Source organism: Streptomyces sp. NPDC035033 (assembly GCF_040636735.1).
In the GTDB taxonomy this organism is placed as follows: domain Bacteria; phylum Actinomycetota; class Actinomycetes; order Streptomycetales; family Streptomycetaceae; genus Streptomyces.
The window spans coordinates 56138-113808 of sequence record NZ_JBEZUZ010000006.1 but is presented as its reverse complement, the minus strand read 5'-3'; the positions used below and the strand labels follow the sequence as shown (position 1 = coordinate 113808).

The window sequence follows — 57671 nt, the reverse complement described above, 5'->3', positions numbered from 1 at the left end:
TGGCGGGCCTGGAGGGCACCGGCGGCTACCGGACGCCGGGGCTGCGGGAGGTCGCGGAGGTGATGGTGCGGCACGCGACGCTGCTGGGGGAGTGGCTGGGCGACGAGCAGCGCGGTGTCGTCGACTTCCGCAAGCACGTGGCCTGGTACCTGAAGGGCTTCTCGGTCGGGTCGGAGATGCGCAAGCGGCTGGCGATCACCTCGTCCCTGGACGAGCTGCGCGCTCAGTTGAGCGAGCTGGACCTGGACCAGCCGTGGCCGGCGGGGGCGGACGGCCCCCGGGGCCGTACCTCCGGGAACAACCGGGTCGTCCTGCCGGACGGCTGGCTGAAGGACCCCTACGACTGCGCCGGGGTGAGCGAGGACGCCGAGCTGGACACGTCCGGAGGCTGAGACTTCCGGCCCTCCGGAGGAGTGATCCTCGCCACCCCTGAGGGGGGTGGTGCTCAGATGAGCAGGTTACGTGTGACTGCACCGCCTGAAGGGTGGCACCCGGTGCCACCCTTTTTGCGTTCAAGAGTTGAACGCAAATGCTCACCAAGGGCGCTCATGTGAGCGACTATTCCCTGGATTGGGTCAAGCGGGCTTCGGAGCGTGAAAACGGAAGCTTCGCCTCGGTAACTTTCGAAGTGGGGGCGGACGGGTGGTTACGACCGTGTGACCGGTAGGCGTACCTCCCCAGAAGCCTTCGATCTGGGTATGTTCCTCGCCGTCAGGGCAGCCAACCGAGTCGTCGAGGAGTCGAGACCCGTGTCGGAAAACAATGATCAGAAGTTCGTGTACGACTTCACCGAGGGCAACAGGGACCTGAAGGACCTGCTCGGTGGCAAGGGGGCCAACCTCGCCGAGATGACCAACCTCGGCCTCCCGGTGCCTCCCGGCTTCACGATCACCACCGAGGCGTGCAAGGTCTACCTCGAGTCCGGCTCGGAGCCCGTCGCCCTGCGCGACGAGGTCTCGGCCCACCTCGACGCCCTTGAGCGGAAGATGGGCAAGAAGCTCGGCCAGGCCGACGACCCGCTGCTCGTCTCCGTCCGCTCGGGCGCCAAGTTCTCCATGCCGGGCATGATGGACACGGTCCTCAACATCGGCCTCTCCGACGAGTCCGTCGAGGGCCTCGCCCGCCAGGCCGACAACGAGCGCTTCGCCTGGGACTCGTACCGCCGCCTCATCCAGATGTTCGGCAAGACCGTGCTGGGCGTCGACGGCGAGCACTTCGAGGACGCCCTCGACGAGGCCAAGGCCGCCAAGAAGGTCACCAGCGACACCGACCTGGACGCCGGCGACCTCAAGAAGCTCGTCGAGAAGTTCAAGGAGATCGTCAAGGCCGACACCGGCCGCGACTTCCCGCAGGACCCGCGCGAGCAGATGGACCTGGCCATCAAGGCCGTCTTCGACTCCTGGAACGGCGACCGCGCCAAGCTGTACCGCCGCCAGGAGCGCATCCCGCACGACCTCGGCACCGCCGTCAACGTCTGCTCCATGGTCTTCGGCAACCTCGGCCCGGACTCCGGCACCGGCGTCGCCTTCACCCGCGACCCCGCCTCCGGCCACCAGGGCGTCTACGGCGACTACCTCCAGAACGCGCAGGGCGAGGACGTCGTCGCCGGCATCCGCAACACGGTGCCGCTGGCCGACCTGGAGTCGATCGACAAGAAGTCGTACGACCAGCTCATGCAGATCATGGAGACGCTGGAGACCCACTACAAGGATCTCTGCGACATCGAGTTCACCATCGAGCGCGGCCAGCTCTGGATGCTCCAGACCCGCGTCGGCAAGCGCACCGCCGGTGCCGCCTTCCGCATCGCCACCCAGCTCGTGGACCAGGGCCTGATCGACGAGGCCGAGGCGCTCCAGCGCGTCACCGGCGCCCAGCTCGCCCAGCTGATGTTCCCGAAGTTCGACGAGCACGCCAAGGTCGAGCAGATCGGGCGCGGCATCGCCGCCTCCCCGGGCGCCGCCGTCGGCAAGGCCGTCTTCGACTCGTACACGGCCGTCAAGTGGTCCCGCTCCGGCGAGAAGGTCATCCTGATCCGCCGCGAGACCAACCCGGACGACCTGGACGGCATGATCGCCGCCGAGGGCATCCTGACCTCGCGCGGCGGCAAGACCTCGCACGCCGCCGTCGTCGCCCGCGGCATGGGCAAGACCTGTGTCTGCGGCGCCGAGGAGCTGGAGGTCGACACCAAGCGCCGCCGCATGACCACCGCCTCCGGCGCGGTCATCGAGGAGGGCGACGTCGTCTCCATCGACGGCTCCACCGGCAAGGTCTACCTCGGTGAGGTACCCGTCGTGCCGTCCCCGGTCGTCGAGTACTTCGAGGGCCGCATGCACGCCGGCGCCGACGACGCCGACGAGCTGGTCCAGGCCGTCCACCGGATCATGGCCTACGCCGACCGCGTCCGCCGCCTGCGGGTCCGCGCCAACGCCGACAACGCCGAGGACGCCTCCCGCGCCCGCCGCTTCGGCGCCCAGGGCATCGGCCTGTGCCGCACCGAGCACATGTTCCTCGGCGAGCGCCGCCAGTACGTCGAGCGCCTGATCCTGGCCGACACCGACGCCGAGCGCGACGAGGCCCTCAAGGCCCTGCTGCCGCTCCAGAAGAACGACTTCGTCGAGCTCTTCGAGGCGATGGACGGGCTGCCGGTCACGGTCCGCCTGCTCGACCCGCCGCTCCACGAGTTCCTGCCCGACATCACCGAGCTGTCGGTGCGCGTCGCCCTCGCCGAGTCCCGCAAGGAGCCGCACGAGAACGACCTGCGCCTGCTCCAGGCCGTGCACCGGCTGCACGAGCAGAACCCGATGCTGGGCCTGCGCGGCGTCCGCCTCGGCCTGGTCATCCCCGGCCTGTTCACCATGCAGGTCCGGGCGATCGCCGAGGCCGCGGCCCAGCGGATCGACGCCAAGGGCGACCCGCGCGTCGAGATCATGATCCCGCTCGTCGGCACCGTCCAGGAGCTGGAGATCGTCCGCGAGGACGCCGAGAAGGTCATCGCCGAGGTCCAGGAGGAGACCGGCGTGGAGCTGAGGCTGGCGCTCGGCACCATGATCGAGCTGCCCCGCGCGGCCGTCACCGCCGGCCAGATCGCCGAGGCCGCCGAGTTCTTCTCCTTCGGCACCAACGACCTCACCCAGACGGTCTGGGGCTTCTCCCGCGACGACGTGGAGGCCAGCTTCTTCACCGCGTACCTGGAGAAGGGCATCTTCGGCGTCAGCCCCTTCGAGACCATCGACAAGGACGGCGTCGGCTCCCTGGTCCGCTCCGCGGTCCAGGCCGGCCGGGCCACCCGCCCCGACATCAAGCTCGGCGTCTGCGGCGAGCACGGCGGCGACCCGGAGTCGGTGCACTTCTTCCACGAGGTCGGCCTCGACTACGTCTCCTGCTCGCCGTTCCGGATCCCGGTGGCGCGCCTGGAGGCGGGCCGCGCGGCCGCCGAGTCGAAGGGCAGCGACAGCCGCTGACCCGAGGGGCCGAAGGCCCCGTACAGCCCCCGGGGCCGCCGTCGGCCATCCCTTCCGAACCCTCACCGGCGGACGGCGGTCCCGGATCCAAAAGAGACGGGACGGACACCTTGTGCGGAGGTGTCCGTCCCGTCGTTTTCACGTCAGATTCATGCGCAATTACGTCCGCATTGAATTATTGGAAATTGAACGTCTGTGTTTGCGGGCGTTTCGGTCGCGGCCCCCGGATCCCCACCCGGGGGCCACGCCCTTTTTCATGGTGTCGGGCAGGTGAGCCGCAACCCTCGCCGACCGCCGCCGGACGGGCAAAGCCCCCCACGGTCTTCACCACGTCACCTCGGTCCTGAAGGTTTCCTGCCCGACCCGCACAGCATTTCCGTTGGGCCCTGTTCGCCGCGATGCTTTTCAACTGTGGCTGAAACACCCTGGTAACGTGCAGTGATGGCGTGCATACTCGATCGCGGGGTGGTTGCGAGTGCACAGGTGGGGACTTCATGCTTCGTATTCATTTCACCGCGGACGATCTGGCGGGGGTGCGGATCGCCGCCCGTCCTGACGTCCTGTGGGAAACGATTCTCAGCTTTCACCGTTTAAGGGACCGGCGCGGCCCGGTGGTGTTCGGCGGATGGCGCACGGAAACCAGGGCGCGGCTCGGCGGGGAGACCCGGCTGCTCGCCGCCCTCGTCCCGAGCCGGGGCTATTTCCCCGATTTCCTCACTCCGGCGGAGGGGCTCAACGGCCTCGACGAGGGGCTCCGGGCGGTCCGCGCGACCGCGCCCGGCCGGCTCCGCTCGGAGCTGTCCCTGCTGGCCGCCGACCGGAGCGGCGGCCGGACCGTGCCGCACTCGCTGCGGGCCCTCGCCGACGGCGGCCCGGAGCCCTTCGACCGGTTGATCGGGGCGCTGCGCAGCTACCACCGGGCGGCCGTGGAGCCGTACTGGCCGCACATCCAGGCCCGGGTGGAGGCCGACCGGGCCCGCCGGGGCCGGGCGGTCCTGGACGGCGGCGCGGAGGAGCTCCTCGGCTCGCTGCCGCCGATGCTGAGCTGGCGGGCGCCGGTCCTGGAGGCGGCCTACCCGGTCGACCGGGACGTGCACCTGGACGGGCGGGGGCTGCTGCTCCAGCCCTCGTACTTCTGCCGGGGGACGCCGGTGATGCTGCGGGACCCGGCGCTGCCGCCGGTGCTCGTCTACCCGGTGACGCACGGGGAGGCGCCGACGGTCCGCCCGCCGGGCGTCTCCTCGCTGGCGAAGCTGGTGGGCCAGACCCGGGCGGAGGTCCTCCAGGCCATCGGGGACGGCGGGACGACGAGCGAGCTGGCCCGGCGGGCCGGGGTGTCGCTCGCCTCCGCGAGCCAGCACGCGGGCGTGCTGCGGGAGGCCGGCCTCATCGCCACCCTCCGGCACGGGAACGCGGTCCTGCACACGCTGACGCCGCTGGGCGCCGCCCTCCTCGGCGGAGGGGGAGGCGGGGCCCAGCGGCGCGGCGAGGAGCGGTGTTACGCGCGGAACGGGCCGGTCACCTCGTAGGTGATGCCGCCCGAGGAGCTGCCGGAGGTGCCGCGCTGGCTGGAGAAGTACAGCCGCTTGCCGTCGGGGGAGAAGGCGGGGCCGCAGATCTCGGAGGAGGACTGGCCGTTGATCCGCAGGAAGGGCGCGACGGTGTCGTCCGGCGTGATCAGGCAGATCTCCATGTTGCCGCCGTCCTCGGCGACGAACAGGTCGCCGGAGGAGGAGCCGGTGACGTTGTCCACGCCGGTGAGCGGGGCGGCGCCGCTCGGCACCAGCGAGTCGTCGTAGGCGAGTTCGTAGGTGCTGTTCGCGAGGTTGAGCTGCCAGAGGCGGTTGTCGCCCTTGGTGGTGAACCAGACGGTGTCGTTGGCGTAGTGGCAGCCCTCGCCGCCGTTGAAGACCTTCGCGCCGGAGACCTGGTAGCGGGTCGCGGTGGGGGAGCCGTCCGGGTCGGGCACGTTCTGCCAGGTGAAGGAGCCGGAGGTGGCCGTGCCCGCCACCAGCACCTGGAGGGTGCCGGAGGAGAGGTTGCCCCAGGTGCTCGGCACGAAGCGGTAGAAGCGGCCGTCCGACTTGTCCTCGGTCAGGTAGATCGCCCGGCGCACCGGGTCGGCGGCGGCGGCCTCGTGGTTGAACCGGCCCATCGCGGCCCGGCGGACGGCGGCGTTCACGCCCCACGGGTCGGTCTCGTAGACGTAGCCGGTGTCGACCTCCTCGCAGGAGAGCCAGGTGTTCCAGGGCGTCTTGCCGCCCGCGCAGTTGCGGTTGGTGTTGGACAGGATGCGGTACGCCGAGGTGACGGTGCCGGAGGAGTTGAACTTGATCGCGCTCGCGCCGCCGGTGCTGGAGATCTCCGAGTTGGAGACGTAGATCCAGCCGGTGCCGTCGGCGTAGCAGGCGCCGCCGTCGGGGGCGTTGTGCCAGGTGTACGAGGTGCCGGGGACGGTCTGTCCCGAGCGGGCGATGACCCGGCTGGTGAACCCGGCCGGCAGCATGATGCCGTTGGCGTCCGCCGCGCCGAGCGCCCCGTAGGGGCCGGCGCCGGGCTGGGCGGGGGCCGCGTAGGCCGCGCCCCGCATCAGGGTGCCGCCGAAGGCCGCCGCCGAGGTGCCGATGACCGCTCCACGCAGGAAACTGCGTCGCTCCACGTTTTCTCCAGGGGGTGTGTGACCGCCCGCCGCACGGTCAGCGGCGGGGCCGCGCGAGGGGAATCTAGGAGTGCGGAGTTGACTGTGCATCAACAAACGGTGACGGGGAAGGGGCGGGCGCGGGGCCGGGGAGTCGGCGCCGGAGACGGGCGCTAGGTTCACGCCATGACGATCACCGCACAGTTGCTCGGATCGGTACGGCTGCCGGGCGGGGCGGACCTCGTGGACGGCCCGCACCGCGAGGCCGGTCCGGGCGGCCTCGCCCTGCGGCGGGCCGACCGCCTGGAGGTCCACCGGGTGCCGGCGCTCTTCTCCCGGGCGCCGGAGCCCGCCGCCGTCTTCCCCGCGCCCTGGCCCGGCTGGGACCGGGGGGTGGACGCGGTCGCCCCGGACCTGGACTTCGCCGTCTTCTCGGGCCAGCGGGCGGTCCGGGCGGTCGCCGCGGACGGGCGCGCGCTGTGGGAGTACCGGCACGGCTGCTGGGGGCCCGTGATCGGCCACCCGCACACCGGCGACGACCAGGAGGTCTGCTCCGGCCTGGAGCACGGCTCGGTGCTCGTCTCCGCCGACGGGCGGCTCGTGTGGGCCCACGTCGTCGGGGAGGACGGTCTCGAGCGGTGGGTGGTGCTCGACGCCCGGGACGGGTCCGAGATCGGCCGGATCCCGCTGGAGGACAGCGTCGCCGCGGGCTCGCACCAGCGCGCCCTGCCGGACGGGGAGACCGTGCTCCTCTGCGTCGGGATGGGCCAGGACGGGGTGCTGCTGTACGCGGGGCGCCGGGACGGGGAGGCGGTGGCGGTACGGGACCTGGGGGAGGGACTCGACCGGATCCTGCTCGACGTCCACCCCGCGCTCCCCCGCTGCCTGACCGTCGAGCACGGCTGCCACGACCTCCAGCTGCACGCCCCCGACGGCACCGTCCTCGCCGAACGGGACGCCGAGGGCCTGGGGGACGGCCGGAGGTGGGACTTCGCGGCGGGCTTCGCCGGCCCGGACGCCGTCGTCGCCGTCGCCGAGACCGCCGGGGGCGAGGACGGGCCGGGCCACTGGCTCCTCGACGGGGACCTGCGCCCGCTCGGCCCCGTCGCCTACCCGTCCCGCGTCACCGGCTGCGTCCGCCCCCTCGGCGACGGCACCTGGCTCACCCACGACCGGGCGACCGACACCCTCAGCCGCTGGACCCGGGCGGCGCCCTGAGCGCGGGCGGGACCTTCGGCACTGCCGGGCGCGGGGTTCGCACGGCAGACTGGACGCATGCGCGAGACCCGGGAGCCCACCGACATCGGCGGCCGCGACGACCTCGACACGCTGCTGCGGCGGTTCTACGGGGCGGCCTTCGCCGACCCCCTCATCGGCCCGTTCTTCACCGAGGTCGCCGGGACCGACCTGGAGGTCCACCTGCCGCGCATCGCCGACTTCTGGGAGCGCGCCCTCTTCCGCACCGCCGCGTACGGCCGGGACGCCTTCGCCCCGCACGCGGCGCTGCACTCCGCCCGCCCGCTCACCCCCGCCCACTTCGGGCGCTGGGTCCAGCTCTGGCACGCCACCGTCGACGGCCTGCACCGGGGGCCGCTCGCGGACCGGGCCAAGACGACGGGGGAGCGGATCGCCGTCTCGATGATGAAGCGGCTCGGCGGCCCCGGCGCGGAGGCCGGGGCCGCCTCCGGCGGGACCGGCGGCTTCGTCCCGCTGGCGGCGCTCGCGCTGCGCACGGCGGCCTGAGCGAAAAAACTTCTCCGGAGAGCGATGAGTCCGGGCCGGCCCGCCCGTCTTACCTCTCGACAGCACCGCACGACGGAGAAGAGAGAGCACGCCATGGCCCCGCAGATGATCTTCGTGAACCTGCCCGTGAAGGACCTCGACGTCAGCAGGGCCTTCTACGAGAAGCTCGGTTACGCGATCAACCCGCAGTTCAGCGACGAGACCGCCGCCTGTGTGGTGATCAGCGACACCATCTTCGTCATGCTGCTCACCGAGGAGAAGTTCGCCGGCTTCACCGCCCCGGGCAAGGCGATCGCCGACGCCTCCGCCACCACCCAGGTGCTGCTGACCCTGAACGCGGAGAGCCGCGAGAAGGCCGACGAGCTGGCCGACCGGGCCCTGGAGGTGGGCGGCAGCCCGGCGAAGGAGACCATGGACATGGGCTTCATGTACGGCCGCTCCTTCGCCGACCCGGACGGCCACCACTGGGAGGTCTTCTGGATGGACCCGGCCGCCGCGCAGGGCTGAGCGCCCGCCCCGGTCCTCAGGCCGAGACGCCGCCGTCGACCACCAGGTCCGTGCCGACGGCGGAGCCAGCCGCGTCCGACGCGAGGTACAGCACCGCCGCCGCCACCTCGGCCGCCGAGGAGATCCGGCCCAGCGGCGACGCCTCCTTCATCCGGACCTCCCGCTCGGCCTCCGTCTCGCCGGGCAGCAGCGACATCGCGGACTCGGCGGCGCCCGGACTGACCGCGTTGATCCGCACCCCGTCGCCGATGTGGTCGCGGGCCGCGGCTCGGGTGAGCGCCGAGACGGCCGCCTTGGAGACCTGGTAGCCGAAGACGCCCGGGATCCGGACGTGCGGGCCCAGGTTGGACGAGATGTTCACGATCGCCCCGCCGCCGTGCGCCCGCATGTGGGCGACCTCCGCCTGGAGGGCGTTCAGGACCCCGGTGACGTTGGTGTCGAGCAGCGCCCGCCAGTCGTCGAGGGGGAAGTCGGCGGCGCTGTGGCCGCCCCGGAAGATCCCCGCGTTGTTCACGGCGACGTCGAGCCCGCCGTACGTCTCCACCGCGCGCCGGACCAGCGCCCGGGTGGACTCCGGGCTCGTCACGTCGGCGGTGACGGCGGTGGCGGTGCCGCCCCCGGCCTCGATCAGGGCCACGGTCGCGTCGAGGGCCGCGGCGGTCCGGCCGGCGGCGACCACCTTCGCGCCCTCGGCGGCGAAGGCGCGGGCGATCTCCCGGCCCAGGCCGGAACCGGCCCCGGTGACGAGGACGACGCGGTCGGTGAAACGAGCGGACATGGGGTTCCTCCCCGTAAGTGAAATTGACCGTACATTCCAGAATCGGGGCCGGGAAAAGGCGCCCCTCGTGGGGCGCCTCGCCGCGCGGCCGCCGCCGTTCAGTCCAGCAGCCGCAGCGCCTCTTCCGCCGCGTCCCGGACCCTGGCCGGGTCCGCCGACGCCTTGCCCACCACCCGGATGCCCTGGAGCAGGACCAGGAGCATCCGGGAGAGGGCGCGCGGATCACGGCCCTCCGGCAGCTCGCCCTGGGCCCGGGCCCGGACGAGCGCCGCGTGCAGCAGGGTCTCGATCTGCTCCCAGCTCAGCTCGACCCGGCGGGCCACCGCCGGATCGCGCGGGGCCAGCTCCGCCGCCGAGTTGGTGACGAAACAGCCGGTCAGGCGTACGCCGTCGGCCGCCGCCTCGGCGGCGAAGCGGCGGACCAGGGCCCGCACGGCCGGCAGCGCCGGGCCCGGCGCGGACAGCTCCTCGACGAGCCCCGGGTCCTGGCTCTCCAGGTAGCGGTCCAGCGCCTTCAGGTACAGCTCGTGCTTGTTGCCGAAGGTCGCGTAGATGCTGGCCCGGCCGATGCCGAGGTGCTCCACGAGGTCCGCCATCGACGTCGCCTCGTAGCCGCGCGCCCAGAAGAGGTCGAGCGCCGCCTGGAGCGCGGCCCCGGGGTCGAATTCCTTGGTCCTGGCCACGAAGTGACCGTATGTCTTTCTGGAACGAACGGTCAAGTCACGCGAGGCGGACCGGATACACCGCCACCGTCACCTCGTCGTCGTCCAGGCACCGCCCGGTCTCCAGGTCGAAGCGCTGCTTCAGGAGCGGCGAGGCCACGAACGGCCGCCCGTCCGCCGTGCCGAGCAGCCCCCGGGACAGCACCTGCGCCCCGGTGAACGGGTCGCGGTTGTCGATCGCGTACGCCCGCCCCGCCCGGTCCCGGAAGACCGCCGCCTGCCGGCCGTCCGGCAGCAGCGCCGCCAGGCCCCGGCCCGGGGTCAGCCGGGCCTCCTCGCAGATCGCCGTCCAGGAGTCGGGGGCGTGGGAGAGTTCGATGCTGGTCATCGCGAGGTGGCTCCTTCCAGGGTGCCGATCGTCAGGATCGTGAGGTCCGGCTTGATCTGGTCGCGCTCCGGCACGAACCGCACCGTCGGGTCCGGCGTCTCCGGCGCGTTGACGAAGGAGACGAAGCGCCGCAGCCGCTCCGGGTCGTCCAGGGTCTGCGCCCACTCGTCCTGGTAGCCGGCGACGTGCGCCGCCATCAGCTCCTCCAGCTCGGCGCAGAGGCCCAGCGAGTCCTTCACGACCACGTCGCGGAGGTGGTCGAGCCCGCCCTCCAGGCGCTCCAGCCACGCCGACGTCCGCTCCAGGCGGTCCGCCGTCCGGATGTAGAACATCAGGAACCGGTCGATGAGCCGCACCAGTTCGGCGTCCGACAGGTCCTGGGCGAGCAGGTCCGCGTGGCGCGGGGTCGCGCCGCCGTTGCCGCCCACGTACAGGTTCCAGCCGTTCGCCGTGGCGATCACGCCGAAGTCCTTCGACTGGGCCTCGGCGCACTCGCGGGTGCAGCCGGAGACCGCCGACTTCAGCTTGTGCGGGGCGCGCAGGCCCCGGTAGCGCAGCTCCAGCTGGATCGCCATCTTCACCGAGTCCTGCACGCCGTAGCGGCACCAGGTCTGCCCCACGCAGGACTTCACCGTGCGCAGCGCCTTGCCGTAGGCGTGCCCGGACTCGAAGCCGGCGTCCACGAGCCGGGTCCAGATCGCCGGGAGCTGGTCGACGCGGGCGCCGAAGAGGTCGATCCGCTGACCACCGGTGATCTTCGTGTAGAGCCCGAAGTCGCGGGCCACCTCGCCGATCACGATCAGCTTCTCCGGGGTGATCTCGCCGCCGGGGATGCGCGGCACCACCGAATAGGAGCCGTTGCGCTGGAGGTTGGCCAGGTGGTGGTCGTTGGTGTCCTGGAGCGCGGCCTGCTCGCCGTCCAGGATGTAGCCGTTGTTCAGGGACGCGAGGATCGAGCCGACGGTCGGCTTGCACACCTCGCAGCCCTCGCCGCCCTTCGTCTCCTCCCGCCCGTGCGAGTCGAGCAGCGCCGCGAAGGACGTCACCCGCAGGGTGCGGGCGATCTCGTAGAGCTCGCTGCGGGTGTAGGAGAAGCAGCCGCAGAGCCCTTTGTCGGCCGCCTTCGGCAGCAGCTTCTCGATCACCTTCACGCAACCGCCGCAGCCGGTGCCGGCCTTGGTGCACTTCTTCACCTCGGGCAGCGAGGAGCACTGGGTGATCGCGTGCTTGGTCACGTTGTGGCAGGAGCAGATGACCGCGTCGTCCGGCAGCGCCGAGGGGCCCAGCGCCACCGGCGCGCCCGCCCCCGCCGGGAGCACCAGCTGCTCGGGGGAGACGGGGGGCCTGGAGCCGGTCAGCGGACGCAGCAACCCGTACGCCTCGGCGTCGCCGACCAGCACGCCGCCGAGCAGCCGGCCCTCGGCGTCCACCACCAGCTTCTTGTAGACGCCCGCCCGGGAGTCGGAGTAGACGACGTCGAGGCAGCCCTCGGCGGTGCCGTGCGCGTCGCCGAAGGAGGCCACGTCGACGCCGAGCAGCTTCAGCTTGGTCGACAGGTCCGCGCCGGTGAAGCCGGTCTCCTCGCCCGCCTCGTCGGCCAGCACCGAGGCGACCGTCTGCGCCATCTCGTAACCCGGCGCCACCAGGCCGTAGACCCGCCCGTCGGAGGCGAGCGCGCACTCGCCGATCGCGAAGACCGCCGGGTCGGAGGTGCGGCAGTGCTCGTCCACGGCGATGCCGCCGCGCTCGCCCACGGTCAGGCCGCACTCCCGCGCCAGCTGGTCCCGGGGCCGGACGCCCGCCGAGAACACCACCATGTCCACGGCGAGTTCGGTGCCGTCCGACAGCTTCATGCCGGTCACGGACCCGTCGGCCGTCACGACCTCCTGGGTGCCCGTGCCGGTGTGCACGGTCAGCCCCATCTGCTCGATCGTCCGCAGCAGCGCCGCGCCGCCGCCCTCGTCCACCTGCACCGGCATCAGCCGCGGCGCGAACTCCACGATGTGCGTGTCGAGCCCGAGGCCCTTCAGCGCGCCGGCCGCCTCCAGGCCGAGCAGGCCGCCGCCGACCACCGCGCCCGTCGTCGCCGACTTCGCGTACGCCTCGATCGCGAGGAGGTCCTCGATCGTGCGGTACACGAAGCAGCCGGTGGCGTCCTTGCCGGGGACCGGCGGCACGAAGGGGTACGAGCCGGTGGCGAGCACCAGGTGGTCGTAGGCGACGGTCCGCCCCGACCGGGCGGTCACCGTCCGCGCCGCCCGGTCGACGCTCACGACGGGCTCGTCCGTGTACAGCTCGATGCCGTGCCGCTCCATGAAGCCGTCCTCGACCATCGACAGGTCGTCGGGCGTCTTCCCGGAGAAGTACGAGGTCAGCTGGACGCGGTCGTACGCCGGGCGGGGCTCCTCGCAGAGGACCACGATCCGGGCCCGCTCGGTGACGCCCCGGTCGGCGAGCGCCTCCAGGAACCGCTGGCCGACCATTCCGTGGCCGACCAGGACGATGGTGGGGGTGGTCATGCGGAGCCTCCGTCGTGGGTGAGCAGGTGAAGCAGGGGGGCCTCCGGGAGGGCCTCGTCGCCCTCCCAGGCCCGGGCGAGCGCGCCGACCGCGGCCAGATCGCCGAGGAGGACGCCCCCGACGAGCCGGTTGTCGCGGACGACGACCTTGCGGTAGGCGCCCCGGGTCGCGTCGGCGAGCTGGACGACGTCGTCGCCCGGCCGCGGGGTGGCCTCGCCGAAGGCGGCGAGGTCCAGCGGCTGCGCCCCGCCGAGGGTGAGCCGGGTGAGCGCCCGGGTGCCGCCGTAGCGGGGCGCGCCGGTGCCGGACAGCACGTCCGCGAGGACGTCGGCCTGCTCCAGCGCCGGGCCGGCCAGGCCGTAGACCCGGCCGTCGTGCTCGGCGCAGTCGCCGACGGCGTGGATGAACGGGTCGGAGGTCCGCAGCTCGTCGTCGACGACGATGCCGGTCCGCACGTCGAGCCCGGCCTCGCGGGCCAGCGCGACCCGGGGGCGCACCCCACAGGCCAGGACCACGACCCGGGCGTCCAGGACGAAGCCGTCGGCCAGCTCGACCGCCGTCACCGCCCCGCCCTCCTGCCGCAGCCCGCTGACCCGGCACTCGGTGTGCGTCTCGACGCCGAGCCCGTCCAGGTGCTCCCGCAGCAGCGCGGAGGCGTGCGGGTCCAGGTGCCGCTCCATCAGGCCCTCGCCCTGCTGGGTGAGGACCACCTCGGCGCCCAGCGCGGCCAGCGCCCGCGCCGCGGACACCCCGAGGAGGCCGCCGCCGATGACGACCGCCCGCACCCCGGGCCGGACGGCGGCCCGCAGGGCGAGGCAGTCGTCGAGGGTGCGGAAGGAGTGCACGCCCTCGGGGAGCTCCGCCCCGCGCAGTCCGCGCAGCGGCGGCAGCACCGGGTTGGAGCCGGTGGCCAGGACCAGCCGGTCGTACCCGACCAGCGAGCCGTCGGCGCACTCCACGGTGCGGGCCGCCCGGTCGATCCGCACCGCCCGCACCCCGCGGCGCACCGGCTCGCGGGGTTCGGGCAGGGCGATGACCTCGGGGGCGTACCGCCCGGCGAGGACGTCGGCGAGCAGCACCCGGTTGTACGGGGCGTGCGGCTCCTCGCCGAGGAGGGTGACCGGCAGGCGCTGGGCGAGGCGGAGGCCCGCCGTTCCGCCTCCGACCACCACGATCCGTGTACTCATACCCGGAAGGGTGCGGGCCCGGTGTTTCCCGGTGGCATCCCGTCTGTTTCCCGTACGGAACGCTGATCTCCGACGGCGGCCCGCCGGACTGTGAGGGCGCGCCGCGCCCCCGGGGGCCGCGCAAGCTCAGAGCTTGCTCAACGATCAGGAGATCCGTGGACGGGCCATCGATCCCGTCCCTAGGCTCGCCGCATGCCCGAGATCACGATGTCCACCCTCGTCCTGCTGTGTCTGGCCGCGCTCGTCGCGGGCTGGATCGACGCCGTGGTCGGGGGAGGCGGGCTGCTGCTCCTGCCGGCGCTGCTGATCGCGTTCCCGAACGCCGCGAACGGCTACGTCCTCGGCACCAACAAGGCGGTCGCGATCGTCGGCACGACGGGCGCGGCCGTCACCTACGCGCGGAAGACGAAGGTGCCGGTGCGGACGGCGGTACGGGTCGGCCTGGCGGCGCTCGTGGGCTCGTCGTTCGGCGCCCTCTTCGTGACCCTGGTCAGCAAGGAGGTGCTGCGCCCGCTGATCATCGTCGTCCTCGTCGCGGTGGCCGCCTTCGTGATCCTGAAGCCCTCGTTCGGGGTGCGGACCGAGGCGGACCGGGCGCCGCTCACCCGGGCCCGGATCGTCACCGCGATCGTCCTGGTCGGCGGCGGGATCGGCTTCTACGACGGTCTGTTCGGGCCCGGCACCGGCACCTTCCTGGTGCTCGCGCTGACCGCCGTCCTCCACCTCGACCTGGTGACGGCCTCCGCCACCGCCAAGATCGTCAACGTCTGCACCAACGCGGGCGCCCTCGTCACCTTCGCCCTGGCCGGCACCGTCTACTGGCAGCTGGCCGCCCTCATGGCGGCCTTCAACCTGGCCGGCGGGACGATCGGCGCCCGGATGGCGCTGAGCAAGGGCTCGGGGTTCGTCCGGGGGGTGCTGCTGGTCGTGGTCCTCTCCATGGTCGCGAAGCTCGGCTGGGACCAGTGGGGCTGACGGACCGGCTCAGCGCACCCCGATGAGGTGCCCGAAGGCCACCACGTTCCCCTGGTAGCCGCCGGCCTTCTCGGAGAAGCCGCCGCCGCAGGTGATCACCCGGAGCTCGGCGCGGTCGGTGGCGCCGTACACCTTCTCGTCGGGGAAGGCGTCGTTGTCGTAGACCTCGACGGCGTCGACGGTGAAGACGGCGGTCCTCCCGTCCTCGCGGTCGATCTCGATCCGGTGCCCCTTCTTCAGGGCGCCCAGGGTGTAGAAGACGGCGGGGCCGCCGGCGTTGTCGACGTGGCCGGCGACGATCGCGGTGCCCTTGGCACCGGGCGTGACGCCGTCCGCGTACCAGCCGGCCAGGTTGCGGTCCTCGGCCGGCGGCACCTCCAGGGAGCCGTTCGGCGCCAGGCCGAGCCGGGTCATCGGGGCGTCCACGTCGGTCTCCGGGATGCGCAGCCGCACCGGCGGGGACGACGGCAGCGGGTCGGCGGCGGCGTCGGTGTGCACGCTGGGCCCGGCGGCGAAGGCCTGGGCGGCGGACGGGACGGGCGGGGTGACGTCCTGCGAACCGTCCTGGACGAGCCAGAGGCCGACGCAGGCGGCCACCGCTATGCCCCAGCCCTTGCTCCTGTTGCTCACGTCGGTTCCTCACTCCGGGAGGGATGGCCAGGGACGGGTCCCGCCCCCGGCCGGCCGTGTGCGGGCGCCGGGCGGGGGCGGGACGGGCGGTGTGATCAGTGGCCCTGGGCGCCGCTCGCCCGGCGCCGCATGAGCCACACACCGCCGACGGCGGCCGCGGCCAGCACCGCCGCGCCCGCCGTGACCTGGGCGGTGTCGGGGCCGATGCTGCCGCCGACACCGGTCTTCACGTGCCCGCTGGGCTCCCGGTGCTTGACGGTCAGCTCGCCCCGGGCGGTCCGGCCGTTGTCGCAGGCCACGCTGATCCAGTGGACGCCGGGCTTGGCGTGCTGGGGCACGGTGAACTGCCCGACCACGACCTCCTTGTGGGTGCTCGGGTTCAGCCGGAACTCCCCGGCGCCGAGCGAGTTCGCGTCCCCGACGCCGTGCCCGTTCTTGCCGCAGGCCAGGGTGTTCACGGTGACGGTGGTGCCGGGGGAGGCGGTGGAGGGGTAGATCTCCAGCGTCTGGGGACGGCCGTCGTTCTCGTTGCCGTTCTCGTTCGCGTACGCCGCGGGCGCGGCGAACGCGCCGAGCGCGACGACCGTCAGCGCGGTTCCGGTGAGCAGGCGGGCAGTGGGGCGCATGGTGGGGTCCTCCGGGGCGCGCGGTCGTTCGGTCTTCCGTACGACCGAGGTAACGGCCCTGGCGCGCCCCCCGCCTGCTGATGGGTCATCAGGATTGCGCCGTTCGAGACGGCGCGTCGACTGGAGACGGGGCGTTTACGCAGGTCAGGCCGGGTTATGAGGCGTCAGTCGAGGTGTCGTGCCGAACGGGTGAGCCGGGCCGCGGCGCGGGACCCGTCGACCCGGGCGACCGGCCCGCCCGCCGCCGGCCGGGGGAGACCGGGGGTCGGGCGGGGGAGGGTCCGGGGCAGCCGGGGGAGACCCAGGAGTCGGCCGGGGGGCCTGGGGGTAGCCGGGGGAGGCCCGGGGTCGGCCGGGGGGCCAGGGGTCGGCCGGGGGAGGCCCGGGGTCGGCCGGGGGGCCAGGGGTCGGCCGGGGGAGGCCCGGGGTTGGCCGGGGGAGGCCCGGGGAGGCCCGGGGGCCGGGCGCCGCCGTCACCCGCGGCTCCCCGCGCCCGGACCGCGGCCCCGGAGACGTGCGTCCCCGCCCGGGGGCCGCGTCAGCCCTCGCCGTTCCCCTTGAGCCTCAGGACCGCCACCTTCTCCAGCCACGCGCGGACGTCCGCCCCGAAGTCGCGGGCGCCGACCTCGTGGTGGGCGGCCACGTACCGGAGGGCCCGCGGCCTGTCGTCCCAGTACTTCGTCGTCCCGCGGCCCTTCCGCAGGAAGATCTCGCTGCCCACCGCGTTGGTGTGGAAGGTCAGCTCCACCTCGCGCGGGCGCCCCTCGGACGCCTCCGGGCGGACGAGCCGGAAGCCCTGCCAGGTCCACAGGTGCCGCTCGACGCCGGAGATCGACGAGCCGTGGACCGGCGCCCCGTCGAGCGCGTACCCCTCCGCGGCGAAGGCGTCGAGGACCGCCTCGTGCAGCGGCAGCGCCTCCACCCGCACGGGGTCCATGTCCGTCCGCGCCTTCACCCCGGCCGCCTCGACCTCGGTGCGCACGCCGATGAGGACCCCGAGGTCCTCGCCCCGCAGTTCGTTCACCGGCGTCTCCCAGCGCAGCCGGAACTTCAGCGGGACCCGCTTCTCCTGGCCCTTCCCCAGCTCGAACCAGCCGCTGGCGTCGGGGTGCCCGATCGTCTCGCCGCCGCCCTCGCCGTCCCCGTCGCCCTTGTGGAACAGGGGCGCGTTCGCGAGGAGCCGCAGCGATATGGACTCGATCTCCAGGTCGCGCTCGGGCGCGCGCACCACCACCTCACCGCGCATCACGCCGCCCGGCCGGAACGGGCCGGGCTCGATGACCGTGTCCACTTCGAGGGGGACGCCGCCGCCGAAGAGTCTCTTGAGAACCATGGGCGCAGGCTAACCGGCGGAACCGCTCCCGTCACCGGAGAGGATCTTCTCGCCGGGCACCTCCGCGTAGGCGGCGCGGACCCGCTCCATCAGCGCCCCGTCGACCGGGTACGCGACCCCGTCGACGGCCGTCACCGGCGCGATCGCGCGCGAGTTCGCGGTGAACGCCGCCCGGAAGCCGGGGAGTTCGGCGAGCGTGACGGGCCGGTGCGCCGACGGCAGCCGGGACTCCAGGAGCGCCATGGTGATCCCGGTGAGGTGCGGGGCCGTCGGCCACACCAGCGACGTCCCGTCCCAGAAGGCGATGTTGGCGACCGCCGCCTCGGCGACCTCGCCCTCCGGGGAGGTCAGCAGCGCCCCGTCGAAGCCCGCCCGGCGGGCCGCGTCGCCGTAGTACCCCTGCGCGAAGCCGCCCAGGTGCTTGAGGTGCGCCGCCGGGCGCAGATGGCCGACGGACATCAGGCGCTGCGGGGCGGCCGGGCCGTCGGGCGCGGCCTCGCGGACGGTGACCACCACCCGGAACCGGGACCCGTCCCCGTAGACGTGCACCCGCGCCGAGGAGTCCCGCAGCCCCGACGCCCCGACGGCCCGCGCGAGCAGTTCCCGGACCCGCTCCCCGGGCAGCGGCTCGCCGAACAGTTCGCGGGTGGCCCGGTCGAGGCGGTCGAGGTGCAGGCCGAGACCCTTGACCCGGCCGTCGCGCACCTGCATCGCGGTGAAGTGGCCGTAGCCGCCCAGCACGACGGTCAGCGGCCCGGGGTCGGCGACCGGGACGCCGTCGATCTCGATGTGCGCGGCGGCCGGAGCGGGCGGAGACGTCATGGCCCCACGGTAGCCGTGACCGTCCGCGACGGCGCTTCCGGAGGCCGCTCCCGGACCCGCTTGACCTCAAGTGGACTTGAGGTAACAAGCTCTTCGTCATGGACATCACGACCGCCGCCGCCCAGGCCGCCCCCCTCGAGCTCGCCCTCGTCATCGCCAGCGACCGCGCCGGCCGCTTCGCCCCCGTGGTCGCCGACTGGTTCCGCACCCGGGTCGCCGAGCGCGCCGACTTCGAACTCACCGTCCTCGACCTCGCCGGGACGACCCTCCCCACCTCGCTCTCCCACGACCCCGATCCGGGCGTCCGCGCCGAACTCGCCCGGATCACCCCCGTCCTGGAGGACGCCGACGCCTATGTCGTCCTCACCCCCGAGTACAACCACTCCTACCCGGCCTCCCTGAAGAACCTCATCGACCGCCACTACACCGAGTGGCGCGCCAAGCCCGTCGGCTTCGTCTCCTACGGCGGCATCTCCGGCGGCATCCGGGCCGTCGAGCACCTCCGCCAGGTCTACGCCGAGATGCACGCCGTGACCGTCCGCGACGGCGTCGTCCTGGCCAACGCCCACGGCCAGTTCGACGAGGACGGCCGGCTCAAGGACCCGACCGCGCCCGAGGCCGGCGCCAAGCTGATGCTCGATCAGCTCGCCTGGTGGGGCCGCGCCCTCAAGGACGCCAGGGCCGTCCGGCCGTACGCGGCCTGAGCGGACCCGTGCGGATACGGTGAGGGCGTGACCAGCATTCCCGCCCCGGGCGCCCTCACCGTGACCACCACCACCGACAGCCGGGAGAAGGCGGAGGCGCTCGCGCGCGGGGCCGTCGAGGCCCGGCTCGCGGCCTGCGCGCAGATCACCGGCCCCCTCACCTCCGTCTACCACTGGAAGTCGGCCGTCGAGACCGCCGAGGAGTGGCAGGTCCTCTACAAGACCACCGCGGCGCGGTACGCGGCCCTGGAGGCCCACCTCCTCGCCGCGCACGACTACGAGACGCCGGAGATCCTCGCCACCCCCGTCGTCCGGGGCTCCGCCGCCTACCTGGAGTGGCTGGAAACCGAGGTCGGCCCCGCGTGACCCTGCCACTCTTCGTCTACGGCACGCTCCGCCCCGGCGGGCGCCATCACGACCGGCTCCTCCTCGGCCGCACCGCCACCGAGGAGGACGCCCTGCTTCCGGGCGCGCTCCTGCACGACGGCCCCGGCTACCCGTACGTGGTCCCCGGCGAGGGCACGGTCCGCGGCAGCCTGGTGACCCCCGTCCCCGAGGCGTACGGCGAACTCCTCGCCGCCCTCGACCGGATGGAGCACGAGGCCGGGTACGAGCGCGCGGCCGTCGACGCCGTCCGCGCCGGCGACGGCGCCGCCGTCCGCGCCTGGGTCTACCTCGCCGCCCCCGGCACCCCGGTCGGCCCGCTCATCCCCTCCGGCGACTGGTTCAGCCGCGTTCCAGACGGACCGCGCACACCTTGAACTCGGGCATCCGGGAGACCGGGTCGAGCGCCGGGTTCACCAGCGTGTTCGCCCGGCCCTCCCCGTACCAGTGGAAGGGCATGAAGACGGTGTCCGGCCGGATCGCGCCGGTGATCCGGGCCGGCGCCACCGCCCGCCCGCGCCGCGAGACCACCGCGACCGGCTCGCCCTCCGCGACCCCGAGGCGCTCCGCGAGCCGCGGGTGCAGCTCCACGAACGGCCCGGGCGCGGCGGCGTTCAGCTCCGCCACCCGCCGGGTCTGCGCCCCGGACTGGTACTGCGAGACGACCCGCCCGGTGGTGAGCACCACCGGGTACTCGGCGTCGGTCTCCTCGGCGGCCGGCCGGTGCGTCACCGGCACGAACCGGGCCCGCCCGTCGGCGGTCGCGAACCGGTCGAGGAAGAGCCGGGGCGTACCGGCGTGGCCCTCCTCCGGACAGGGCCAGAAGACGCCCCGCTCCTCCTCGATCCGCCGGTAGCTGATGCCGGAGTAGTCGGCGGGGCCGCCGGCGGAGGCCCGCCGCAGCTCCTCGAAGACCTCCTCCGGGTCGGTGGGGAAGCCCTTCTCCCAGCCGAGCAGCCCGGCGAGCGCGTGCAGCACCTCCAGGTCGGTGCGGACGCCGGGCGGCGGGGTGAGGGCGCGGCGGCGCAGCAGCACCCGCCCCTCCAGGTTGGTCATCGTCCCGGTCTCCTCGGCCCACTGGGTCACCGGCAGGACGACGTCGGCGAGCGCGGCGGTCTCGGAGAGGACGACGTCGGCGACGGCGAGGAAGTCGAGCGAGCGCAGCCGGTCCTCGACGCGGGCGGCGTGCGGGGCGGAGACGACCGGGTTGGAGCCCATCAGGAGTAGCGACCGCACCTCGCCGCCGAGCGCGTCGAGGAGTTCGTAGGCGCTGCGCCCCGGCCCCGGCAGGGTCTCGGGGGCGACGCCCCACACGCCGGCGACGTGGGCGCGGGCGGCGGGGTCGTCGAGCTTGCGGTAGCCGGGCAGCTGGTCGGCCTTCTGGCCGTGCTCGCGGCCGCCCTGGCCGTTGCCCTGGCCGGTGAGGCAGCCGTAGCCGCTCAGCGGCCGGCCGGCCCGCCCGGTGGCGAGGCAGAGGTTGATCCAGGCGCCGACGGTGTCGGTGCCCTTGGACTGCTGCTCGGGGCCGCGGGCGGTGAGCACCATGCCCGTGGGCGCGTCGCAGAACATCGCGACCGCCGCGCGCAGCTCCGGCACCGGGACGCCGGTGATCCGCTCGACGTGCTCGGGCCAGTGGGCCATCGCCCCGGCGCGGGCGGCCTCCCAGCCGGAGGTGCGCTCCGCGACGAACTCCTCGTCGACGCGGCCCTCGGCGACGACCAGGTGGAGCAGGCCGAGGGCGAGCGCGAGGTCGGTGCCGGGGCGGGGGGCGAGGTGGAGGTCGGCCTGCTCGGCGGTGCGGGTGCGGCGCGGGTCGACGACGATCAGTTTCCCGCCGTTCTCCCGCAGCTCGGTGAGGTAGCGCAGCGCGGGCGGCATGGTCTCGGCCAGGTTGGAGCCGACGAGGATCACGCAGCCCGTCCTCGGGACGTCCTCCAGCGGGAAGGGCAGGCCCCGGTCGAGGCCGAAGGCCCGCTGGTGGGCGGCGGCCGCCGAGGACATGCAGAAGCGGCCGTTGTAGTCGATCTGCGAGGTGGCGAGGACGAGCCGGGCGAACTTGCCGAGCGTGTACGCCTTCTCGTTGGTGAGCCCGCCGCCGCCGAAGACCCCCACGGCGTCGGGGCCGTGGTCGGCGCGGGTCCGGCGGAGCCCCTCGGCGACGGCGGAGAGCGCCTCCTCCCAGGAGGCCGGTTCGAGCGCCCCGGAGTCAGGGCGGCGGACCAGGGGCTCGGTGAGCCTGACCCGGGAGGAGAGTACGGAGGGGGCGGTGCGGCCCTTGCCGCACAGGGCGCCCCGGTTGACCGGGAAGTCGGTCCGCTCGACCACCTCGGCGGGCAGGTCCGCCGTGCCGGTCGGGCGGAGCTTCATGCCGCACTGCAGGGCGCAGTAGGGGCAGTGGGTGGGGACCGCGGTGGCGTCGGACATGCCGTCAAGGGTGCGGCGGGCGTGTTACGCGCAGGGGCGTGCCGTATTACGGGCGCGGTGCTCTTGGCTCAGGCCGGCCGGGGGCGGCGGGTGAGGCCAGGGCCTCGGTGACGCCGGTCTCGCGCGGGCCGAGGAAGCGCGGGTCGGGGCGGACGGCCGCGTCGAGGGCGGCCTTGCCGGCGGCGAAGAGCTCCCGGACGGTGCCGTAGTACCAGGTGGTGTCCTGCGGTTCGGCGACCCCGACGCCGTACGAGGCGACCCCGGCCCGCTCGCACAGCGCCACGGCCCGCTTGACGTGGAAGTCCTGGGTGACGAGGACCGCCCGGTCGACGCCGAAGACCTTCCGGGCCCGCACGCAGCTGTCCCAGGTGTCGAAGCCGGCGTGGTCGCTGACGACCTTCCCGTCCGGGACGCCCCGGGCGGCGAGGTAGGCGCGCATGGCGCCCGGCTCGTCGTACTCGGTCCGGCTGTTGTCGCCGGTGACGAGGAGGACCTTCACCTTGCCGGTGCGGTACAGCTCGGCGGCGGTGTCGAGCCGGTGCGCGAGGTACGGCGTCGGGCGCCCGTTCCACAGGCCGGCGCCGAAGACCACGGCGACGTCCCGGGCGGGCACGTCGGCGGTCGTCCGCAGTTTCCCGGCGGCCGCGGTGTGCATCCAGGTCGCGGGGGCGAGGGCGAGGACGGCGGCCGCCATCACGGCCTGGACGGCGCGGCGGCGGCCCCGGACGGTGCGGGGGAACCGGACCTGCATCGGGGTCTCCGGAAGGGGTGCGGGGACGGGCTGTCACCCCGTCCGACGCACGGTGGCCCCCCGCGGTTCGGCGGCGGCCCGATCCGTGCCGTACAGCACACCCGCCAGGCCCATGCCGAGCAGCATGCCGAGGAACTGGGCGGCGGCGTAGGCGGGCACCGAGGAGGGGGCGATGCCGGTGAACGAGTCGGTCAGCGAACGGCCGACGGTGGCCGCCGGGTTGGCGAAGGAGCCGGAGGAGGTGAACCAGATCGCCGCGGCGATGTACCCGGCGACCGCGACCGGGGCCAGCTGGGGGCGGCCGATGTGCCGCAGGCCCTGGACGACGAGGACGAGTCCGGCGGTGGCGACCGCCTCGCCGAGCAGCAGGTGGAGCGCGGCGCGCGGCTCGGTGGACCAGGAGCCGGGGGCGCGGCCGAACATCGCCTCGGCGAGCAGCGCGCCCGCGACGGCGCCGCCGACCTGGGCGGTGACGTAGGCGAGGACCTCGCGGCCGCGGTCCGGGCCGGGGTCCTCCCGGCGGCGGGTCCACCACTCGGAGAGGGTGACGACCGGGTTGAAGTGGGCGCCGGAGAGCGGGCCGATGAGGGCGATGAGCAGCCCGAGGCCGATCGCGGAGGCGGCGGCGTTGGCGAGCAGCCGGACCCCGACGTCCTGGCTGAGGGAGTCGGCGCGGATGCCGGAGCCGACGATCACGGCGACGAGGGCGGCGGTGCCGGTGAACTCGGCGAGGACGCGCCGGGGGAGCGGCGCGGGGGACATTCTCATAACGGAAAAGATATTCCGTGATTCGGAACGAAAAAAGAGGGGAGGGGAGGGGCGTGCGCTCCGTAGGATCCGGCGGTGACCCACGACCTGCTGACCGCCGCGGTGCGGAACAACGCCGCGTGGTGCGCGAGCATGTGCCGCGCCCACGGCCTCGCCACCACCACCGGCCCCCGCGCCTGGACCAGCCCCCGCCGCACCCCGCCCTACTACCCCGACGCCGTCTCCCTCACGGCCGACGCGACCGCCGCCGACGTCGTCACAGGCATCGACCTGACCGCGCCCGGCGCCTCCGTCAAGGACTCCTACGCCCGCCTCGACCTCGCCCCCGAGGGCTTCCGGCCGCTCTTCGGCGCCACCTGGATCGGCCGCCCGGCCGGCACCCCCGCGCCCCCCGCCGACTGGACCCGGACCGACACCCCCGGCGCGCTCGCCGCCTGGGCCCGCGCCTGGAGCGGCGGCGACGCCGACGAGGCGGCGCTCTTCCGCCCGGCCCTCCTGGACGACCCGGCCGTCACCGTCCTCACCGTCCCCGGACCCGACGGGCGGATCCTCGGCGGAGCCGTCCTCTCCACCGGCGCCGGGGCCACCGGCGTCTCCAACCTCTTCGCCGCCGACGGCACCGACCCGGCCGCCGTCTGGGCCGCCGTCCTCGCCGCCGCCGACCCCGCCCTCCCCGTCGTCGGCTACGAGTCCGGCGACGACCTGACCGCCGCCCTCGCCGCCGGCTTCACGGAGCTCGGCCCCCTCCGCGTCTGGCTCGCCGCCTGACAGCCGCCCCCACGCGCGCGTGAGCCCGCGGAAACACCCGCGTGCGGTCATGGAAAAGAGCCGTGACCACCGCGCAACGGGCAGGCAACGTCCCCCCGCCAGGATCGGTCCATGACGGAGCCGGACAGCACGTTCGCGGACGCCGCCGCCCTGTGCGAGCGGGTCGTGGAGCAGCTCGGACTCCAGCTCCGCCGGGTGCGTCCGTACGCCGGCCCGGCGGAGAAGACCGAGCAGGAGGTACGCCGCCCATGCAGCCGTTCGCACAGCTCCCCGGCACCGCCGCCGGCCCCCGGCCCGGTGCTGGCCGCCCCGCCCCCGTCCTCGTCGCCGTCGGCCACGGCAGCCGCGACCCCCGCGCGCGTGCCACCCTCACCCGCCTCCTCGACCGGGTCCGCGCGCTCCGCCCCGGCCTCGACGCCCGCCTCGCCCACATCGAGCTGAACGCGCCGCTCCTCGACGCCACCCTCGCGGACCTCGCCGCCGAGGGCCGCGAAGCCGTGCTCGTCCCGCTCCTCCTCGCCCCCGGGTACCACGTCACCCACGACCTGCCCGCCGCGCTCGCCGCCGTCCCCGAGCTCCCGGCCCGCGTCGCAGAACCGCTCGGCCCCCACCCCCTCCTCGCCGAGGCCCTCGCCGGCCGGCTCGCCGAGGCCGGCTGGACCCCCGCCGACTCCGCCTCCACCGCCACCGGCGTCGTCCTCGCCTCCGCCGGCTCCCGCGACCCCCGCTCCGCCGCCACCCTCCGCCGGATCGCCGCCGCCCTCGGCGACCGCCTCGGCGGGACCCCCGTCCTCCCCGCGTACGCCTCCGCCGCCGCCCCCACCGTCCCCGAGGCCGTCGCCGCGCTCGCCGCCCGCGGCCGGCCCCGGGTCGCCGTCGCCTCCTGCTTCACCGCGCCCGGCCTCTTCGCCGCCCGCGCCGCCGCCCGCGCCCCCTGGATCGCCGCCGACCCGCTCGGCGCCCACCCCGCCCTCGCCCGCCTCGTCCTGCATCGTTACGACGGTGCCGCCCGCGCCCGCGCCCGCACCGGCCGCCACGCCACCCCCAGGCGGGAACTCGTCACCATCTGAGCCCTTCTGTCGGTCCCGCCGGTTACCGTCGAGACATGGCAGGCTACGACGGCACCAGCGAGACCCCCGGGTACGACCCGACCGCCACCGAGCGCTGGGCGGCCGAGCCCGACAAGCGCCCCGGCCGCACCGCCTTCCAGCGCGACCGCGCCCGCGTGCTGCACTCCGCCGCGCTGCGCCGGCTCGCCGGGAAGACCCAGGTCGTCACCCCCGGCACCCGTGGCTACTCGTGGGACGCCAGCCCCCGCACCCGGCTCACCCACTCCCTCGAATGCGCCCAGGTCGGCCGCGAGCTCGGCGCCGCCCTCGGCTGCGACCCCGACCTCGTCGAGGCCGCCTGCCTCTCCCACGACATGGGCCACCCGCCCTTCGGGCACAACGGCGAACAGGCGCTCAACGACGTCGCCAAGGACTGCGGCGGCTTCGAGGGCAACGCCCAGTCGCTCCGCCTCCTCACCCGCATCGAACCCAAGCGCTTCGTCCCCGGCCCCGACGGCGAGCCCGTCCCCGTCGGCCTCAACCTCACCCGCGCCGCCCTCGACGCCGCCACCAAGTACCCCTGGCCGCGCGGCGGCCACCCCACCGACCCCGGCTCGCCCAAGTTCGGCGTGTACGAGGACGACCTGCCCGTCTTCGCGTGGATCCGGCGCGGCGCCCCCGAGCAGCGCAAGTGCTTCGAGGCCGAGGTCATGGACTGGTCCGACGACGTCGCCTACTCCGTCCACGACTTCGAGGACGGCCTGCACGCCGGCCACATCGACCCCAACCTCCTCTACGCCGAACCCGAGCGCGCCGACGTCTTCGCCGTCGCCATCGGCCGCTACGTCCCCGAGGACACCGACCCCGCCGAACTCGCCGAAGCCCTCGACCGGCTCATCGGCCAGGAGTGGTGGCCGCACGGCTACGACGGCTCCGCCGTCGCCCAGGCCCGCCTCAAGGACGCCACCAGCCAGCTCATCGGCCGGTTCTGCCTCGCCGCCGAGGGCGCCACCCGCCAGGCGTACGGCTCCGGCCGCCTCACCCGCTACGGCGCCGAACTCGTCGTCCCCCGCGCCACCCGCAACGAGTGCGCCGTCCTCAAGGCCGTCGCCGACCGGTACGTGATGCAGCGCGCCGAACAGGAGGCGCTCCGCGCCGACCAGCGGATCGTCGTCGCCGAACTCGCCGAGGCGCTCGTCGCCCGCGCCCCCGACGGCCTCGAACCGCAGTTCCGCGCCCTCTTCGTCGCCGCACCCGACGACCGTTCCCGCAAGCGGGTGATCGTCGACCAGATCGCCAACCTCACCGACGCCACCGCCCGCGCCCTCCACGCCCGCCTCCGCGCCCCGCGCTCCTAGGGGCCGCCCGGGGGCGTCGGCCCCCTTTCGCCTTCCGGCGCCGTGCGGGACCCTCGCATGCACGTCCAGGGGCGCTGCCGCCCGGCCCCGGCTCGGGGGCGTAGCGTAGAGAACCGGTCGCAACGAGGAGGAATCAACGTGGTCGACGCAGATCAGACCTTTGTCATCGTCGGCGGGGGCCTGGCCGGCGCCAAGGCGGCGGAGACGCTCCGCGCGGAGGGCTTCAACGGCCGGGTGATCCTCATCGGCGACGAACGCGACCACCCCTACGAACGCCCCCCGCTCTCCAAGGACTACCTCCTCGGCAAGAAGGACCGCGACGCCGCCCTCGTCCACGAACCCGGCTGGTACGCCGCCCACGACGTCGAGCTCCACCTCGGCCAGACCGTCACCGCGATCGACCGGGACGCGCACACCGTCCGCCTCGGCGACGGCACCGTCATCCGCTACGACAAGCTGCTCCTCGCCACCGGCTCCGAGCCGCGCCGCCTCGACGTCCCCGGCACCGGCCTCGCCGGCGTCCACCACCTGCGCCGCCTCTCCCACTCCGAGCGGCTCCGCGACGAGCTCAAGGCCCTCGGCCGGGACAACGGCCACCTGGTGATCGCCGGCGCCGGCTGGATCGGCCTGGAGGTCGCCGCCGCCGCCCGCACCTACGGCGCCGAGGTCACCGTCGTCGAGGCCGACCCCACCCCGCTCCACCGCGTCCTCGGCCCCGAGCTCGGCCAGCTCTTCGCCGACCTCCACGCCGAGCACGGCGTCCGCTTCCACTTCGGCGCCCGCATCACCGAGATCACCGGCCAGGACGGCATGGTCCTCGCCGTGCGCACCGACGACGGCGAGGAGCACCCCGCCCACGCCGTCCTCGTCGCCGTCGGCGCCGCCCCCCGCGCCGCCCTCGCCGAGAACTCCGGCCTCGCCCTCGTCGACCGCGCCGACGGCGGCGGCATCGCCGTCGACGCCTCGCTGCGCACCTCCGACCCCGACATCTACGCGGCCGGCGACGTCGCCGCCTCCGACCACCCCTTCCTTCACCACCGCGTCCGCGTCGAGCACTGGGCCAACGCCCTCAACGGCGGCCCCGCCGCCGCCCGCGCCATGCTCGGCCAGGACGTCTCCTACGACCGGATCCCGTACTTCTTCACCGACCAGTACGACCTCGGCATGGAGTACTCCGGCTGGGCCCCGCCCGGCTCCTACGACCAGGTCGTGGTCCGCGGCGACACCGGCAAGCGCGAGTTCATCGCCTTCTGGCTCAAGGAGGGCCGGGTGACCGCCGGGATGAACGTGAACGTGTGGGACGTCACAGAACCGGTCCAGAAGCTCATCCGCTCCCGCGCCACCGTGGACCCGGACGCCCTCTGCGACCCGTCGGTCCCCCTGGAGAGCCTGCTCTGACACGTACGGGCGAGCCGTAGACTCTACGCGTGGCAGGCAGGATCAACGATGACGACGTGAAGGCGGTCCGGGACGCGGTCCCGATCGACTCCGTGGTGTCCGAGTACCTCCAGCTCCGCAACGCCGGCGGCGGGAACCTCAAGGGACTCTGCCCCTTCCACGACGAGAAGTCGCCCTCCTTCCAGGTCAGCCCCAGCAAGGGACTCTTCCACTGCTTCGGCTGCCAGGAGGGCGGCGACACCATCGCCTTCGTGATGAAGATCGACCACCTCTCCTTCTCGGAGACGGTCGAGCGCCTCGCCGCCAAGGCCGGCATCACCCTCCGCTACGAGGAGGGCGGCTACAACCCCGGCCACCAGCGCGGCGAGCGCATCCGCCTGATCGAGGCCCACAAGATCGCCGCCGAGTACTACGCCGGCCAACTCGCCTCCCCCGAGGCCGAGATCGGCCGCCGCTTCCTCGCCGAGCGCGGCTTCGACCAGGCCGCCGCCGAGCACTTCGGCGTCGGCTACTCCCCGGCCGGCTGGGACCACCTCACCCGCTACCTGCGCGGCAAGGGCTTCTCCGACAAGGAGCTGATCGTCTCCGGCCTCTCCCAGGACGGCCGCCGCGGCCCCATCGACCGCTTCCGCGGCCGTCTGATGTGGCCCATCCGGGACGTCGGCGGCGAGATCGTCGGCTTCGGCGCCCGCCGCCTGCGCGAGGACGACACCGGCCCCAAGTACCTCAACACCCCCGAGACCCCGGTCTACAAGAAGTCCCAGGTCCTCTACGGCATCGACCTCGCCAAGAAGGAGATCGCCAAGACCAGCCGGGCCGTCGTCGTCGAGGGCTACACCGACGTCATGGCCTGCCACCTGGCCGGCGTCACCACCGCCATCGCCACCTGCGGCACCGCCTTCGGCGGCGAGCACATCAAGATCCTCCGCCGCCTCCTCATGGACAACGGCTCGGCCCGCGTCATCTTCACCTTCGACGGCGACGCCGCCGGCCAGAAGGCCGCCCTGCGCGCCTTCGAGGACGACCAGAAGTTCGCCGCCGAGACGTACATCGCCATCGCCCCCGACGGCATGGACCCCTGCGAACTGCGCCTCGCCAAGGGCGACGACGCCGTCGCCGACCTGGTCGAGCCCCGCACCCCCCTCTTCGAGTTCGCGCTGCGCCAGATCGTGAACCGCTACGACCTGGACACCCCGGCGGGCCGGGCCGCCGCCCTCGACGAGGCCGCCCCGATCGTCGCCAAGATCAAGAACGTCGCCTCCCAGCACGAGGTCGCCGTCCAGCTCGCCGGACTCGTCGGCATCCTCGACACCCAGTTCGTCGTCCGCCGGGTCGCCCAGATCGCCCGCTGGCAGCGCGGCGGCGGCAAGGAGCAGGGCCCGCGGCGCGGCGACGGCCGCCCCCAGCGCCCGTACGGCGACGTCCAGGCCCCCCGCGGCCCGGCCGGGCCCGCGCTCAACCTGCGCAGCCCCGCCCACCGCACCGAGCGCGAGCTGCTCAAGCTGGCCCTCCAGTACCCGGCCCTCGTCTCCCCGGCCTTCGACGCCTACGGCATCGACGAGTTCACCGCCCCGCCCTACGCCGCCGTCCGTCAGTGCATCCAGGAGGCCGGCGGCGCCGACGGCGCCCCCTCCGACTACCTCGACGCCGTCCGCGAGGCCGCGCCCGACGACACCGTCCGCGCCCTCGTCACCGAACTCGCCGTCGAGGCGGTCTTCGCCAAGACCGTCGACGAGGTGTACGCCGGCGCCCAGCTCGTCCAGGTTCGCCTCCGCGCCGTCGACCGGCGCATCCGCGACGTCCAGGGCACCCTCGCCCGGCTCGGCGCCCACGGCGACGCCGAGAAGCTCGCCGCCGTCCAGAACGAGCTGTGGGTGCTCACCCAGTACGGGCAGGCCCTCCGCAACCACGGCGCCGCGGCCCTCTGACCTACGGTCCGTCACCGCGCGGGACCAAAAAGTCACCGCACGCCCCTCGTGGCGGCGATGTGTCGTACCCCACACTGGGCGGGGTGACGGAGCCGTTCCGCCCCTCCTGGAGGTCGCCCGCCGTGCAGACCGAGATCCAGACCACCGAACCGGACGAGCGCGACGAACCCCCCGGCCTCCCCGGACTCCCCGAGGTCCCGGCCCAGCGGCGCCGCACCGGCGACCCCGGCGCCAACGGCCCCTCCGCCGACCTCTTCCGCCAGTACCTCCGCGAGATCGGCCGCATCCCCCTCCTCACCGCCGAGGAGGAGGTCGAACTGGCCCGCCGCGTCGAGGCCGGCCTCTTCGCCGAGGAGAAGCTCGCCCTCGCCCCCGACCTCGACTCGCAGCTCGCGTACGACCTCGACCGGCTCGTCGTCCTCGGCCGGATCGCCAAGCGCAAGCTCATCGAGGCCAACCTGCGGCTCGTCGTCTCCGTCGCCAAGCGGTACGTCGGCCGGGGCCTGACCATGCTCGACCTCGTCCAGGAGGGCAACCTCGGCCTGATCCGGGCCGTCGAGAAGTTCGACTACGCCCGCGGCTACAAGTTCTCCACCTACGCCACCTGGTGGATCCGGCAGGCGATGTCCCGGGCCCTCGCCGACCAGGCCCGGACCATCCGCGTCCCCGTCCACGTCGTGGAGCTCATCAACCGGGTCATCCGCGTGCAGCGCCACCTCCTCCAGGAACGCGGCACCGAACCCACCCCGGAGGAGGTCGCCGTCCAGCTCGACCTCACCCCGGAGCGGGTCCGCGAGGTCCTCCGGCTCGCCCAGGAACCCGTCTCCCTGCACACCCCCGTCGGCGAGGAGGAGGACGTCGACCTCGGCGACCTCATCGAGGACGGCGACGCCGCCTCGCCCGTCGAATCCGCCGCCTTCCTGCTGCTCCGCCGCCACCTGGAGGACGTCCTGTCCACCCTCGGCGAGCGCGAGCGCAAGGTCGTCCAGCTCCGCTACGGCCTCGACGACGGCCGCCCCCGCACCCTGGAGGAGATAGGGCAGATCTTCGGCGTGACGCGCGAACGCATCCGCCAGATCGAGTCCAAGACCCTCTCCAAGCTGCGGGACCACGCCTACGCGGACCAGCTGCGCGGCTACCTGGACTAGAGCCCCAGCTCGCGCACGGTCAGCGACCACTTGCCGTCGGCGCTGAAGAGCAGCAGCAGCGGGCCGTCGGGCAGCGGGACCGTCGCCAGCTGCCGTCCGGGCTTGCTGAGGGAGAGCGTGGGGCTGGGCGAGAGGACCCCGCCGTCGGTGATCGGGTGGGTCCAGAGGCTGACGTAGCCCCCGTTCTCCTCGTTGCCCTTGAAGTCGACCGTCAGGTCGGCGGGCCCGCCCGTGTACAGCAGCGCCTCGGGGCCGTACCCCTTCAGCGTCCCGCGCAGCCGGCGGGCGGCGCTCACCGGCCGCACCCGCACGGTCCAGGCGTTGTACGCGGCCACCCGCAGGCGCAGCGGGCGGCCCTCGGGGGCCTCGGTGACGGTGCTGCCGGTGAAGTCGGCGAGCTGGCTGCTGAAGAGGGAGGACCCGGCGTCCTTGTTGTCCTCGCCGAGGGCGTGGACGCCGATGTAGGAGTCGGAGCCCTGGTGCGTCACCTCCAGGAGGACCGGGCCGGCCGGCACCTGGGGACCCGCGGTGACGACCGAGTCGCCCTCGCCCTTGGCGGTGAAGGGCTTGAAGTCCGGCCCGAACGCCCCGGGACCCCCGCCGTCGTCCGCCGTCCGGTCCCCGCCGCCCGACACCCAGCCCTGCATCCGGCCGGCCACCGAGGCGGCCCACCCGCCCTTCCCGTTCCGCCCGCCGCCGTCCGGCGCGGCCGGCCCGTCCTTCGCGGTGCCCGACGGGGCCGGGTGGCCGCCGTCGCCGTCCGCCGCCCCGTTCCCGGCGGGCCCCTTCGCGACGCCGGCCAGCGGCAGGGGCCCGGCGGCCGCGGGCCGCTGCGCGAGGCCCGGCGCCGGCTGCTCCGCCGCGCCCGCGGCCGGCTGCTTCACCAGGCCCGGCGCCGACGGCCCCGCGGCCGGCTCCTCCTCCGCGACCTCGACGCCGTAGTCGGTGACGAGCGCCGCGAGGCCGGCCGTGTACCCCTTGCCGATCCCGGTGAACTTCCAGCCCCCGGACTCGCGGTAGAACTCGCCGAAGACGACGGCCTCCCCGCCCTCGGGGTTGCCGATCAGGTACGCGACGACGACCGCCCGGTCCGGGGCCATCGCGGCCAGGTGGCCGCCGCCCGCCGCACCCGCGATCACGATCCGCTCGACCTCCGGCTCCACCTCGTGCAGGGCGAGGGCCAGCGACGTGCCGCTGTGCCGTACCGCGCCGGAGGGGTGGACGGGCTGCCCGGCGAAGACCATGTCCGCGTCCCCCCGGACCCGGCCGTCCGCGCCGAGCAGCAGCGCCGCCACGTCCGGGGTGCCGACGCCGACCCGCAGGGTGACCGACGGCACCCAGGAACTCTCGGTTATGTGACCCATGCCGCACATCATGCGGCACGGGTCACCGCCGGTCGATCACCCGGGTCAGTCGACCTCGACGACCGCCTCCGCGAACTGCGCCGCGTACAGCCGGGAGTACGCCCCGCCCGCCGTCAGCAGCTCCTCGTGCGTGCCCTGCTCCACGATCGAGCCGTTCTCCATCACCAGGATCACGTCCGCGTCCCGGATCGTGGAGAGCCGGTGCGCGATCACGAAGGAGGTGCGGCCCTGCGCGAGCCGGGCCATCGCCTTCTGGATCAGCACCTCGGTCCGGGTGTCCACCGAGCTCGTCGCCTCGTCGAGGACCAGGATCACCGGGTCCGACAGGAACGCCCGGGCGATGGTGATCAGCTGCTTCTCGCCCGCGCTGACCGCCGCCCCGTCGTCGTCCACCACCGTGTCGTACCCGTCCGGCAGGGTGCGGACGAAGCGGTCGGCGTGGGCCGCCCGCGCGGCCTGTTCGACCTCCGCCCGGGTCACCTCGCGGGTGGCGCCGTACGCGATGTTGTCGGCGATCGTCCCGCCGAACAGCCAGGTGTCCTGGAGGACCATGCCGATCCCGGCCCGCAGCTCCTCCCGGGACATCGCCGCGATGTCCGTGCCGTCCAGCGTGATCCGGCCGCCCGTCACCTCGTAGAACCGCATGAGGAGGTTGACCAGCGTCGTCTTGCCGGCGCCCGTCGGGCCGACGATCGCGACCGTCTGGCCCGGCTCCACGGTGAGCGACAGGTCCTCGATGAGCGGCTTGTCGGGCTCGTAGCGGAAGGAGACGTGCTCCAGGGCGACCCTGCCCTTGACGTCGCGCGGCCTCTCGGAGGCCGGCGCGTCCGGCGCCTGCTCCTCGGCGTCGAGCAGTTCGAAGATCCGCTCCGCCGAGGCGACGCCCGACTGCACCAGGTTCGCCATCGACGCCACCTGCGTCAGCGGCATCGAGAACTGGCGCGAGTACTGGATGAAGGCCTGCACGTCACCGATGGAGAGCGTGCCGCTCGCCACCCGCAGACCGCCGACCACGGCCACCAGCACGTAGTTGATGTTCGAGACGAAGAACATCACCGGCTGCATCACGCCGCTGTTGAACTGGGCCTTGAAACCGGCCTCGTACAGCGCCTCGTTCTGCTCGTGGAAGCCCTTCGCCGCCTCCTCCTGCCGGCCGAAGACCTTCACCAGCGCGTGCCCGGTGTACATCTCCTCCACGTGCGCGTTGAGCGCGCCCGTCGACTTCCACTGCTGCACGAAGTGCGGCTGCGAGCGCTTGCCGATCCGCGCCGCGACCACCACCGACACCGGCACCGTCACCAGGGCGACGAGCGCGAGCAGCGGGGAGATCCAGAACATCATCGCGAGCACGCCGACGATGGTCAGGAGCGAGTTGATGAGCTGGCCCATCGACTGCTGGAGCGTCTGCCCGACGTTGTCGAGGTCGTTGGTCGCCCGGGACAGCACCTCGCCGCGCTTCGCCCGGTCGAAGTACGACAGCGGCAGCCGCGCCAGCTTCGTCTGGACGTCCTCCCGCATCCGGTACACGGTCCGGTTGATCACCTTGATCGACATCCGGGTGGAGACCAGCATCAGCAGGCCCGCCGCCACGTACACCGCGAGCGCCAGCAGCAGCACCTCGCCGACCGCGCCGAAGTCGATGCCCCGGCCGGGCGTGAAGTCGACCCCGGACAGCATGTCGGCCATGCCGCCGTCACCGTCCGCCCGCAGCCTCTCCAGCGCCTGCGCCTTCGTCACGCCCTCGGGCATCTGCCGCCCGACCACGCCCGCGAAGACCAGGTCCGTCGCCCGGCCGAGGATCTTCGGGCCGACCACCGCTCCCGCCACCGACAGCACGCCGGCGAGCAGCATCACCCACAGCGCGGCCCGCTCCGGCGCGAGCTGCCGCAGCAGCCGCTTCGACGATCCCTTGAAGTCCATCGACCGCTCGCCCGGGGCGCCCCCGGCCATCATGCGTCCGCCAGGACCGGCCATCAGGCTGCCTCCGCCTCGGTCAGCTGGGAGAGCACGATCTCCCGGTACGTCTCGTTCCCCGCCATCAGCTCGTGGTGGCGGCCGGTGCCCACGACCCGGCCCTCGTCGAGGACCACGATCCGGTCGGCGTCCCGGATGGTCGACACCCGCTGGGCGACGATCACCACGGTCGCGTCCGCCGTCTCCGCCGCGAGCGCCGCCCTCAGCCGGGCGTCCGTCTCGTAGTCGAGCGCGGAGAACGAGTCGTCGAAGAGGTAGATCTCCGGCCGCTGCACCAGCGTCCGGGCGATCGCGAGCCGCTGCCGCTGCCCGCCGGACACGTTGGTGCCGCCCTGCGCGACCGGCGCGTCCAGGCCGTGCTCCAGCTTCCGCACGAAGTCGGCGGCCTGGGCCACCTCCAGGGCGTGCCACAGCTCCTCGTCGGTCGCGTCCGGCTTCCCGTACCGCAGGTTCGACGCCACCGTCCCGGAGAACAGGTACGGCTTCTGCGGGACGAGCCCGACCGTCCGCGCCATCAGCGCCGGGTCCAGCCGCCGCACGTCCACCCCGTCGACCAGCACCTCGCCGCCCGTCACGTCGAACAGCCGCGGCACCAGGCCCAGCAGCGTCGACTTGCCGGAGCCGGTCGAGCCGATGATCGCGGTGGTCTCGCCGGGCCGCGCCACCAGCTCCACGTCCTTGAGGACGGACTCCTCCGCGCCCGGGTACCGGAAGTCCGCGCTCCTGAGCTCCAGGTGCCCGCGCCGGTCCAGCGAGGTCACCGGCTCGGCCGGCGGCACCACGCTCGACGAGGTCGCCAGGACCTCCTCGATCCGCTCGGCGCACACCTCGGCGCGCGGCACCATCATGAACATGAAGGTGGCCATCATGACCGCCATCACGATCTGCATCAGATAGGCGAGGAAGGCGGTCAGCGCGCCGATCTCCATCCCGCCGCTGTCGATGCGGTGCGCGCCGAACCAGACCACGGCCACGCTGGAGACGTTCACCACCGTCATCACGGTCGGGAACATCAGCGCCATCAGCCGGCCCGTCGCCATCGACACGTCGGTCAGCTCGCCGTTGGCGCCGCGGAAACGCTCCTCCTCGTACCCGTCCTTCACGAAGGCGCGGATCACCCGGTTGCCGGTGATCTGCTCGCGCAGCACCCGGTTCACCGTGTCGAGCCGCTCCTGCATGGTCCGGAAGAGCGGCCGCATCCGCCGGACGATGAGCGAGACGGAGATCCCGAGCACCGGCACCACCGCCAGCAGCACGCCGGAGAGCGGCACGTCCTGGCCGAGCGCCATCACGATGCCGCCGACGCACATGATGGGCGCGGAGACCATCAGGGTGAACGCCATCAGGACCAGCATCTGGACCTGCTGGACGTCGTTGGTCGTCCGGGTGATCAGCGACGGCGCGCCGAACTGCCCGAGCTCGCGCGCCGAGAAGGACTGCACCCGGTCGTAGACGGCGCCGCGCACGTCACGGCCGAGCGCGGCGGCGGTCCGCGCGCCGTAGTGCACGGCCCCGATGTTGCACAGCACCTGGATCACGGAGACGCCGATCATCAGCGCGCCGAACCGCAGGATGTAGCCGGTGTCCCCCGTGACGACACCGTTGTCGATGATGTCGGCGTTCAGGGTCGGCAGGTAGAGGCTCGCACAGGTCGCCAGGAACTGGAGCAGGACGAGCAGCGCGATGGGTTTTCGGTAGGGCCGGAGGTGGGTTCGGAGAAGTCTTATGAGCACGGTTCTCACTATCGCCCGAGCACCCGCGCCGTTACGACCGGGTTTGCGGCGCCCGGCCGAGCCCTGGTGAAGACTTTACGAACCGTCCTCCGGGCGGCCGTCCCCCGAAGGGGCGTCAGCCGCCGAACGCCCCTGGGTGGATCTGCTCCCGCGCCGCCACGTACTGCTGGCGCACCGCCTGCCCCACCGGCAGCTCCTCGCCCGGCTCCAGGATCTGCGCGGCGGCGCCCTGCCAGGCCGGGGGAGCGGACGGCGAGAGCGTGCCGCGGGCCACGCCCAGCGCCCAGGCGGCCTGCTTGGCCGCGCCGAGCGCCGCGTAGTCGGCCGGCTGGGGGACGACGACCTGCGCGCCGAACAGCGCGGGCGCCAGGGCCTGTACGGCGGGCAGCGAGGCCGCGGCGCCGAGCAGGAAGATCCGCCGGATCCCGACCCCGCGCCCGCGCACCACCTCCAGGGCGTCGCCGAGCCCGCACAGCATGCCCTCGAAGGCGGCCCGCGCCAGGTGTTCGGGCTTCATCGACTCGCGGCGCAGCCCGGTGAGGGTGCCCGCGGTGTGCGGCAGGTGCGGCGTCCGCTCGCCCTCCAGGTAGGGGAGGAGCACGAGACCGGAGGAGCCGGGCGTCGACTTCAGGGCCAGCGCGGAGAGTTCCTCCAGCGACGGGGCGCCCAGCATCTCCGCGGTGCCGCGCAGCGTGCGGACCGCGTTGGTGACGGAGACCACCGGCAGGTGCATGCCGGTGGCGTCGGCGTAGGAGGTGATCGTGGTGCCGGGTTCGGCGAGGGCCTCGTGGTGGACGGCCATCACGGAGCCGGAGGCGCCGAGCGAGACGACGGCGTCGCCGGGGCCGAGCCCGAGGCCGAAGGCGGCGGCCATGGTCTCGCCGGTGCCGGCCGAGATCAGCAGCCCCTCGGGCGTGGTCCCGGCGGGTTCGGCGGGGCCCAGCACCTCGGGCAGCGCGACGGTGTGCCCGAGCGCCAGCTCGACGAGGTCGGGGCGGTAGGCGCCGGTGCGGGCGGACCAGTAGCCGGTGGCGGAGGCGGCGCCGCGGTCGGTGGTGCGGCGGGCGGGCCGGCCGAGGAGCTGCCAGACCAGCCAGTCGTGCGGCTGGAGGACGGCGGCGATCCGCCGGGCGTGCTCGGGTTCGGTCCGGGCCAGCCAGCGCAGCTTCGCGACCGGGAGCCCGGCCTGCGGGACGGTGCCGACGGCCTCGGCCCAGGCCTCGCGGCCGCCCAGGGCCTCGACGAGGTCGGCGGCGGCGACCTGGCCCCGCTTGTCGTTGCCGACGAGGGCGGGCCGCACCAGGCCGCCCCGGTCGTCGAGCGGGACGACGCCGTGCGCCTGCGCGGAGACGCCGATGGCCTCCACGCCTTCGAGGAGACCGCCGGTGGCGGCCTCCCCGAGCGAGAGCAGCCAGCTCTGCGGGTCGACGTCGGTGGCCTTGGCGTCGACCGGGTGCGGAGCGTGCCCCTGTCTCAGTACGGCGCCCGTGTCCGTGTCACAGACGACGATGCGCGTGGCGTCCGAAGAGCTGTCGAGTCCGGCGACTATCCCCATGACACCCGATTCTGCCGCACGCGGGGCGCGTACGGGTCAGGTGTTGCTGGTGCCCCAGTCGTCGTCCTCGGTGACCTGCCCGTTGGCGTGGGCGCGTCCGCGCAGGGCGGACACCCGCTCGGCCACGGAGGCGGGCAGGCGGTCGCCCACCTTGTCGCCGACCATGTGCGCCGCCTTCCCCGCGTACTGGCGGCCGGTCTGCGCGGCGGACTCGGCGGCGTTCCGCACGGCGGGGTTCCGCGCGAAGCCCTGGGCGGCCTTCTTCATCCGTTCGTACCGCTCGCGTCCCGCGCGCGTACCGATCACGTAACCGAGCGCGAGACCCGCGGCGAACGTCAGCTTGTACCGCACGCTGCGATCCTTCCCTGGAAGGTCCTGGGGATGCCCTCGGGATACCGATTGGCGGAGCACCCCCCTGCTTGCGCTAATGTATGTCTCGCAGCGAGCGCCCGCCGCCCGGGGAGACCCCGGCAGGACCGTTCGGTGCACCGCAGCAATCCCCTGTAGCTCAATTGGCAGAGCAGCCGGCTGTTAACCGGCAGGTTACTGGTTCGAGTCCAGTCGGGGGAGCGCGATCCCCTGTAGCTCAATTGGCAGAGCATTCGGCTGTTAACCGGAGGGTTACTGGTTCGAGTCCAGTCGGGGGAGCAGATCGGAGAAGGGCCCTTCGGGGTCCTTTTTCGCGTTCCCGGGAACCATCCGTTCCCGCCCGTGGTCTTCATGGTCGAGCAGGGCCGGTCATCCCGATCATCCGGAGCAGGAGATCGTATGAGCGGCTATGCTGCGGCAGACGGCGCGCACACTTGTACGCGCGTCGACGTCGGGGGCGGTAGCTCAGCCGGTTAGAGCAGCGGACTCATAATCCGTCGGCCGTGGGTTCGAGTCCCACCCGCCCCACCGCAGGCCCGTGGTCGCAGGAAGGATTTTCCTGCGGCCGCGGGCCTTCTGCTGTCCACGGTGCCCGGCGCGGGGGGCGCGCCGCGGCGCGACACGCCCGGGGATCACCCGGACGGCCCGCGGCGGCGGGCTCCGACGAGCCAGTGGGCGAGGTGGTCGGGGGCGGTGGCGCGCAGCTCCCGGTGGAGGGCCCGGAGGAGTTCGGGGCGGTGCAGGAGCGAGCGGGCCGCCGGTGCGGTGGTGGCGAGGGCGAGGACCAGACCGGTCCACGCCTCGGGGGACTCGGGGTCCGCGGCCAGCAGGCGCGCGTAGGCCGCGGCGGCGGAGGGATCGCCGGAGAGCAGGGCGCGGTCGGCCGTCGACGCCCCGGTGGCCCCGGCCTCCGGCGACGGCGCGAGCAGACCGCGGATCAGCCGGGTCCGGGCGTGGGTCCAGCGGGTGGTGTCGGGGGCGAGCGTCGGGGCGGCGACGGGGTGGGGCGCCGCGCCGGAGAGGAAGGCGCCGGCCAGGGCCCGCACCTCGGCGGGGGCCGGGGCCAGGTGGCGCACCCGCCACTCGACGCGGTGGTCGGTCGCGGCGAACGCGGCCATCGCGTCGACGCCCGGCCGGACGCGGGCGTCCTCCTCCCAGGCGTCCAGGCGGGCGGCCATGCCGGCCACGAACCGGCGCCCGTGGGAGGTCAGCGCCGGGTCGGCGGCGAGGGTGCGGACGGCCTCCCGGGTCTGCCGGCGGCTGAGCGCGAACTCGAACTCGGCCAGCGCCCGCCCGGCGCGCGGCGCCCGGTCCAGGTACCGGGACCAGAAGTCGGCGATCCCCAGGAAGGCGTACGCCCCCTGGAGCAGGCCGCTCAGCGGACGGGGGTCGTCCCGCCAGGGGGCGTGGTGCCGCTCGGCGCCGTCGTCCCGCTCCAGCGTCAGCAGGTGCAGCAGCGCGCCCAGTTTGGTGTGCTGGAACTCGTGGACCAGGGTCACCGCGAAGGTCACCGGGTCCGGCGGGAGCGAGGTCAGCAGCCCGCCGAAGGCGTCGCCGGAGGAGGCGCTGAGCACCAGCCCGTGCGGCGACGGCGGCACGGCCGTCATGCTGCGCAGCCCCTCCGCGAGCGCCTCGGCCGTCTCCGGGTCGGTCTCCTCGAGCAGCCGCACGGCCCGGTGGAACCGGTCCTGCCACACGGCGGTCTCGGCCGGGTCGAGGCGCTGCGGCGGCAGCGGCTCGCTGAGGTCCCGGTAGGGGCCGATGTCGTCCAGCCAGATGTCCACCGGGTTCCCGGCGACCCGGGTGCGCAGCCGGCGCAGCCCCTGCCAGCCCGGCCCGTCCCCGGCCGGCGGGGCGGGCGGGCCGACGTCCGCGCCGTACGGGTCGACCCGCAGCCGGCCGTCCGCCACCACCACCTCCGCCGTGCCCCACCGGGGGCGCCCCGGCAGCCGGGCGAGCCCCAGGGTCGGGAACATCACGGCCCCGTCCCGCAGCGGCACGGTGGTGCGCAGCGACAGCCCCGCGCGCAGCGCGGCGACGGCGCACACCACGTGCAGATGGCCGAGATCGGTCCACAGCGGGCCGTCGCCCCAGGCCGTGCGGTGCAGCAGCCGCAGGCCGTGCCCCAGCCAGACCCCGGTCTGCGGGTGCAGCAGCAGCTCCCGGAACTCCTCCGGGGCCCGCTCCTGGGCGGCCGTCAGGACGTCCCACGCGCTGTCCACGGACGGCAGCGGGCCGAGCGCGGCGGGCGTCCGCGCGGTGGTGTCGAGCAGCGCCCGCAGCAGCAGGAGCCGCCGGCTGTACTCGGTGGTCCGCAGGAAGCGGAGGGTGCCGGGGCCGCCCCGGCCCGCGGCCAGGGCGTCGAAGGACGCCGAGGGAACGAGATGGTGCACGGTACGGGCGGGCTCGTGTCCTCCGTAGGTCTGCACGGATCTCCTCCCCGGGAAACCGTCAGTCGGCCCGTCCGGGCCCTCCCTCGCCGGCGAAGTTGACCCGGGGGCGCTCGACCTGGCGCAGCAGCCGCTCCAGCGAGCGGGCGAGCGGGCGCGGATCCTGTCCGCGCAGGACGGAGAGCGGGACGTCGCTGAGGTCGACGAGCTCGGACCCCAGGTGCCGCGGCTTCCCCGCCGCCGGCGCCGTGTGCGTGTCGGACGTGTGCATCGACATCCCCCTGCCATGCCCCTCGAACCCCGTCGGCCTTTCATGATGACGCAGGCCGTGGGGTTCCGGAAGGGCGTGATCAGGCGGGTGCGCCCCCCTGTTCCGGCAGCAGCCAGCGCGCGGCCCACTCGGCCAGCTCGCGCTGCTCCCGCGAGCCCGGTTCGAGGAGGGCGAGCGCCTCGACGAGGGCGGCGAGGCCGCCGGGATGGCGCCGGCAGGTCCGCACGATGCTGATGATGTCGGGGCGGGCCGCGCTCAGCCGGGGGACGGCGCCGGCCAGGTCCTCGGGGAGCATGCCGAGGACCAGCTGCCGCTGGTTCTGGTCCGTCATGCTCGGCCAGTCGGCCAGCAGGCCGATCAGCTCGCGCAGGCCCGCGTCCGGCACCGGCTCCTCCGGCCGCCGGGAGGAAGGGACGGCGGGGACGGCGGCGGCGGGGGCGGCGGCGAGGGCGTCGGACCGGCGCACGTCGCCCGCCCAGGAGCGGTGCCAGAGCGAGGTGGGCCGCTGGGGCCCGCCGCCGAACTCCCGCAGCACGGCGGCCGCCACCGCGTCCATGTCGGGCGGCCACGCCCCGGCGCCGTCCGTCGCGGCCAGGGCCGCGAGGACCGCCCGGGAGAACGCCCCGGTCTGCGCCACCGGGTCGTTGGCCGCCCGCCGCCCCGCCCCGGAGGCCAGCAGCACGAACTGCTCCCGGTCCGGCAACCGGTGGCCGCCCGGCGGGAGTTCGTGGGGCAGCGAGCGCGTGAGGCGCAGGTCCTCGACGAAGGTCTGGCAGGAGTCCACCAGCCAGATCTGCCGCCGGAAACCGGGGAGGAGGTCGGTGGTGAAGGCGGTCAGCCAGGCGTCCAGGTCGAGGTTGCGCCGGTCGTCCGGACCGGCGTCGGCGTAGAAGAGCCGGCGGTGCCCCTGCGGGTCGGTGACGCCGTGCCCTCCCCAGAACACCCACAGCAGATCGCCCTCCAGGGGCGGCAGCCACCGGGTGAGCACCTCCTGCACGGCCTCCCGCCCGGCGGGCCCCGACGGCACGTCGACCTCCGGCCCGCCCGCCCCCGGCAGCGGATCGAGCAGCAGCGAGACGTGCGGCGCGGGCACCCCGCGCCCGCGCAGCCAGGCGGTGAAGCGGCGGGCGTCCGCGGCGGGGCCGGGCAGGTCCCAGGACGGGCCCGCCGCGTACCGCTCCGCGCCGACGACGACCGCGTACGTCCGCTCCGGACGGGCCGCCGCCGTCACGCCGGCCCCGCCGCGAGGAGGCGGTGCGATTCCGCCGCGAGGAGGCGGTGCGACCCCGCCGTGAGGAGGCGGCCCGGTCCCGGGCCGCCGGAACCGGCCCACCCGCTTCGGTCACGGGGAGTCACCGCGATTCCGGGCCGTGACGGCCGCCGTCCCTCCCGCGCCCGCCCCGGGCCGCCGGCCCGTCCCGGCCCGCCCGCCCCCGTACCGACCGCGCACAGCACCGTCGTCACCGCTCGCCCCCGTCCGTGGTGGCATACGCCAAATGGCTTTCACGATAGGGCACTTGCCACCCGCACGGCTACACTGCGTAGGGGCCGTGCCGCACTGTCGCGCCGGGCCGGAAGGGGAATGCCGTGAGCATGGACTCCGTCATCACGCACGTCGTCGCGGCCCTCGCCGTGGTGATCGCGGCCGCCCACGCGGCCGGCGCGGTGGCCCGGAGACTCGGCCAACCCCCCGTCGTCGGACAGCTGTTCGCGGGCATCGCGCTCGGCCCCAGCCTGCTCGGCCTGCTCCCCGGCGGGCTGCACGAGAGGCTGTTCCCGGAACAGATCCAGCCGATCCTCACCTCGCTGGCCCAAGTGGCCCTGATCTTCTTCCTCTTCGCGGTCGGTTACGAGCTCGACCTCGGCCTGCTCCGCCACCGGAAGGCCGTCGCCTCGGTCTCGGTGAGCGGCTTCGCCCTCCCCATGCTGCTGGGCGCGGGCATCGTCCTGCTCCTCCCCGAAGGCTTCGCGGAGGTCAACGGCGGGCGGCCGGTCGACGCCACCTTCGTCCTCTACATGGCGGTCGCCCTCTCCATCACGGCCGTCCCCGTCCTGGCCGGCATCATCAGGGACCAGGGCCTCGCCGGCACCCGGCCCGGCACCATCGCGATGGCCTCGGCCGGCGTCATCGACGCGCTGAGCTGGCCCGTCCTCGCCGTCGTCCTGGTCGGCGGCGCGCACGGCTCGACGCGGGAGTGGGCGGCGAAGGCCGCCCTGCTGGTCCTGTACGTCGCGGTGATGCTCTTCGCCGTCCGCCCCCTGCTGGGCCGGTGGATGAGCCGGCCCGCCGGCCGGCCCGCCCAGCGGGTCCCGCTCGCCGTCACCCTCGCCCTCGCCTCCGCCTGGGCCACCAACGCGCTCGGACTGCACGTCATCTTCGGCGCGCTGCTCGCCGGGGTCGTGATGCCCCGGCTGCCCGACGGCTCCCCGGACGCCCGGCTCCTCGGTCCGCTCCGGGACGCCGGCGGGCTGCTGCTGCCGGTGTTCTTCGCGATCTCCGGGACGACCGTCGTCCTCGGCGGGCTGCACGCCTCCGACCTGGCGCTCCTCGCGGTGATATGCGCCGCGGCGGTGGTGGGCAAGGTGGCGGCCGGGGCGCTCTCGGCACGCGGCGCCCGCCAGCCGTGGCGCGACTCGCTGCTGATCGGCGTCCTGCTCAACACCCGCGGCCTGACCGAGCTCATCGTGCTGGAGGTCGGCCTCCGGGCCGGGGTGATCGGCCCCCGGCTCTACGCGCTGCTCGTCGTGATGGCACTGGTGACCACGGCCGCCACCGGCCCGCTGATCAAACTGCTGGGCCGCCCGGCCGGTCCGCCGTCGGCCCCGCGGGACGGCGGACCGGCGACCGGGAAGGTGCCGGAGGTCCGGACCGGGCCCGGCCTCGACCCGGTGCCCGCCGGCGGCGCGGAACCGCCGCCGGCCCCCTGACGCCGCACGGCACGCGGAAGCCGGCCGGGCCCCGGGCCCGGCCGGCCCCTTCGCGGCTCCGGCCCGCCTAGAAGGGCACGGGGGCGATGTCGATCTCGGCCCGCTTGCCCGAGGCGGAGGCCACGGTCGCCGGGTGGTCCTCGCCGAGCCGCCGGCGGAAGCCCGCGAGCGTCTCGGTGTGCAGGGCGGTCGCCTCGTCGTCCCGGCCCAGCGCCCGCAGGTCGAGCACCACGTTGGTGGCGCAGGCCAGGGCCGTCGGGTGGTCCTCGCCGTGCTCCCGGCGCAGCACCTCCAGCGCCTCCCGGTCCAGCTCCAGGGCCTCCTCGTGCCGGCCCTCCGCGGCGTACTGGCTGGCGGTGCCGGCGGCCGCGGTCAGGGCGAGGACGTGCTCCGCGCCCAGCGTCTCCCGCAGCCCGGGCAGCGCCGCCGCCAGGTGCTCCCCGGCGCCTTCGAGGTCGTCCAGGTGCCGCAGCGTGATGGCCAGGTTGACCCGGGCCGAGAGCGTGTACGGGTGGGAGTCGCCGAGCTTCGCCGCGTACCGCCCGATCGTCGCCTCGCCCAGCTCCCGCGAGCGCCGGAGCTGCCCGTCCTGCCGCAGGTCCACGACGAGGTTGGCGGCGCAGGCGACGGCGTCGGGGTGGTCGGGGCCGAACCGGTTCACGAACTTCGTCCACACCGCCTCGCCGAGCGAGAGCGCCCCCGCGTGGTCGCCCGCCCGGCGCCGGCAGACCGCCAGGACACGGGCGCAGCCGAGGCTGGCGGGGGTGTCCTCGCCGAAGTGGGTGCGGTAGCGGGCGTACACGTCCTCCTGGTGGGCGGCGGCCTCCAGGTAGTCGCCGGTCTCCCGGATGTCGATGGACAGGCCGCTGAGGGTGTTGAGGGTGTCGAAGTGGTTCTCGCCCAGGGTGAGGGAGCGCAGCCGGGCCGTCTCCGTGTCGTGCGCCCGCGCCTCCTGGTACCGGCCCATCAGGCGCAGGCCGATGCCGAGGCTGTGCGCGGCGCGCAGGGTGGCCGGGTCGTCCTCGCCGAAGGCCCGCAGGGACCGCTCGTACACCGAGCGGTTGATCTCCAGGCCGCGCGCCATCTCGGCCCGCAGCCGCAGCCCGCTGCACAGCTGGATCAGGGCGTCGAGGGTGCCCTCGTCGTCCTCGCCGGCGGTCCGCAGGTACGTGTCGGCGGTCCGCTCCATCATGGCGGCGGCCTCCCGGTACTCGCCCAGCGTGCGCAGGATGAACGCCATCCACTTCGCCATCTCCAGCGTCTGCTGGTCCTCCGCGCCGAACTTCTCGGTCCAGGTCTCCAGCGCGTCCCGGGCCATCGCCGCCGAACCGGCGTGGTCGCCCCACACGTACAGGAACTCGACCATGCCGCGGATCAGTCCGCGCACCCACGGGGACTCGCACTCGACGGCCCGGGAGACCATCACGTGCGGCAGCAGGGCCTGGTAGCGGGGCCACAGCTCGCGCGAGCCGGGGCTGTTGGGGTTGGCGTCGGCGAGCAGCAGGTGCGCGCCGTGCCGCATGTCGGCCTGCTGCTGCGGGGACATGCGGTTGACCAGCACCGCCTGGACCAGGCGGTGCAGCTGGATGGTGTCGTGCCGGTGCTCGATCCGGGCCAGGGCGTAGATGTTGATCTCGCGGATCGCCCGGCCGAGCTTGATCGGGTGGCGCAGGGCCTCGTCCAGCTCGGGGGCGATGGTGGTGGTCCGCGCGTTGTTGAAGAGCGAGCGGGAGATCGGCTCCGGGGCGAAGAAGGAGCAGACCTGGAGGAGCTGGAGCGCCGCCGGGTTGCGCTGTTCGAGCTGGCGCAGCGAGACGTCCCAGGCGGCCGCCACCGACATCGGGTAGTCGGGCGAGGGGACGAGTTCGAGCATCAGCTCGGCGATCTTGTCCTTGATCAGCCGCAGGTAGTCGGGGACGGCCATCCCGGTGACGGCCTGCCAGGCGGCCGCCTGCTCGATGGCGAGCGGCAGGTCGCCCAGGGCCTCGGCGAGCCGGTCGGCGTCGGAGTCGCTGAGGTCGCGGGCGCGGCGGCGGAGCAGCGCCTTGCTCTCCTCGCGGGTGAAGACGTCCACGGACAGGGTCCGCGCGACCCGGTCCCACTCCTGGTTCCGGGAGGTGATGAGGATCTTCCCGGTGCCGCCGGTGGGGAAGTAGGGGCGGACGGCCTCCACGTTCTCGGCGTTGTCGAAGACCAGCAGCCAGCGGTCGTACGGCTCGCCCCGGCGCAGCGCCTCGCGGACGGCGGGGACGGCCTGGTTGGCCTCGTTGCTCACGTTCAGGCCCATCCGCTGGGCGAGTTCGGTGAGCGCGGTGAGGATCATCGTCGGCTGCTCGGAGGGGATCCACCAGACGACGTCGTAGTCGGAGGCGTACCGGTAGACGTACTCGATGGCGATCTGCGACTTCCCGACGCCGCCCATGCCGTGCAGGGTGTGCGGGAGCACGGCCGAGGTGTCGCCGGTCAGCAACTGCTCCCGGATCTGGTCGAGCAGGCCCTCCCGGCCCACGAAGTTGGGGTTGTTCGGAGGGACGTTGCCCCAGACGGCGGGGACGGAGAGGCGCGACGGCCGGGACGGGGTGCCGGGCGCCGGGGCCGGGATCGACGCGGGGGAGGAGGACGGGATCGGGGTGCCGGAGGCCGGCGTCGGCGCCCCTGAGGGCGGAGGCACCGGTGCCCGGTTCACCGCCTCTCCGGTCTCGCGCTCCTGCTGACTGGCGGTGGTGTCGGTCATGGAAGGGCCGTCCGTGTCGGAATGTACGGGGGTGTCGCGGATATCGTGGACCAATGACGCGTTGCCGGGCATGAGCGACTCTCCCGGCGAACCGCCCTCCAGGGCGGCGCTGATCCGGTGCGCCCGGAGCAGGTAGGGGCCGGACAGGGCGCGGAGGATCGCCAGTTCGACGCGGACGAACGGGAGGCTCTCGGCCGTCAGCGGCGGATCGGGTACGTCCTCCGGTGCGAGCAGGGCCCCGTGCAGTCCGCGGGCCGCCTCGGAGCGGTCGCCGAAGAAGTCGGAGACCGAGCGCGCCACCCGCGCGGTGTCCGCCCGCATCGCCCCGGCGAGGAGCGCCTCGCGGGCCCCGTCGACGAACTCCAGCGGGGTCCGGTCGCCGGCGTCCGGCTCCGCCCCGGAGGGGGGCTGCTCGACCAGGCCGCTGAGGAACAGCTCGGCCACGTGCACCGGTTGCGCCTCCGGCACCAGCCGGTGCCGCACGTCCCGCACCAGCCGGGGGTCGAGGACGGCGGCGGCCAGGTGGGTGGCGAGCCGGAAGGCGGTCGGGGTGGCGTGGCTGCGGAAGCGGCGGATGCGCTCCTGCACGGTCGGGGCCGGCGGGTCGGCCGGCGGTTCGGGCTCCTCCGGCTCGGCCGGGCCGGGCGCGCCGAGCAGCAGGACGGAGGCGTCGGTCCACCCGTCCGCCCCGCCGGCGACCAGTGCGGCCCAGCGGCCCAGCCAGTCGGCGTCCAGCTCCAGGACGGGGACGGGCGCCGTCCAGGTGGCGGGCGGCGGGTCGAAGGGGTCGTACTCCTCCGGCGGGAAGGAGACGGCCAGTTCGGTGTTGGGGGCGCCGGAGCGCGGACTGCCGAGCCGCACCCGGCGCGGGGTCAGGGCGGTGCGGTGCCAGTCCCGCTGGGAGAGCAGGTGCACCACCGCCGTCGGTCCGGCCCCGGCCCACAGCTCCAGCGCCCGCGGTCCGGCGCCGGTGCGCCAGAGCGGCCCGAGGGCGTCGGTGAGGACGAGGACGATGCGGCGGCCGGTCCGGTCGACGAGTTCGGCGGGGGAGCCGGCGGGGCCCCGGCCGGCGACCGGCCCGTGGAGCACGGCCTCGTCGTCGCCGGGGGCCGTGCTCGGGCCCATCCGGCGGACCCGTACGTCCCGGAAGGCTCCCAACTGTTCGAGGACGGCGGTGAATTCGGTGATCGTCTGTTCCCAGATCGCCATGGTCGCGTGGTCGTCGACCACGAGGACCAGGTCGAAGCGGCGCTCGCCGGCCGGCCGGGTGCGGGGCAGCCACAGGCCGTCCTCGGCGGCCTGCTCGGCGGTGGCCTCCTCGTCCAGCTCGACCTCGTACGGGGAGGGGACGACCTGCTTCAGCGGCCGCAGCCGCCGCGCGATGCCGGGGGCGTCGGGCAGGTCCGGCAGCGGCTCGGCCCGCGCGTGCCCCTCCCGGAGCGTCCGGGCCAGGGCGAACTCCCGGGCGATCGGGCCCGGCGGCCCGGCCGGGCGCGGCGCGCTCCGGGCCCCGCCGGGAGGCCCGGGCGCGGGCTCGCCGGCCGGCGCCGCCCCGCCGGGCCGGGGCCGCTCCGCCGGCGGGGGCGCGTCGGGCGGCCCGGGCGGCCAGGGGAGGCCCGGCGGGGTCGTCGGCGGGGGCCCGGGGGGCGCGCCGGACGAGGGCAGCGGGGCCGCGAGCGTCTGGTACGCGTGCAGCCACAGCGCCTCCGCGACCTCGAAGGGCTCCGGGAGCGAGCGGGCGTCGTCGTCCATCAGGGGGCCCCCGACAGCTGCCGCCAGAGCGCGTCCAGCAGTTCGCCCCAGGTCTCGTCGTCGTCCCGGACGCCGGCCGACCGCAGGTAGACGGCGTTCAGGAGCTGGTCGGTGGCGAGTCCGCCGCTCTGCCGGCTGCGCTCCATGAAGGCCCGGATCATGGCGTCGTGGCGGCCGTCCTGGTCCCGGAAGTGGGCGGCGATCATGGCGGCGAGCTGGTCCTCGCGCGGCGGGGAGACGTCGAGGCGGACGCAGCGGCGGAGGAAGGCGGCGGGGAACTGCCGCTCGCCGTTGCTGGTGATGACGACGAACGGGAAGGCCCGGCACCGGACGAGGCCGTCGGTCACCGGGGCCGTGCCGTCCGGGTCGTCGGTGAAGACCCGGGCCCGGCTCTCCTGGTGGCGGGCGCGGACCAGTTCGGGGATGTCGTAGGAGCCGTTCTCCAGGACGTGCAGGAGGTCGTTGGGCAGGTCGATGTCGCTCTTGTCCAGCTCGTCGATGAGCAGGACGCGGGGCAGTTCGTACGGCAGCAGGGCGGTGCCCAGCGGGCCGAGCCGGACGAAGTCGCCGATCCGGGGCCCGGTGCCGGGGGTGCCGTCCGGCTCGGGGGCCCCGGCCGGGGGGTCGCCGGACGGCTGGGCGGGCACGGGGGCGGCGGTCCGGGCGCGGTCGCCGAGCGCGGCCTGGGCGCGGCCGATGGCGTCGTACTCGTACAGGCCGGAGCGCAGGGTGCTGCGGGAGGTGATGCCCCAGTGCAGGACGCGGCCCAGGCCCAGCTCGCGGGCGACGAGGTAGGCGAGGGTGGACTTGCCGATGCCGGGCCGGCCGGTGACGAGCAGCGGCCGGCGGAGCAGCAGGGCCGTGTTGATCAGGTCGATGTCGTGCGGGTCCTGCCGGGGGGTGGCGCGGCCGACGGCGCCGAGCCGGCGGTCGGTCTCGGCGCTCTCGGCGGGGACGGGGGGCAGCACGGGGCCGCCGTCGAAGTTCCGCCAGCCGGGCGGCGGCGGCAGGATGTCGCCGAGGCGGATGTCGGTCAGCGGCCGGCCGGTGCCCCGGTAGATCCACCAGCTGCGGCTGGTGACGTGCCCTCCGTTCCGGCTGCTGTCGACCGGGTGATGGACACCGCTCATGTTTCCCCCTCGTCGTCGTGTCCGCCGCGCGCGTTCCCCGTGCCCGGGCCCGGCGGGCCCCAGTCGACGAGGCGGTTGGGGTCGTCGAAGAGGACGGCGAGGTGCCGTCCGACGTGGTCGTCGCGCTGGCCCGCGGCGGCGGTGGCGGCCTCGCCCCGCAACAGCTTCGCGCGCTGCGGGAGTTCGATCGCCTTTCCCTTCAGGAGCTTCTTGGCCCTGCGGCGGAACTCGGGGGGCGGCGGTTCGCGCCGGTCCCAGACCGCCAGCGGAACCCCGGCGCGCAGCGCGGTCTCCAGGGGGGAGCGGCCGCCGGCCGGGTGCGGCGGCGGGGGCGCGCCGAGGGCGACGGAGACGAGCCGTTCGTCGGCGACGAGCGCGCTGCTCCAGCGGACGGCGTCGTGGCCGCGCCGGCCGATCGTGTCCCAGTGGCAGGCGGTGTCGGGGCCGTCGAGCATCCGCTGCCAGCGGTTGTGCCACTTGCGGTGGTGCTGGGTGGCCCGCATCCGTTCCAGGCTGCGCAGGACCACCGGGTAGGTGAGGCAGAGGGCGGTGGTGAGGTCCGGACCGGACGTCAGCCACTCCATGGGGTGGTTGAGCAGGTGGAAGGGGAGGACGAACTCCAGGACGGGCCGGCCGGGGCGCCCCGCCCATTCCTGCTCCGCCCGGTCGACCAGCTCTCCCACCGCGGCGGGGACCTCGTCCAGGGTCACGAGCCGGTCCTCGCCGCGCTCCGGCCGCCACGGCCCCGGCCGGATCTGGCGCCAGTGGGAGAGCAGATACCGGTCCGGGTCCCTTCCGCTTCTGCACAACTGGACAACGAGACAGGCGGGCGCGGGTTGTGCGGTGGCGGCCCGGGCGATGTCCGCGCGGACGGCGGCCAGTTGCGGGACGAGGCGGAGGGCGGCGGCCTGCGCGTCGTTCCACTCGCGCAGCGCGGCGGCGGTGTGCCGGTGGGCCTCGGAGCCGTCGAGCGCGGTGATCACGTGCTCGACCAGGACGGTCGCCGGGAGCAGCCCGTCGGGGCGGGCGTTGGCCCGGCAGAGGAGGTCGAACGCCTCGTCGAGGCCGGAGACGGGGCGGCGGGGGAGGACGAGGTCGCCGGCGGCCGCGTGGAGCAGCCCGGGGGCGTCGAGGTGCCGGAGGCCGGCCAGCAGTGAGCGGCCGGCCCGTAACTCCGCCTCGGGCAGGACGGGCAGGACGTCCGGCGCGGGGTCGGGGGTGGAGTCGGCGAGTTCCTGGATCCTGAGGACGGGGGAGGAGCCGGGGGCGTAGAGGCTGAGGGCGTCGGCCAGTTCGCGCAGACCGTGCGGTTCGCGCAGGCAGCCGAGGACGATCTCCAGGATGTCCAGTCGGGTCCGGCTGTGCCGGGGGACGTCGCCGACCTCGGGCAGCCGCTGCGCGAGCATGCTGATCAGGAGGTCGCGGCTGCCGGGGACGTCGAGCCCCGGCACCGCGCACAGCTGATCGACCAGCTCACGCCTGAGCTCCGGTGCGTGAGCGCCGTGGCCCTCGTCGGACAAGAGTCCCCCCGTCGCGGCTCCGGTGCTTCCAACTCCCGATCGGACATGGGCAGTACGGGCGCCGCCGCCCTGCCGTCCAGGGTAGGGCGAGGGCCGGAGCGGTCGCCACCCGTACGCCGGGTTCCTTCATCGGAAATCGCCGGGGCGCGGGGCCGCCGGACCGCCGGACTACTCGACGACGAGGTCGACCGTGATGTTGCCGCGGGTGGCCTTGGAGTACGGGCAGAAGGCGTGGGTCTTCTCCAGGAGAGTGCGGCCGGCCTCGCCCTGGAGGTGGTCGGGGAACTCGGCGCGCATGACGACGGCGAGGCCGAAGCCGCCGTCGGCGGCGTCCTTGCCGATGGAGACCTCGGCGGTGACGGACACCTCGGAGACGTCGATCTTCTCCTGGCGGGCGATGACGCCCATGGCGCTGGCGAAGCAGGCCGCGTAGCCGGCGGCGAAGAGCTGCTCGGGGTTGGTCCCCCGGCCGTCGCCGCCGAGGGCCCGGGGGTGGGCGAGGGGGAGGTCGAGCAGGCCGTCGGAGCTGACGGCGCGGCCCTCGCGGCCGTTGGCGGTGGCGGCGGCGGTGTAGATGGCGTCCATGGGTTCTTCCGTTCCTTGTCCTCGGGGAGGGATGCCCTTCTATTAGTAGCGCACGATTAAGTTGTGCACAACTGAATCGTGCGCGAGGTCTCGCGTACCCTGGAGGCATGGAGACGCTCGACACGGTCCCGGACGACGACTTCCTCCGGCTCGACCAGCAGATCTGCTTCTCGCTGCACGCGGCGACCCGCGCGTTCAACGGCGTCTACCGCGAGGCGCTGAAGGAGCTCGGCCTCACCTACCCCCAGTACCTGGTGATGCTCGTCCTCTGGGAGCACGGCGAGCTGCCCGTCAAGGGCATCGGCGAGCGGCTGCGGCTCGACTCCGGCACCCTGTCGCCGCTGCTCAAGCGGCTGGAGGCGGCCGGATACGTGGAGCGCCGGCGCAGCGCCGAGGACGAGCGGTCCGTCACCGCCCGGGTCACGGAGGAGGGCGCCGCCCTGCGCGGGCGGGTGCTCGGCGTGCCCCGCCGGATCGCCGCCGCCACCGGCCTCGACCTCGCGGACCTCGTCGACCTGCGCGCCCGGCTCGGCGCCCTCGCCGCCCGCCTCGACGGCGTCGACCCCGACGAGCTGCGCCCCTCCTGCGGCTGACCGACGGGGGCGCCCTCCCCGTCACCAAAATGTAAGGACTGGGATCCTTGGGCGCTCCTATACTCGGATCATGTCCGAGATCACCATCCGCCGCGCCACCGCGGCCGACTCCAAACGGCTGACCCGGCTCGTCCAGGGCTCCGGCGCCTACCGGGGGCCGTACGCCGTCATGGTCGACGGCTACCAGGTCGGCGGCGCCTACATCGAGCACCACCCCGTCCACGCCGCCGTCGACGCGGAGGGCCGCGTCCTCGGCTTCTACGCCCTCCTCCTCGACGAGGCCGAACTCGACCTCGCCTTCGTCGCCGACGCGGCCCAGGGCCTCGGCATCGGCCGGAGGCTGATCGCCCACATGACCGCCGAGGCCCGCGCCGCCGGCCTCGACGCCGTCCGGGTCGTCGCCCACCCGCCCGCCGAGGAGTTCTACCTGCGCACCGGGGCCCGCCGCACCGGCACCGTCGCCGCCTCCGGACGCATCCACTGGGACCGCCCCGAACTGACCTACGACCTCACCGGCCCCGCCGCGGCCGCCGCGTGACCGCCGTCGAGTCGCCGGGGGAGGAGAAGCGGCGGATCTTCGCCGACCTCACCCCGCTGCGCACCTCCGCCGACTACCGCCGCCTCTGGTTCGGGAACACCGTCTCCTGGATCGGCCAGGGCATGACCGCCCTCGCCATCTCCCTCCAGGTGTACGACATCACCGGCTCGGCGTTCTCGGTCGGCCTCGTCGGCCTCTTCTCCCTCGTCCCGCTCGTCGTCTTCGGCCTGTACGGCGGGGCGATCGCCGACACCGTCGACCGGCGCACCCTCGGCCTCGCCGGCGCCACCGGCTCCGCGGTCCTCTCCGCCGCGCTCGCCGCCGCCGCCTTCGCCGGCTTCCACCGCGTCTGGTTCCTCTACGGCATCGTCGCCCTCCAGGCCGTCTGCGCCGCCCTCAACTCGCCCGCCCGCAGCGCGATGATCCCCCGCCTCATCCCGCCCGAGCAGCTGCGCGCCGCCAACGCGCTCAACTCCATGGTCATGACCTTCGGCACCCTCGTCGGCCCCAGCCTCGGCGGCGTGATCGTGGGCCTCGCCGGCTACCAGACCGCCTACCTCATCGACGCCCTCGCCTTCTTCGCCGGCCTGTACGCGATGTGGCGGCTGCCCGCCATGCCGCCCGAGCACACCGGCACCGGGAAGCCGGGGGCCCGGGGCAGGGCCTCCGTCCTCGACGGGCTGCGTTTCCTCGGCACCCGCCCCAACCTGCGCGCGACCTTCGTCTCCGACCTCTTCGCGATGATCCTCGCCCAGCCGAAGGCGCTCTTCCCGGCCGTCGCCGTCCTCTGGTTCGGCGGCGACGCCAGGACCACCGGACTCCTCGTCGCCGCGCCCGCGTTCGGCGCGCTGATGGGCGGGGTGGTCTCCGGCTGGCAGAGCCGGATCCGCCGGCACGGCCAGGCCATCCTCATCGCCGTCGCCGCCTGGGGCCTGGCCATCGCCGCCTTCGGCCTCAGCCGGAACCTCTGGGTCGGCCTGCTCTGCCTGGCCGCCGCCGGGTACGCGGACACCTCGTCGATGATCTTCCGCAACACGATGATGCAGGTCGCCGCCCCGGACGAGATGCGCGGCCGGCTCCAGGGCGTCTTCATCGTGGTCGTCGCGGGCGGCCCCCGGCTCGGCGACTTCGTGGCCGGCTCCGTCGCCGACCTCACCTCGCCGGCCGTCGCCATCACCGGCGGCGGCCTCCTCTGCGCCGTCGCTGTCGGCGTGTTCGCCGTGTACGCCCGCGGATTCCGGCGGTACGACGCCGACCACCCGACCCCCTGACCGGCGCCGCACGCCGGGGGAGCGCTCCCAGCTCGTCCCGAACGCTCCCGGCCTGAACCGCCTTCGCCCTTCTGGCGGGTGGCCGCCACGGCACATAGCCGCCAGCCGCGACGGGGGCCAACTCCCCCTCCGGCGCACGAGACTCCTCGCGGATCCGGAATCCCTACCCCCGAACCCCGGGTCCGCGAGGAGCCGTTCGATGTCCACACCGCCGCCCCGGGGCAGAGCCGGGCTGATCGCCGCCGGCGCCGCCCTCGTGCTGCTCTCGGCCGGGCAGACCGCCGCCGCGCCGGACGCCGGCGCGGCCGCCGTGCCCGCGACCTTCCAGGGCCCCGCCGCGTCCGCCACCGTCACCCTCGTCACCGGCGACCGGGTCACCCTCACCACCCTGGACGGCGGTGCCCGGACCGTCACCGTCGACCGGGCGGAGGGCGCCACCGGAGCCGTCCGCACCCGGGTCACCGACGGCCGGGTCACCGTCGTCCCCGACGAGGCCCGCCGCTTCCTCGACTCCGGCGCCCTCGACCCGCGCCTCTTCGACGTCACCGGCCTCGTCGAGCAGGGCGTCACCGACGAGCTCCCGCTGATCGTCACCTACGGCGCGTCCGCCCGGGCCGCCGGCGCGCCCCGCGGCACCGAGACCGTCCGCGCCCTCCCGAGCGTCCGCGGCGCGGCCGTCACCGCCACCGACCCGGCCGCCTTCTGGCGCTCCTTCACCTCCCCGGCGGCCCGCGCCGCCGCGCCGGCGAAGGTGTGGCTCGACGGGCGGGTGGAGGCCGCCATGGCCGACTCCAACGCCCAGATCGGCACCCCGGAGGCATGGCAGGCCGGGCTCACCGGCAAGGGCGTCAAGGTCGCCGTCCTCGACACCGGCGCCGACACCGCGCACCCCGACCTCGCCGGCCGGATCGCCGAGTCGAAGTCCTTCGTCGAGGGCCAGGAGGTCGCCGACCGGGACGGCCACGGCACCCACGTCGCCTCCACCGTCGGCGGCTCCGGCGCCGCCTCCGACGGCCGCGAGAAGGGCGTCGCGCCCGGCGCCGTCCTCGCCGTCGGCAAGGTCCTCAGCGACGAGGGCCACGGCTCCGAGTCGCAGATCATCGCCGGCATGGAGTGGGCCGCCAAGGACGTCGACGCCAGGATCGTCTCGATGAGCCTCGGCTCCCGGGAGCCCAGCGACGGCACCGACCCGATGGCCCAGGCCGTCGACCGGCTCTCCGCCGAGACCGGCGCCCTCTTCGTCATCGCCGCCGGCAACACCGGCGCCCCCGGCTCCATCGGCTCGCCCGGCGCCGCCGACGCCGCGCTCACCGTCGGCGCCGTCGACTCCGCCGACCGGGCCGCGTACTTCACCAGCAAGGGCCCCCGCCACCGCGACCAGGCCCTCAAGCCGGACCTCTCCGCGCCCGGCGTCGACATCCTCGCCGCCCGCTCCCGGCTCGCCGCGGGCAGCGGCCCCTACACCTCCATGAGCGGCACCTCCATGGCGACCCCGCACGTCGCCGGCGTCGCCGCGCTCCTCGCGGAGCGGCACCCCGACTGGACCGGCGCCCGCCTCAAGGACGCCCTCATGTCCAGCTCCAAGGTCCTGGACGCCTCCGCGTACGACCTCGGCGCGGGCCGCGTCGACGTCCCCGCCGCCCTCGCCGCGGACATCACCGCGACCGGCTCCGCCGACCTCGGCTTCTTCTCCTGGCCGTACGAGGCGAACCGGCCCGTCACCCGGACCGTCACCTACACCAACGACTCCGGCGCCCCCGTCGAGCTGAGCCTCGCCGTCGAGGGCATGCCGGCCGGCACCGCCCGCCTCGCCGACACCACCCTCACCGTGCCCGCGCACGGCACCGCGTCCACCACCGTCACCGGCGACGGCACCGGCGCCCCCGTCGGCACCGCCTCCGGCCGGATCACCGCCACCGCCGGCGGCGTCCCGGTCGCCCACACCGCCCTCGGCCTGGTCAAGGAGGAGGAGCGCTACACCCTCACGGTCCACGTCAAGGACCGCGACGGCGCCCCCGCCGCCGCCGGCCTCGGCCTGCGGAACCTCACCTCCGGCGACGACCCCTTCCCGGCCTCCGTCGGCGACTCCGGCACCGTCGAACTCCGCCTGAAGCCCGGCACGTACACCGTCGACACCTTCCTCGACGTGCGCGGCGCGAACGGCCCCGACTCCCTCGGCCTCGGCTTCCTGGCCGCCCCCGAGGTCGTCCTCGACCGCGACCGCGAGATCACCCTCGACGGGCGCCGGCTGCGCGAGATACGCGCCGAGGTCGAGAAGCGCACCGAGACCCGCCAGCTCCTCATGGAGTACACCCGCGCCCTCGGCGGCGTCTCCTACACGGACATCGTGCAGGTGCCGACGGCGTACGACTCGCTCTTCGCCGCGCCGACCGACCCCGTCACCGCCGGCACCTTCGAGTACCGCACGGTCTGGCGGCTCGGCAAGCCGCTCCTTGAGGCGAGCGTCGACGGCCGGCGCCTCGCCGACCTGCGCCCGCAGTCCGGCACCGCGCTCCTCGAAGGCCGCCACCGCCTCGCCCTCGCCGACGCGGGCACCGGCACCCCCGCCGAGTACGCCGGCCGGGACGTCACCGGCAAGGCCGTCCTCGTCCGCCTCGCGCCCGGCGCGGACCCGGCCGCGGCCGCCCGGGCCGCGCAGGACGCGGGCGCCGCGGCGCTCCTCGTCACCGACGACGCCCCCGGGCGGCTGATGGCCTGGTTCGGCACCCCCGACCACCAGGAGCGCCCGCTGCCGGTCGCCACCGTGAACCGCGCCGACGCCGCCCGGATCGCCGCCGGCGCCGCCCGCGGCGAGCGGATCGACCTCACCGGCACCCGTTTCACCCCGTACGTCTACGACCTCTCCGAGGGCCACCCCGGCCGCGTCGGCACCGACCTCGTGTACCGCCCCGGCGACCGGGACCTCGCCACCCTCCGCACCCGCTTCCACGCCCCCACCGGACGGCGGGAGACCGGCGGCGAGTTCCGCTACTCGATCACGGACGCCTTCCCGCTCGGCGTCGGCTTCAAGGAGCGCATCGCCTTCCCGGCCGAGCGCACCGAGTACGTCTCCACCGGCGCCGGCCAGCGGTGGCACGAGTCCGTCGACCTCGGCGACTCGCTGGAGGAGCGCGGCGGCCTGTCCGTCCACCGCGGCGGCTCCGCCACGCGCCTCGACTGGTTCGGCCCCGTGTGGCACCCGTGGCTCGGCACCGGCCTCGGCTGGGGCCAGCAGCGGCGCGGCGACGACCTGCGGTTCAACACGCCCGGCTGGGGCGATTCCGGCCCCGACCACACCGGCTTCGGCGACGTGTGGGGCGACCCGACGATGAGCCAGACCACGGAGGTGTTCGTGGACGGGGTGTCGCGGGGCCGCAAGACGGGCTCCGGCTACAACCTCTGGGACGCGCCCGCCCAGGAGGCCGCCTACAAGGTCGTCACCGACACCGCGCTGGATTCGGCCCGCTGGCGGCTCGGCGCCCGGGGGCACAGCGAGTGGACCGTCCGGTCCGCCCGCACCCCGGACGACCGGTACACCGTCCTGCCGATGCTCAACCTCGGCCTCGACCTCGACACCGACCTGTACGGGAACGTCCGGGCCGGCTCCCGGCTCCCGGTCGGCGTCTTCGCCGCGTACGTGAAGGACGCCGCCGGCACCGGCACGATCACCGGCGCCGGCCTGGAGGTCTCCTACGACGACGGCGCCACCTGGACCCGGGTGGCCCTCCGCGCCGGGCGCGGCGACTCCTGGACCGGCGACCTGCGGATCCCGTCCGGCGCGTCCGCCGTCTCGCTGCGGGCCCGCGCCGCCGACGACCGGGGAGGCTCCGTCACCCAGGAGCTGATCCACGCGGTCGGCGTGAAGTAGCCCCGGGAAGAAGGGGGAGGGGCCGGACCCGTTGGGGGTCCGGCCCCTCGCCGTCATCCGCGCGGCAGCCGCGTCTTCAGCACCTTCCCCAGGTCGTTGCGGGGGAGGGCGTCGAGCAGCCGGACCGTCCTCGGCCGCTTGTGCGGG

47 protein-coding genes and 3 tRNA genes (2 of these 50 running past the window's edge) are annotated in these 57671 nt (G+C 74.5%); 24 read left to right on the top strand and 26 right to left on the bottom strand.

All coding sequences use genetic code 11. The annotated features are described in order from the left end of the window. The 3 genes from dusB to AB0E83_RS04935 all read left to right on the top strand — a co-directional run. Positions 1-392, top strand: partial view of a tRNA dihydrouridine synthase DusB gene (dusB, locus tag AB0E83_RS04945; RefSeq protein ID WP_362105958.1) — the 3' portion only. It extends 745 nt beyond the left edge of the window; only the last 392 of its 1137 coding nucleotides appear in the window; the start codon falls outside the window, past its left edge; the stop codon is at positions 390-392. Positions 393-749: 357 nt separating this feature from the next. Continuing rightward, positions 750-3461, top strand: a complete 2712-nt coding sequence (gene ppdK, locus AB0E83_RS04940) for a pyruvate, phosphate dikinase (protein WP_362105955.1) — start codon at positions 750-752, stop codon at positions 3459-3461. A gap of 494 nt (positions 3462-3955) precedes the next feature. Then, positions 3956-4990: a winged helix-turn-helix domain-containing protein gene (locus AB0E83_RS04935; RefSeq protein ID WP_362105952.1), complete on the top strand. Its 1035-nt coding sequence runs from the start codon at positions 3956-3958 to the stop codon at positions 4988-4990. On the opposite strand, the gene AB0E83_RS04930 is transcribed toward AB0E83_RS04935, so the two are convergent. Further along, on the bottom strand, positions 4960-6120 hold the full coding sequence (locus tag AB0E83_RS04930; protein WP_362105950.1) for an alkaline phosphatase PhoX: 1161 nt from the start codon (positions 6118-6120) through the stop codon (positions 4960-4962). The two genes, AB0E83_RS04935 and AB0E83_RS04930, sit on opposite strands and share 31 nt — an antisense overlap. A gap of 165 nt (positions 6121-6285) precedes the next feature. On the opposite strand from AB0E83_RS04930, the gene AB0E83_RS04925 reads away from it, so the two are divergent. From AB0E83_RS04925 to AB0E83_RS04915, 3 genes are all read left to right on the top strand, one after another. Further along, the gene (locus tag AB0E83_RS04925; protein ID WP_362105948.1) at positions 6286-7317 is read left to right on the top strand and encodes a hypothetical protein; all 1032 of its coding nucleotides are present in this window, start codon (positions 6286-6288) and stop codon (positions 7315-7317) included. A 57-nt stretch (positions 7318-7374) separates the two neighbouring features. Beyond that, a complete protein-coding gene (locus tag AB0E83_RS04920) occupies positions 7375-7842 on the top strand; it encodes a group III truncated hemoglobin (protein WP_362105945.1) in 468 nt (155 codons plus the stop codon). A 93-nt stretch (positions 7843-7935) separates the two neighbouring features. Continuing rightward, a complete protein-coding gene (locus AB0E83_RS04915) occupies positions 7936-8349 on the top strand; it encodes a VOC family protein (RefSeq protein ID WP_362105942.1) in 414 nt (137 codons plus the stop codon). Between the two features lie 16 nt (positions 8350-8365). Here the strand turns inward: AB0E83_RS04915 and AB0E83_RS04910 are convergent, their stop codons facing one another. The 5 genes from AB0E83_RS04910 to AB0E83_RS04890 form a co-directional block, all read right to left on the bottom strand. Then, positions 8366-9127 carry an SDR family oxidoreductase gene (locus tag AB0E83_RS04910; protein ID WP_362105939.1) on the bottom strand — a complete coding sequence of 254 codons (762 nt, stop codon included), beginning with the start codon at positions 9125-9127 and terminating at the stop codon, positions 8366-8368. Positions 9128-9225: 98 nt separating this feature from the next. Continuing rightward, positions 9226-9810 carry a helix-turn-helix domain-containing protein gene (locus tag AB0E83_RS04905; RefSeq protein WP_362105936.1) on the bottom strand — a complete coding sequence of 195 codons (585 nt, stop codon included), beginning with the start codon at positions 9808-9810 and terminating at the stop codon, positions 9226-9228. Between the two features lie 37 nt (positions 9811-9847). After that, positions 9848-10177: a nitrite reductase small subunit NirD gene (gene nirD, locus AB0E83_RS04900; RefSeq protein WP_362105933.1), complete on the bottom strand. Its 330-nt coding sequence runs from the start codon at positions 10175-10177 to the stop codon at positions 9848-9850. Beyond that, a complete protein-coding gene (nirB, locus tag AB0E83_RS04895; RefSeq protein WP_362105930.1) occupies positions 10174-12696 on the bottom strand; it encodes a nitrite reductase large subunit NirB in 2523 nt (840 codons plus the stop codon). The genes nirD and nirB overlap by 4 nt, the downstream gene beginning before the upstream one ends. After that, positions 12693-13883: an FAD-dependent oxidoreductase gene (locus tag AB0E83_RS04890; RefSeq protein ID WP_362105927.1), complete on the bottom strand. Its 1191-nt coding sequence runs from the start codon at positions 13881-13883 to the stop codon at positions 12693-12695. Before AB0E83_RS04890 ends, nirB begins: the two co-directional genes overlap by 4 nt. A gap of 192 nt (positions 13884-14075) precedes the next feature. Between AB0E83_RS04890 and AB0E83_RS04885 the strand changes: the two genes are divergently transcribed. Beyond that, entirely contained in the window at positions 14076-14858 is a 783-nt protein-coding gene (locus AB0E83_RS04885; protein WP_362105924.1) for a TSUP family transporter, read from the top strand. Positions 14859-14867: 9 nt separating this feature from the next. Here the strand turns inward: AB0E83_RS04885 and AB0E83_RS04880 are convergent, their stop codons facing one another. From AB0E83_RS04880 to AB0E83_RS04865, 4 genes are all read right to left on the bottom strand, one after another. Continuing rightward, positions 14868-15488: a class F sortase gene (locus AB0E83_RS04880; protein ID WP_362105921.1), complete on the bottom strand. Its 621-nt coding sequence runs from the start codon at positions 15486-15488 to the stop codon at positions 14868-14870. A 95-nt stretch (positions 15489-15583) separates the two neighbouring features. Then, positions 15584-16114, bottom strand: a complete 531-nt coding sequence (locus AB0E83_RS04875) for a hypothetical protein (protein WP_362105918.1) — start codon at positions 16112-16114, stop codon at positions 15584-15586. Positions 16115-16652: 538 nt separating this feature from the next. Further along, on the bottom strand, positions 16653-17447 hold the full coding sequence (locus tag AB0E83_RS04870) for a sporulation protein (RefSeq protein WP_362105915.1): 795 nt from the start codon (positions 17445-17447) through the stop codon (positions 16653-16655). 9 nt (positions 17448-17456) lie between these two features. Continuing rightward, the gene (locus AB0E83_RS04865) at positions 17457-18269 is read right to left on the bottom strand and encodes an aminotransferase class IV (protein WP_362105912.1); all 813 of its coding nucleotides are present in this window, start codon (positions 18267-18269) and stop codon (positions 17457-17459) included. Positions 18270-18367: 98 nt separating this feature from the next. Here AB0E83_RS04865 and AB0E83_RS04860 point away from each other — a divergent pair, with 98 nt between their 5' ends. Genes AB0E83_RS04860 through AB0E83_RS04850 form a run of 3 tightly spaced genes read left to right on the top strand, consistent with a single transcriptional unit; the run spans position 18368 to position 19734 of the window. Further along, positions 18368-18973, top strand: a complete 606-nt coding sequence (locus AB0E83_RS04860; protein ID WP_362105909.1) for an NAD(P)H-dependent oxidoreductase — start codon at positions 18368-18370, stop codon at positions 18971-18973. A gap of 27 nt (positions 18974-19000) precedes the next feature. After that, positions 19001-19339 (top strand): divalent-cation tolerance protein CutA, encoded by a 339-nt coding sequence (gene cutA, locus AB0E83_RS04855; protein WP_362105906.1) that lies wholly within the window; start codon positions 19001-19003, stop codon positions 19337-19339. After that, complete coding sequence (locus AB0E83_RS04850; RefSeq protein ID WP_362105903.1) at positions 19336-19734, top strand: gamma-glutamylcyclotransferase family protein; 399 nt, start codon at positions 19336-19338, stop codon at positions 19732-19734. The genes cutA and AB0E83_RS04850 overlap by 4 nt, the downstream gene beginning before the upstream one ends. On the opposite strand, the gene AB0E83_RS04845 is transcribed toward AB0E83_RS04850, so the two are convergent. From AB0E83_RS04845 to AB0E83_RS04835, 3 genes are read right to left on the bottom strand one after another with little or no spacing between them, the layout of a single operon-like run. After that, complete coding sequence (locus tag AB0E83_RS04845; RefSeq protein WP_362105900.1) at positions 19700-21781, bottom strand: molybdopterin oxidoreductase family protein; 2082 nt, start codon at positions 21779-21781, stop codon at positions 19700-19702. The genes AB0E83_RS04850 and AB0E83_RS04845 overlap by 35 nt on opposite strands. A gap of 46 nt (positions 21782-21827) precedes the next feature. Further along, complete coding sequence (locus tag AB0E83_RS04840) at positions 21828-22532, bottom strand: ElyC/SanA/YdcF family protein (RefSeq protein WP_362105897.1); 705 nt, start codon at positions 22530-22532, stop codon at positions 21828-21830. A gap of 33 nt (positions 22533-22565) precedes the next feature. Further along, the gene (locus tag AB0E83_RS04835) at positions 22566-23300 is read right to left on the bottom strand and encodes an aquaporin (RefSeq protein ID WP_362105894.1); all 735 of its coding nucleotides are present in this window, start codon (positions 23298-23300) and stop codon (positions 22566-22568) included. 75 nt (positions 23301-23375) lie between these two features. On the opposite strand from AB0E83_RS04835, the gene AB0E83_RS04830 reads away from it, so the two are divergent. The 6 genes from AB0E83_RS04830 (at position 23376) to AB0E83_RS04805 (ending at position 30949) form a co-directional block, all read left to right on the top strand. Further along, positions 23376-24068: a hypothetical protein gene (locus AB0E83_RS04830; RefSeq protein ID WP_362105892.1), complete on the top strand. Its 693-nt coding sequence runs from the start codon at positions 23376-23378 to the stop codon at positions 24066-24068. A 248-nt stretch (positions 24069-24316) separates the two neighbouring features. Beyond that, complete coding sequence (locus AB0E83_RS04825; RefSeq protein ID WP_362105889.1) at positions 24317-25138, top strand: sirohydrochlorin chelatase; 822 nt, start codon at positions 24317-24319, stop codon at positions 25136-25138. A gap of 35 nt (positions 25139-25173) precedes the next feature. Next, complete coding sequence (locus AB0E83_RS04820; RefSeq protein WP_362105886.1) at positions 25174-26475, top strand: deoxyguanosinetriphosphate triphosphohydrolase; 1302 nt, start codon at positions 25174-25176, stop codon at positions 26473-26475. A 138-nt stretch (positions 26476-26613) separates the two neighbouring features. Next, complete coding sequence (locus tag AB0E83_RS04815) at positions 26614-27873, top strand: FAD-dependent oxidoreductase (RefSeq protein ID WP_362105883.1); 1260 nt, start codon at positions 26614-26616, stop codon at positions 27871-27873. 29 nt (positions 27874-27902) lie between these two features. Further along, positions 27903-29801 carry a DNA primase gene (dnaG, locus tag AB0E83_RS04810; protein WP_362105881.1) on the top strand — a complete coding sequence of 633 codons (1899 nt, stop codon included), beginning with the start codon at positions 27903-27905 and terminating at the stop codon, positions 29799-29801. Between the two features lie 83 nt (positions 29802-29884). Beyond that, positions 29885-30949, top strand: coding sequence for an RNA polymerase sigma factor (locus AB0E83_RS04805; RefSeq protein WP_362105878.1), 1065 nt, complete (start codon positions 29885-29887; stop codon positions 30947-30949). Here the strand turns inward: AB0E83_RS04805 and AB0E83_RS04800 are convergent. The 5 genes from AB0E83_RS04800 to AB0E83_RS04780 form a co-directional block, all read right to left on the bottom strand. Next, positions 30946-32313, bottom strand: coding sequence for a TerD family protein (locus AB0E83_RS04800; RefSeq protein ID WP_362105875.1), 1368 nt, complete (start codon positions 32311-32313; stop codon positions 30946-30948). The two genes, AB0E83_RS04805 and AB0E83_RS04800, sit on opposite strands and share 4 nt — an antisense overlap. A gap of 45 nt (positions 32314-32358) precedes the next feature. After that, on the bottom strand, positions 32359-34287 hold the full coding sequence (locus AB0E83_RS04795) for an ABC transporter ATP-binding protein (RefSeq protein WP_362105872.1): 1929 nt from the start codon (positions 34285-34287) through the stop codon (positions 32359-32361). Continuing rightward, positions 34287-36020 (bottom strand): ABC transporter ATP-binding protein, encoded by a 1734-nt coding sequence (locus tag AB0E83_RS04790; RefSeq protein WP_362105869.1) that lies wholly within the window; start codon positions 36018-36020, stop codon positions 34287-34289. Before AB0E83_RS04790 ends, AB0E83_RS04795 begins: the two co-directional genes overlap by 1 nt. Before the next feature lie 115 nt (positions 36021-36135). After that, positions 36136-37575, bottom strand: coding sequence for an FGGY family carbohydrate kinase (locus AB0E83_RS04785; RefSeq protein WP_362105866.1), 1440 nt, complete (start codon positions 37573-37575; stop codon positions 36136-36138). Positions 37576-37611: 36 nt separating this feature from the next. Next, positions 37612-37926 (bottom strand): YtxH domain-containing protein, encoded by a 315-nt coding sequence (locus AB0E83_RS04780; RefSeq protein WP_362105863.1) that lies wholly within the window; start codon positions 37924-37926, stop codon positions 37612-37614. Positions 37927-38072: 146 nt separating this feature from the next. Between AB0E83_RS04780 and AB0E83_RS04775 the strand changes: the two genes are divergently transcribed. From AB0E83_RS04775 to AB0E83_RS04765, 3 genes are all read left to right on the top strand, one after another. Then, positions 38073-38145 (top strand) — tRNA-Asn (locus AB0E83_RS04775). Between the two features lie 5 nt (positions 38146-38150). Beyond that, positions 38151-38223 (top strand) — tRNA-Asn (locus AB0E83_RS04770). 175 nt (positions 38224-38398) lie between these two features. Then, positions 38399-38472, top strand: a tRNA-Ile gene (locus AB0E83_RS04765). Between the two features lie 104 nt (positions 38473-38576). Here AB0E83_RS04765 and AB0E83_RS04760 read toward each other — a convergent pair. From AB0E83_RS04760 to AB0E83_RS04750, 3 genes are all read right to left on the bottom strand, one after another. Further along, positions 38577-40373, bottom strand: coding sequence for an HEXXH motif domain-containing protein (locus AB0E83_RS04760; protein ID WP_362105860.1), 1797 nt, complete (start codon positions 40371-40373; stop codon positions 38577-38579). A 22-nt stretch (positions 40374-40395) separates the two neighbouring features. Next, positions 40396-40605, bottom strand: a complete 210-nt coding sequence (locus tag AB0E83_RS04755) for an aldo/keto reductase (protein WP_362105857.1) — start codon at positions 40603-40605, stop codon at positions 40396-40398. A gap of 79 nt (positions 40606-40684) precedes the next feature. Next, positions 40685-41836, bottom strand: coding sequence for a caspase family protein (locus AB0E83_RS04750; protein ID WP_362105854.1), 1152 nt, complete (start codon positions 41834-41836; stop codon positions 40685-40687). Between the two features lie 362 nt (positions 41837-42198). Between AB0E83_RS04750 and AB0E83_RS04745 the strand changes: the two genes are divergently transcribed. After that, on the top strand, positions 42199-43533 hold the full coding sequence (locus AB0E83_RS04745) for a cation:proton antiporter (protein WP_362106008.1): 1335 nt from the start codon (positions 42199-42201) through the stop codon (positions 43531-43533). A gap of 67 nt (positions 43534-43600) precedes the next feature. On the opposite strand, the gene fxsT is transcribed toward AB0E83_RS04745, so the two are convergent. From fxsT to AB0E83_RS04725, 4 genes are all read right to left on the bottom strand, one after another. Further along, a complete protein-coding gene (gene fxsT / locus AB0E83_RS04740) occupies positions 43601-48019 on the bottom strand; it encodes an FxSxx-COOH system tetratricopeptide repeat protein (protein WP_362105851.1) in 4419 nt (1472 codons plus the stop codon). Then, the gene (locus AB0E83_RS04735; protein ID WP_362105849.1) at positions 48019-49149 is read right to left on the bottom strand and encodes a MoxR family ATPase; all 1131 of its coding nucleotides are present in this window, start codon (positions 49147-49149) and stop codon (positions 48019-48021) included. The genes fxsT and AB0E83_RS04735 overlap by 1 nt, the downstream gene beginning before the upstream one ends. Further along, complete coding sequence (locus AB0E83_RS04730) at positions 49146-50669, bottom strand: hypothetical protein (RefSeq protein ID WP_362105846.1); 1524 nt, start codon at positions 50667-50669, stop codon at positions 49146-49148. The genes AB0E83_RS04735 and AB0E83_RS04730 overlap by 4 nt, the downstream gene beginning before the upstream one ends. 168 nt (positions 50670-50837) lie before the next feature. After that, the gene (locus tag AB0E83_RS04725) at positions 50838-51254 is read right to left on the bottom strand and encodes an organic hydroperoxide resistance protein (RefSeq protein WP_362105843.1); all 417 of its coding nucleotides are present in this window, start codon (positions 51252-51254) and stop codon (positions 50838-50840) included. Between the two features lie 107 nt (positions 51255-51361). Between AB0E83_RS04725 and AB0E83_RS04720 the strand changes: the two genes are divergently transcribed. The 4 genes from AB0E83_RS04720 to AB0E83_RS04705 all read left to right on the top strand — a co-directional run bounded on the left by AB0E83_RS04720 (position 51362) and on the right by AB0E83_RS04705 (position 57524). Then, positions 51362-51847, top strand: a complete 486-nt coding sequence (locus tag AB0E83_RS04720; protein WP_362105840.1) for a MarR family transcriptional regulator — start codon at positions 51362-51364, stop codon at positions 51845-51847. A gap of 70 nt (positions 51848-51917) precedes the next feature. Next, a complete protein-coding gene (locus AB0E83_RS04715; protein ID WP_362105837.1) occupies positions 51918-52385 on the top strand; it encodes a GNAT family N-acetyltransferase in 468 nt (155 codons plus the stop codon). Next, positions 52382-53656, top strand: coding sequence for an MFS transporter (locus tag AB0E83_RS04710; protein WP_362105834.1), 1275 nt, complete (start codon positions 52382-52384; stop codon positions 53654-53656). Before AB0E83_RS04715 ends, AB0E83_RS04710 begins: the two co-directional genes overlap by 4 nt. 199 nt (positions 53657-53855) lie before the next feature. Next, on the top strand, positions 53856-57524 hold the full coding sequence (locus AB0E83_RS04705) for a S8 family serine peptidase (protein ID WP_362105831.1): 3669 nt from the start codon (positions 53856-53858) through the stop codon (positions 57522-57524). A gap of 53 nt (positions 57525-57577) precedes the next feature. Here AB0E83_RS04705 and AB0E83_RS04700 read toward each other — a convergent pair whose 3' ends face one another. Beyond that, a protein-coding gene (locus tag AB0E83_RS04700; protein WP_362106005.1) for an acyl-CoA synthetase crosses the window boundary here: on the bottom strand, positions 57578-57671 show its 3' end. It continues 1340 nt past the right edge of the window; the window shows 94 of its 1434 coding nt (coding positions 1341-1434); its start codon lies beyond the right edge, outside the window; the stop codon is at positions 57578-57580.

Coding starts and splice junctions, on each gene's coding strand:
- AB0E83_RS04935 (WP_362105952.1), top strand. CDS start 3,956: ATGCTTCGTATTCATTTCACCGCGGACGATCTGGCGGGGGTGCGGATC.
- AB0E83_RS04925 (WP_362105948.1), top strand. CDS start 6,286: ATGACGATCACCGCACAGTTGCTCGGATCGGTACGGCTGCCGGGCGGG.
- AB0E83_RS04920 (WP_362105945.1), top strand. CDS start 7,375: ATGCGCGAGACCCGGGAGCCCACCGACATCGGCGGCCGCGACGACCTC.
- AB0E83_RS04915 (WP_362105942.1), top strand. CDS start 7,936: ATGGCCCCGCAGATGATCTTCGTGAACCTGCCCGTGAAGGACCTCGAC.
- AB0E83_RS04910 (WP_362105939.1), bottom strand. CDS start 9,127: ATGTCCGCTCGTTTCACCGACCGCGTCGTCCTCGTCACCGGGGCCGGT.
- nirD (WP_362105933.1), bottom strand. CDS start 10,177: ATGACCAGCATCGAACTCTCCCACGCCCCCGACTCCTGGACGGCGATC.
- nirB (WP_362105930.1), bottom strand. CDS start 12,696: ATGACCACCCCCACCATCGTCCTGGTCGGCCACGGAATGGTCGGCCAG.
- AB0E83_RS04890 (WP_362105927.1), bottom strand. CDS start 13,883: ATGAGTACACGGATCGTGGTGGTCGGAGGCGGAACGGCGGGCCTCCGC.
- AB0E83_RS04885 (WP_362105924.1), top strand. CDS start 14,076: ATGCCCGAGATCACGATGTCCACCCTCGTCCTGCTGTGTCTGGCCGCG.
- AB0E83_RS04875 (WP_362105918.1), bottom strand. CDS start 16,114: ATGCGCCCCACTGCCCGCCTGCTCACCGGAACCGCGCTGACGGTCGTC.
- AB0E83_RS04870 (WP_362105915.1), bottom strand. CDS start 17,447: ATGGTTCTCAAGAGACTCTTCGGCGGCGGCGTCCCCCTCGAAGTGGAC.
- AB0E83_RS04865 (WP_362105912.1), bottom strand. CDS start 18,269: ATGACGTCTCCGCCCGCTCCGGCCGCCGCGCACATCGAGATCGACGGC.
- AB0E83_RS04860 (WP_362105909.1), top strand. CDS start 18,368: ATGGACATCACGACCGCCGCCGCCCAGGCCGCCCCCCTCGAGCTCGCC.
- AB0E83_RS04845 (WP_362105900.1), bottom strand. CDS start 21,781: ATGTCCGACGCCACCGCGGTCCCCACCCACTGCCCCTACTGCGCCCTG.
- AB0E83_RS04840 (WP_362105897.1), bottom strand. CDS start 22,532: ATGCAGGTCCGGTTCCCCCGCACCGTCCGGGGCCGCCGCCGCGCCGTC.
- AB0E83_RS04835 (WP_362105894.1), bottom strand. CDS start 23,300: ATGAGAATGTCCCCCGCGCCGCTCCCCCGGCGCGTCCTCGCCGAGTTC.
- AB0E83_RS04825 (WP_362105889.1), top strand. CDS start 24,317: ATGCAGCCGTTCGCACAGCTCCCCGGCACCGCCGCCGGCCCCCGGCCC.
- AB0E83_RS04820 (WP_362105886.1), top strand. CDS start 25,174: ATGGCAGGCTACGACGGCACCAGCGAGACCCCCGGGTACGACCCGACC.
- AB0E83_RS04800 (WP_362105875.1), bottom strand. CDS start 32,313: ATGGGTCACATAACCGAGAGTTCCTGGGTGCCGTCGGTCACCCTGCGG.
- AB0E83_RS04795 (WP_362105872.1), bottom strand. CDS start 34,287: ATGGCCGGTCCTGGCGGACGCATGATGGCCGGGGGCGCCCCGGGCGAG.
- AB0E83_RS04785 (WP_362105866.1), bottom strand. CDS start 37,575: ATGGGGATAGTCGCCGGACTCGACAGCTCTTCGGACGCCACGCGCATC.
- AB0E83_RS04755 (WP_362105857.1), bottom strand. CDS start 40,605: ATGCACACGTCCGACACGCACACGGCGCCGGCGGCGGGGAAGCCGCGG.
- AB0E83_RS04745 (WP_362106008.1), top strand. CDS start 42,199: ATGGACTCCGTCATCACGCACGTCGTCGCGGCCCTCGCCGTGGTGATC.
- fxsT (WP_362105851.1), bottom strand. CDS start 48,019: ATGGACGACGACGCCCGCTCGCTCCCGGAGCCCTTCGAGGTCGCGGAG.
- AB0E83_RS04735 (WP_362105849.1), bottom strand. CDS start 49,149: ATGAGCGGTGTCCATCACCCGGTCGACAGCAGCCGGAACGGAGGGCAC.
- AB0E83_RS04725 (WP_362105843.1), bottom strand. CDS start 51,254: ATGGACGCCATCTACACCGCCGCCGCCACCGCCAACGGCCGCGAGGGC.
- AB0E83_RS04720 (WP_362105840.1), top strand. CDS start 51,362: ATGGAGACGCTCGACACGGTCCCGGACGACGACTTCCTCCGGCTCGAC.
- AB0E83_RS04715 (WP_362105837.1), top strand. CDS start 51,918: ATGTCCGAGATCACCATCCGCCGCGCCACCGCGGCCGACTCCAAACGG.
- AB0E83_RS04705 (WP_362105831.1), top strand. CDS start 53,856: ATGTCCACACCGCCGCCCCGGGGCAGAGCCGGGCTGATCGCCGCCGGC.